Consider the following 56,346-nt stretch of genomic DNA (forward strand, 5'->3'; position numbering starts at 1 on the left):
GCTCGGCCTGCTTTCTACGACGCTCAGCGCGCTCCTCGGCGCTCATCTTCGGCATGGCGTCAATCGTCACAGTGTGTCTCCTTCAGGGGGTGGTGCCACACCCCTTACACACACCATTTGACAGGCCCGCGAGAAGCGCCGCGCCGCCCATGATTCCGACAATTCCTCGAGTCCTGCGCATGATGTTCTCCTTGCATCATCGAATACGGGAAGCGTCCCTTTTGAGGGTCAGCACAATGCCCCATCGACACAGGTGGGTAGGTCCTGCATGCCATCGTGCCGATCGAAAGGGCGCCCTTCCCGAGCTGCCGATCGGCACGCTAACCCATAAACAGGCCCCGCGTTTCTGACGGGTAACTTCTAGCGCCAGAACAAAATGTGGAGCCCTCCGCGTCACTCCTGTTCAGCGCACCCAGCTCCATCGAAGGCGCCGGTTACCGGTGAGGAAAATTCAAGACGAAGGTGCGATGGTGCGAAAGTTCCGGGCACTAGCCCCGGTACACCCCGGTGCGCAGCTCGCTCGCGTACGCCGCGGTCTCCTCGGCGGGCATCGTCGATGCCTCGGCGACGGCGATCTCGGCCTCGACGTCATAGGGCACGCGCACGAACTGGATGCCGAAGGGAGCCTCGCGTCCGCCGCTCGAATCCCCCTCGAGGATCGCGTAGGAGGGCACCGGGTCATCGAGCTGATTGCCCACGGAGCCGACGCTCACCACCTGCCCCAGGTCGCCCGAGCGCAGATACGGATCATGGATGTCGCCGTAGACGAGGACGTCTGCGGGCGCCTCGGAGCGGACGAACTCCGTCGGCCCCATGAGCGTTGCGTACTCCTCCTCGGTGTGGTCGCGGCGGATGCGGGTGAACTCATCCACCGGGGAGGCGTGAACCAGGCGGATGCGCCGGCCCGAGAGCACCAGGTCATGCGAGCCCGGCAGGTCCACCAGCCAGCGGCGCTGCTCCGTGCTGAGCTCTGCCTTCCACCAGGCGGAGCCGGCGGTGCGCGGCGGAGCGTCCCCCGCGATGAACACCTCCCAGTTCCCCCGCACGGTCACCTCGCAGCGCTCGCGGGTCAGGTCCGTGCACGCGCCCCCGCGCGGGCCCTTGCCGATCACATCCCCGAGGTTCATGATCCGCCTGATGCCGCGCGCGGCGATGTCGGCGAGGACAGCCCGGTAGGCGGTGAGGTTGCCGTGCACGTCGGAGATGACGGCGATGCGCTCGAGGGACATGCGAATCCTCCGAATCAAGGAGCAAGACCCCTCCTATTGTGCTCTCCGACCTCTCCTCCTGTGCTCGCCCGTCCCCCCCCGCCCACGTGAGCCCCTCCACGTCCGCGCGCGTTGCACCGTCCGTCAGACCTGGAACAATGGCCCTCATGACCGAGACTGCACCGCGCCCTGGCTCCGCGATCCCCGACCGTCCTTCCCTCGAGGGGCTGGAGGAGAAGTGGGATCGGGTATGGGATGAGCAGAAGCTCTACGCCTTTGACCGCGACACCACCCGTGAGCAGGTCTTCAGCGTGGACACCCCGCCGCCCACCGCGAGCGGCGCCCTGCACATCGGCCACGTGTTCGGCTACTCGCAGGCGGACATGATCGTGCGCTACCAGCGCATGCGCGGCAAGAACTGCTTCTACCCGATGGGCTGGGACGACAACGGTCTGCCCACCGAGCGGCGGGTGCAGAACTACTACGGCGTGCGCTGCGACCCGTCGCTGCCCTACGTGGAGGACTTCGAGCCTCCGCATCGTGGCGGCAATGCGCAGACCGCCAAGCCGCAGAACCAGATGCCGATCTCGCGGCGCAACTTCATCGAGCTGTGCCTCGAGCTGACCACCGAGGACGAGAAGGCTTTCGAGCACGTCTTCCGCACCCTGGGGCTGTCGGTGGACTGGAGCCTGGGCTACCAGACCATCGATGAGACCTCCCGGCGGGTCTCACAGAAGGCGTTCCTGGACCACTACGCCGCCGGCACCGCCTACCAGGCGGAGGCGCCGACGGCCTGGGATGTCACCTTCCGCACCGCGGTGGCGCAGGCCGAGCAGGAGGACAAGGACCTGCCGGGCGCCTACCACCGCTTGGGTTTCACCAAGACCGATGGCAGCGGGCAGAAAGTCTTCATCGAGACCACCCGCCCGGAGCTGCTGCCCGCCTGCGTGGCGCTCGTGGCGCATCCCGACGATCAGCGGTACCAGGATCTGTTCGGCACGACGGTGACCTCTCCGCTGTTCGGTGTGGAGGTGCCGGTGCACCCCCATCCGCTGGCTAAGCCTGACAAGGGCGCCGGCATTGCGATGATCTGCACCTTCGGTGATGCGACCGACGTGATCTGGTGGCGAGAGCTCGAGCTGCCCACCCGCGCGGTGATCGGCCGGGACGGCCGCTTCCTCGCAGATGCCCCCTGGATCACCACCGCGGAGGGGCGCGCCCACTACGCGGAGCTGGTCGGCAAGACGGTGTTCACCGCCCAGAAGCTCGTGGTGGAGAAGGCGACCGCCTCCGGTGACCTGGTCGGCGAGCCGACGAAGATCACCCACCCGGTGAAGTTCTTCGAGAAGGGCGATAAGCCGCTGGAGTACGTGACCAGCCGCCAGTGGTACTTCGCCAACGGCGGCCGCGACACGGAGGCCGGGGGCCTGCGCGAGCAGCTCATCGCCCGCGGCCGCGAGCTCGACTGGCATCCGGGGTTCATGGAGTCGCGCTACCGCAATTGGGTGGAGAACCTGGCCGGGGACTGGCTGGTTTCCCGCCAGCGCTTCTTCGGAGTGCCGATCCCCGTGTGGTACGGCGTGGATGAGCACGGCGAGATCGACTACGACCGCATCCTCACCCCCTGTGCGGAGCAGCTGCCGGTGGATCCGACCCTGGATGCCCCGGACGGCTTCACCGAGGAACAGCGGGATCAGCCGGGCGGTTTCACCGCCGACCCCGATGTGCTGGACACCTGGGCCACCTCCTCGCTGTCCCCGCTGCTGGTGAGCGGCTGGCTGGATGATGCGGAGCTGTTCGAGCGGGTGTATCCGATGGATCTGCGTCCGCAGGGCCACGACATCATCCGCACCTGGCTGTTCTCCACCGTGGTGCGCTCGCATCTGCTGACGAACTCCCTGCCGTGGTCCACTGCGTCGATCAACGGCTGGATCCTGGATCCGGACCGCAAGAAGATGTCGAAGTCCAAGGGCAATGTGGTCACCCCCGTCGGGCTGCTCGAACAGCACGGCACGGACGGGGTGCGCTACTGGGCAGGCCGCGCCCGGCAGGGTGCGGACACTGCCTTCGACGAGGGGCAGATGAAGATCGGGCGGCGCCTGGCCATCAAGATCCTCAATGCCTCCAAGTTCGCCCTCGGCTTCGGGGCTGCGCCCGCGGATCCGACCGGACGCCTGGCCGCGGACCCGTCGGCCGTGACCGATCCGCTGGACCGGGCGCTGCTGGCGCGCCTGGCAGAGGTGGTGGAGCAGGCGACCGCCGCGCAGGATGCGCTGGATTACGCGCGGGCGCTGGAGATCATCGAGCCGTTCTTCTGGGCGTTCTGCGATGACTACATCGAGCTGGTCAAGGAGCGCGCCCACGGCAACTCGCCGCGCGGCCAGGCCGGGGCGGACTCCGCCCGGGCGGCGCTCGCGATCGCTCTGGAGGTGCAGCTGCGGCTGTTCGCCCCCGTGGTCGTGTTCGCCACCGAAGAGGTGTGGTCCTGGTGGCGGGAGGGCAGCGTGCACACCCAGCCCTGGCCTGAGGCTGCGCCGCTGCGGGAGGCCGCCGCGGGGCAGGAGGCCGCGCTGCTGGACACCGTCGCGCAGGCCGCGATCGCGCTGCGTCGCATCAAGTCCGATGCGAAGGTCTCGCAGAAGACTCCGCTGCTGTCCGTGCGTCTGCTCGCGGCTGAGGGTGCGGTCCCGCATCTGGAGGGGGCGCGCGGGGATCTCGTGGCACTGGGCCGCATCGAGTCCCTCGAGCTGGGCGCCGCCGACGGTGAGGGCGTGCGCGCCGAGGACGCGGAGCTCGGCGAGCCGCCCGCGAAGCCGGCCCGCCGCTGACGGAGCACTGGCAGTTCAGGAGGCGCAGAGTGGAGCCGAGGCCTCAGATGACTTCGCGCAGGGTGCGGTCCAGCAACAGCACGGCGGTGATCTGGATCGGGGTGCTGCTGCTCCTGATGGGCGGCTTCACCGGCCTGTACGGGCTGGTCCCCCTGCTCCAGGGCTCTGCCCTGGCCGGCATCGCATGGCTGCTGGTCGGGGCGCTCATCGGCGCCCTGGGTCTGCTTGCGGCGCTGTTCGGCTGGCGCACCCACGCCAGGGTGGATGCCCAGGGCATCTCATGGTCCCACGGGTTCTCCCGCCGCACCGCCGTTCCGTGGCAGCAGATCGCGTACGTACAGGTGCCGAGCGCGCATGAGCCCGGCGGCAGCGTGATCCTGCACCTGCACGACGGCCGACAGGTTCCCGTCACGCCCCTGCGCAAGACCCAGGGGCCGGATGACAGCACCGCGCTGTCTCCGTGGTATCTGCGGGCTGGTGCCGCCGTGCAGAAGGCGCATCAGGAGTGGTTGACGCGCGGGGGGCGATGAGCCGCCCAGCGCGTCACCCCTCTGCGCGCACCCCGTCAGCTCACCAGAAGGGGCTGTACTTCGAGGTGGAGTCCTTCAGATCGTTCACGAAGGCACCGCCGTCGCTGATCGCATCATCGAGGTTGTAATCGCCCGGGGTGAAGGTGTCCACGATCGCATTGGGATGGATGGCGAAGCTGGTGGAGCCCTTCAGGCCCAGACCCGCGGCAAGCTCGCCAGAGACGTTGAACCCGATCGCGTCGGTAGAGATGACCGCACCGCCACCGGCACCGCCACCGGCCCCGGCCTTGGCCTTGATCTCGGTGGAGCCGGAGAACCAGCCGCCCGGGCTGGACTCGCCGAAGGTGGCGCCCGCTTCCGCGCCGGCGAAGGCGCGGGCATCGGCCCCGAGGGTCCAGCCGTTGATGTTGCCATCGGCGTTTCGCGTGGCATGTGAGTACGCGTTCGCACTCGCGTAGGCACCGGCGTACGCCTGACCGTCGACCGACTGGGATCCCCCGCCGATGGTCTCGCTGGTGATCGAGCCGTTGGCGTAGGCGCCGATGCCGGCCTTCCCGCCAGCGGAGAAACCATCGGGCCCGACGGTGCCGCCGGCCTCCGCGTAGGCCTCGGCGCCGGCATTGGCGGATCCGGTGACGCTTCCGTTCGGGCCGTTCAGCGACCCTTCGAAGCCGACCTCGGCTCCGGCGCGGCCGCCTATGGTGCCGGTGTGGTTGCCGTACTTGTCCACGGTGTGGTTGCCGCCGAAGGAGGCACCGCCGCGGGCGTACACGTCGGCGTATCCGAGGTCGCCCTCGAGCTCACGACCGTCGCCGAAGGAGAAGTCGTCGTTGTAGGCGCCCAGCGGCCGGTCGTTGCCGGCGGCCTGACCGCGCCCGTGGTAGCCCGAGCCGCCGTACATCTCCTGGCCGGGGCGCTGGCCGCCGTCCATGAGGGAGTCCTTGAGGAAGTCGATGATGGCGGGGTTCATTGGGCTGAATGGGCCGCCGGGCAGTCCGGGGCCGAAGGGACCGCCGGGCTGAAAGAGGTCCTCGATGAAGTCCCGCACCGCATCGAAGATCCCCCCGCCGCCACCGTCACTGTTGGAGACGTGATCCTGCTCCTCGGCGTGCTGCGTGATCTCCTCACCCTTGGCCCGGATGTCCTCGGCCTTCGCGTACAGTGAGGGCTTGACCTGGCCGTGCCAGAGTGCACGGAACGCGATCGCATCCGGCCCCAGCCACGGCACGGAGTCGATCAGCGCGGTGACAGCATCGGTGGTCTGGATGATGGTCTGGGACCCCTGCCGACAGGCCACCCCCTGTGCCCGCATCTGCTCCGGCACGCCGCCGTAGAACCCGCTCATCACCGCTCACTCCCCTGAAAGTCCCGTGTGGCACCGTAGCGCCGTCGTCATCCCGGCCAGCGTAGGCGCTCGATCGCACAGTGCCCATGGGGAGTACTCCCCATGGGCTGTCTGTAGGGGTGCAATGATCCCGTGAAGAGTTCCCGGGGTGACGACAGTAGAGTCGACGAAGGCCCGCTAGGAATCTGACGCCATGGAGTCGCCGTGCAGCCCACCGTCATCCGTGCCACCGCCGCGAAGATGCTGTTCGTCGTCGGCCCCTTCATCATGCTGATGGGCGTGGGATTGCTCGTCACCATGATCGTGCTGTGGTTCGTCCTGGACACCAGCGCCGTGCTGTTCTTTCTTCTGCCCGCTGCTCTCGGAATCGGTTCCGGCCTTTTCCTGCTGCGGATGGCGCGCAAGGGACGACTGGAGATCACGGCCGACGGCTTCACCTGGTGCGGTTACATCGGCCCCGACCGGACCGTTCGTTGGCAGGACCTCCACCGCATCCTGCCGCCTCGGCATCGCGGGGGCCGGAATATCGCGCTCCTCCAGTTTCGCGATGGCCGCGAAGAGGACCTGGTGGCCCTGTGGGTGGGGCCGACCGACCCCTCCGTGGTGACGGGCACGCTGGATCTCAGTTCCGTGCGCACTCAGCTGATCCAAGCCCACCAGCAGTTCCTGCACAGCACCGCGCGGCAATGACGACGCTCGAGCGGCGCTGACTAGCATGGCCACCGTGGCCCCAGGTGCGGGGCCGCCTACCACAGTGACGATCGGGGGTGCCATGGCCCAGAGGCAACGCAGCGGACGCGCGAAAGGTCTGATGATCGGGGGGATCGCTTCCCTCATAGCGGGGCTGTTCAGCAGCGTGTTCGCCGTGGTGATGTGGGCGGTGACGGGCGAAGCAGGGCTGCTGCTCCTGCTCCTGATACTGCCCCTAGCCGTCATCGTCGGTGGGCTGCTGCTGTTCATCGGCCTGCGCAGCGGGGTGCAGATCACCCACGATGCGGTCTCCTGGTCCACCGGCTTCGGTGGCACGCAGTCGATCCCCTTCGCCCAGATCGCCCACATCGAGGTGCCGACGGCGCGCCGCGGCCCCGGTGGAGTGCAGCTGCATCTACGTGACGGGAAGACGGTGCCGCTCACAGCATTGAAGATGTCGCGCGATGAGAATGGCTACTCGCCCGATCGGACCTACCAGCGGATCGCCGAGCAGCTAGTCCAGGCCCACCAGCAGTATCTGCACCGCGCCGCGCGGCGCTGAATCGCACTGCGCTGAGCTGGGCCTCAGCGCACCACCTCGCGCAGCGAACCGTCGACCCGCCGCGTCCAGCCGCGACCGTCGAGATGCGTCAGCAGCGGGATCGCCACCCGTCGCGTCGTCCCGAGGGCCTGACGGGCCTGGGAGAGCGTGAAGGGCTGCGGCAGCCGCGCGATCTCCCGCATGGCAAGCGCCGGGGCAGTGGGCAGCAGCACCACGCCGTCCTCGAGACGCAGCAGGCGGCCGATCCGTTCGGCGGCGGCGAGCTCGCGTGGCCCGAGCCGCAGAGCTGCGAGGTCATCTGCTTCCGGGGCGGCGAAGGGCTCCGCCCGCAGCCGCTTCTCGAGCTCAGCGACCCCGGTTTCCGCCGTTCCGAGCCCCGCGGCGGCGTTGCGGCTGCGCAGGCGCCCGTCGGTCTCCTGCAGTTCGGCTCGGCGCACCAGCACCGCCAGCAGCGCGGCATCGGGCAGGTCCAGCTGCTGCGCGGCAGCCCCCAGCGGCACGCCAGCCGAGAGCTGATCGCGCCGCTGGGCAGCGGTGACGAGGTCTGTCAGCTGCGTGGTCCAGGTGGCGAGGGCCTGCGCATCGACCAGCAGGTCCCCGTGGCGCTCGATGCCGTCCGGCAGGGGCTCAGGCACGTCGATCCCAGCGCGGCGCAGGCGCGTCTCCGGCACAGCCCGGCGGCGCCGCACCTCGACGGTCACATCACCACCAGCGTCCGGCAGCTCCTCGAGCTGGGCGGTGCGACGGGTGCCGTCGCCGCGTCGGGTGAGCTCGGGCGGGTCCACGTCCATGACCTGCACGCCGCCGAGCACCAGGTGCTCCCCGGTGCCGCGTAGGACGATGCGGTCCCCGAGCCGCACCGGCAGCTCGCGGTCCAGAGTGAGCCGGGCGTGGTCGGCATCGAAGGGTCGCACGTGCACGGGCACGGAGGCGGAGCCGATGTGCAGCTGGATCTCGTGCGGCAGGGCGGTGAGGTCCTCCCCGCTGGTGCGGCGCACGTCGATCCGGTCGCTCAGGGGGAAGGCCCCGGGGGTGATGAGGGCATCGCCGCGTCCCACCTGTTCGGTGGTGATACCGCGCAGATTCACGGCCGCGCGGGAGACGGGCTCGAGGTGCTGGTGGGAGGCGCCCTGGGACTGCAGGCCCCGCACGCTGACCGGCCCGCTGTGCGCGGCGCCGATCAGCTGCAGCTGATCGCCTACGCGCAGCGTCCCGGTGCCCAGGGTGCCGGTGACCACAGTGCCGGAACCGGAGATGCTGAAGGCGCGATCCACCCACAGCCGCACCGGGGCTTCGGCCTCCACCGGCGGCAGCTGGTCCAGCACGGTCGCTAGCGCCTCCTGCAGCGCGGGGATCCCCTCCCCCGTCACCGCGGAGACCGGGATGATCGGGGCGTCCCCGAGGCCGGTGCCAGCTAGCTCGCGGCGCACCTGCTCCTGGCTCCGCTCGAGCAGCTGACCGGTGGAGTCGTTTCGCGCGGCGAGGTCACTGCGGGTGAGCGCCACGACTCCGCGGTCGATCCCGAGGGCGAGCACGGCGTCACGATGGTCGCTGGACTGGCGCTGCCAGCCCTCATCGGCCGCCACGACGAACAGCACGACGGGCGCGGGTCCGAGCCCGGCGAGCATGTTGCCGATGAACCGTTCATGCCCGGGCACGTCCACGAAGGCGACCTCGGTGCCGCCGGGCAGGGTGGTCCAGGCGAAACCCAGGTCGATCGTCAGACCCCGTTTCTTCTCCTCCGCCCAGCGGTCGGTCTCGATCCCGGTGAGGGCGCGCATGAGGGTGGATTTGCCGTGGTCCACATGACCAGCGGTCGCGATGACCCTCATCGGCGCCCCTCCCCCATCCGCTCGATCTCCGGCGCAGCGCCGCACAGCGCGGCCAGCAGCTGGTCCTCCGCCGCCGCGGGTATGCAGCGCAGATCCACCACGCAGGCGTCTTCCCGGGTGGTCGCCACGACGGGCACCAGCTCCGGGCCCGATGGGGTGCGCAGCGCTCCCGTCAGGGCGGCGGGCAGGTGCAGCGCCCAACCGGGCAGCGGCACCTCCGCGCCTCCGCCGCCGCCGGTGCGGCCGTCATGCTCGAGGACCTCAACCTTGAGACCAGGGGCCTGCTGCCGCAGGCGCTCCGCGAAGGCCTCAGTGCGCTGCCGCAAGTCCTCGGCCCGGGTATGCAGGGCCGCGAGCACCGGCGGCTCCGGGCCGGTGAGGGTCGCTTCGATCGCGGCGAGGGTGAGCTTGTCGGCCCGCACAGCGCGGGCCAGGGGGTGCCGGGACAGGCGCGCAATGACCTCGGCCTTGCCCAGCAGCACTCCGGCCTGGGGGCCGCCGAGCAGCTTGTCTCCGGAGGCGATGACGAGATCTGCCCCGGCCTCCAGGGCGGTGGTGGCATCGGGCTCTTCGCGCAGCACCGGGTCAGGGGCCAGCAGCCCCGAGCCGAGATCGGCGATGAGCGGCAGGTCGTGCTCCCGGGCGAGGGGCGCGAGCTCGGCGGGTCCCTGCGCGGCGGTGAAGCCGATGACGCGGTAGTTGCTGGTGTGGATGGTGAGGATCGCGCGGGTGTCCGCACCGATTGCGTCGCGGTAGTCCTGCAGGTGCGTGCGGTTGGTGGTGCCGACCTCGCGCAGGTGCGTACCGGCACTCTGGATCAGGTCCGGCAGGCGGAAACCCGCCCCGATCTCGATCAGCTCACCGCGGGAGACGATCACCTCCCCGGTGCCGACGAGGGCCGTACAGGCCAGCAGCAGGGCACCGGCCCCGTTGTTGACCACGAGCGCATCTTCGGCGGCCGGGCAGGCGGCGAGCAGGGCGGCGCGCGCTCCGGCACCCCGTCGGCCCCGCGCCCCGGTGGCGAGATCGAACTCCACATCGGTGTACCCGGCGGCATCGGCGAGCGCCTGCCGGGCCGGGTCCGAGAGCGGGGCGCGCCCCAGGTTGGTGTGGACGATGACGCCGGTGGCGTTCAGCACCGGGCGCAGGGAGCTCGCGGAACGGGAGTCCACGGCGGCGAGCACCTCGCCCTCGACCTGCTCCGGGGTGATGTGGCCGCTGCGGGCACGGTCCTGGGCGGCGCGCACGATGCCGCGCACCACCTTCTCGCTGAGAGTCCGGGTCGCCGCGACGACCAGCGGATGCGCGAGCAGCTGATCGGTGCGGGGGATCCGCCGACGGGGGTCGTCCACGATCATGATGGGCAAGCTCCTCCCGTCGGCGGATCATGGCGGAGGCGGACGGGAATCGAACCCGCCAGACCGAGATGCTCGGCCTCACTGGTTTTGAAGACCAGGGTGCCCACCAGGAACACAGACGCCTCCCTGCGGCGCTGGGCGCCGATCCCTGAGTCTAGTCCGTGCATCACCGGGTGCGATCGCCACTGGACCCTGGGCCCCACCTGGGGCGTTCCTATACTCGGTGCCATGACTGCGATCCCAAATCTCATCAGCGTCGAGGACGACGCCCCGAAGCGACTGACCCAGATGGCACACGGTGGTGGCTGCGCCTCGAAGATCCCCGCCGGAGAGCTCGAAGAGGCGGTGTCGGTCCTGGCGGGCCAGGATTTTCCGAGCGTGATCGTGGGGCTGGATGACGGTGATGACGCCGCGGCTGTGCGCGTCCAGGACGGCCTGGCGGTGCTGTCCACCGCGGACTTCTTCACCCCCGTCGTGGACTCCCCGTACGATTTCGGCCGCATCGCCGCCGCGAACGCCCTCTCGGACATCTACGCGATGGGCGGCACCCCGGTGGTGGCGATCAACCTCGTGGGCTGGCCGCGCGGCACCCTCCCCTACGAGCAGCTGCAGGAGATCCTCCGCGGCGGCAAGGACATGGCGAACGAGGCCCACACCCCCGTGATCGGCGGACACTCCGTCGATGACCCCGAGCCCAAGTACGGCCTGGCCGTCACCGGTACCGCGGATCCGGCACAGCTCCTGCGCAACGACGCCGCCGAGGCCGGGCTGCCGATCACCCTCACCAAACCCCTCGGGGTGGGCCTGCTGAACAACCGGCACAAGAACACCGGTGAGGTCTTCGAGGCGGCGATCGCCACGATGACCACACTGAACCGGGATGCCTCCCAGGCGGCGGTCGCCGCCGGGCTGAAGGCCGCCACCGACGTGACGGGCTTCGGCCTGCTGGGGCACCTGCACAAGATGATGCGCGCCTCCGGCATCGGCGCCGTCCTGGACCGCACCGCAGTGCCGCTCGTGGACGGCGCGGCCGAGGCGCTGCGCGACGGCTTCATCTCCGGCGGCACGCGGCGGAACCTCGAGTGGGTGCGCGATCACCTCACCGTCGATGACGGGGTGAGCGAGGAGGACCTGCTGCTCCTGGCCGATGCGCAGACCTCCGGCGGTCTGCTCGTGATCGGCGAGGTGCCCGGCTACCCGATCATCGGCGAGACGATCGAGGGCTCCGGGATCCGCGTGCGCTGAGCCTTCCGGTCCGGCGCCCCGCTGCAGACACTGCACCGCACAGAGAAAGCCCCGATGCCCGCTTCACGCGGGCACCGGGGGCTTTCCAGGTTTCTCTGTCTGTTCGGCCGGGTCTGTTCAGCCGGCGGTCGTGATCGAGTCGTCGGTGATGCCGGCGGCCCGCCGGGCGGCCAGGCGCGCCTTCTGCGGCTCGATCACGCGGCGCGGGTCCTTCACGGACTCAAGCCCCGCTTCGAGCACGCCGTAGCGGGTGAGCACGGAGGAGGCGACCAGAGCCGCACCGCTCGCGACCGACAGGAGCTTCGAGCGCCGCGAGAGCACGGCCCCGATCCCGCCCGCGATGGCCAGGCGCTCGGCCCACTTCAGCTTCTGGCCGGCAGCGCCCTCCTCGAGCGGCTCGCGCTCGAGTGGGTGCATCGATTCCTTCATGAGGTGCATCGAGACGACATCGCCCACGGCACCGAAGGCAGCCATGACCCGGGCCGGGCCGGTCTCCGCCTGCGGGCTGGTCACCATCGCGGCACCGCCGGAGGCGAGGCTCGCCGAGGAGACGAACACGAAGGACAGGTGGTCCCGGCTCGCCGACCAGGTGGGCACCGTCGTGTCACCCAGCAGCGCGCCGGTGTAGGAGGCGAGGACCGGGGCGAGCGCCGCCTGGCCGAGGCCGGCCGCCCCCTCCATGCCATGCACGAGCGGGCGCAGCGGCCCCAGCGGCAGGCGTTCCTTCGTCATCCGGTCCACTTCGATCGCACCGAGCACCCCGGAGAGCGTCCCGAAGGACGCCAGGATCCAGGTGCCCAGGCTCATCGGCGAGGTGATCTTCACGGTGCGCATCATGTGCAGGAACCGCTCGGGACGCCCGAGGTCCTCGATCAGGGCGGCGGTGCCGCCGCCCAGGGCCGCCAGCGCGATCAGCCGCGAGTTGCGGCGCAGCGCGTCTCGGCCCGTGAGCTGCGCCCCGTAGCCCAGCAGCGCGGAGCCACCGGCCAGACCACCGAGGAACAGGTACGCGGCGATCGGTCCGCGCCACGGCGGCGCCTTCACGACCGGACGGCCGTAGTAGGAGTCGAACTGCACGTCCCCCACCACGCTCATCTCGCGGCGGCCCTCGTCGGCCCCGGATCCGCGCCGACGCTGCCCGGCCATCGCATCCTGCGCGGGAGTGTTGGGAGTAGTCGCATCCTCGCCCTTGATCCGCTTGCCGCGGCGCTGCCCGGACTCCTCCGGACGGTAGCTGTCGAACGAACTGGTCATCGCCGTCCTCCTGCGAACGCGAGAGCGGCCGTGACCGCCATGCCGACGGCCGCGATGCCCGCGCGCGCGAACATCTGGGGAAGATACTTCGTGGGCACCTGGGGATCCGGCGGCAGGCCGTACACCTCCGGCTCATCCAGCAGGAGGAACACCGAGCCGGTGCCGCCCACGCCGTCGTTCGGGTTCGCGCCGTACAGCCGCGCCTCGGTCATGCCGCGCGCGTGCAGCTCGCGCACCCGCTCCTTGGCCTCGGCGACCATGGATTCGCGATCACCGAACTTGATCGAGGTCGTCGGGCAGGTGGCGGAGCAGGCCGGCTGCTCGCCGTCGACCAGGCGGTCGTAGCACAGCGTGCACTTGTGGGCGGTGCCCATCTCCTTGACGTCCTGGTCGAAGCGCTCGTCACGGCTCTCCTTGGGGGAGATGGTGCCGTCGTCGCGCCGCTCGATGACGCCGAAGGGGCAGGCGCCCACGCAGGTGCCGCAACCGTTGCAGATGTCCTGCTGGACCACGACGCTGCCGTGCTCGCTGCGGAACAGCGCACCGGTGGGGCACACATCCAGGCAGCCGGCGTACGTGCAGTGCTTGCACACATCCGAGGACATCAGCCAGCGGAACTCCGGGGTGTCCGGCGGGGTGCGGTCGGTGCCGGAGAGATCCCCGGCAGGCAGGGCACCGCGCTGGGTGCTCTTCGGACCGATGCCGGGCATGCCCAGGCTCACGAGCTTGCGCCCGGACTCCCGAGCCTCCTCGATCCGCTCGCGACCCTGCTCGACGAATGCGACGTGCCGCCAGGTGTTGGCCCCCAGCGCGCCGGTGTTGTCGTAGCTGGACCCCAGGATCTTCATCTCGCCATCGGCGGGATTCTGGTTCCACTCCTTGCACGCCACCTCACAGGCCTTGCAGCCGATGCAGATGGACGTATCGGTGAAGAACCCCTTGCGGGTGTGCTCCCGACCCCAGCCGGCAGCGGCCATCGGGCCTTCAGATCCGGACAGCAGCGTCATCGCGCCTCACCCTCCTTCGTAGTGCCCTCTCCTGTCGGTGCGCCCCCGGCCTCATCGGACCCGCGGACCTCCATCGGCACCGTCTCCGCAGCGTCGTCCGTGCCCGAGCTGCCCAGCGGGTCATGCTCGCGCAGCACCGGCTCGCCCTCGACAATGCCCGCCTTGAGCTGATACTCGCGCACCAGCTCACGCAGCGCCTTGCCGTGCGGGCGGCGACCCGGACGGATCGCGCACTGGTTGTTCTTGGACCCCTGGATCTGCGTGTTGATATCCAGGTTCAGGCCGATGAGGTCATTGACCGAGTCACCGGTCACGACCGCTTCCTTGCCGCGGGCCCAGTGGTACGGCAGCCCGATCGTGTGCACGGTGCGCCCGCCGATCTCCAGCGGCGTCATGCGCTCGGTGACGAACACCCGCGCCTCGATCGCGGACCGCGCCGAGATGATGGTCATCCAGCCGTACGGCTCCAGACCCAGCTCCTCGGCGAGCTCCGGGGACACCTCGCAGTACAGCTCCGGCTGCAGCTCCGAGAGGTACGGCAGGAAGCGGCTCATACCACCGGCCGTGTGGTGCTCCGTGATGCGGTACGTGGTGAACACGTACGGGTACACCCCGGAGTCCGCACCGGTCACGCCCGGCGAGTTGAGGTTGTCCTCGTCGCGATCGGGGTGGATGCCAGTGGGCGGCGACTGCTGTGCGTACAGCGGGTTGGTCACCATGGACTCCGGCCCCTCGTAATGCGTGGGCAGAGGTCCGTCCAGCATGCCCGTCGGAGCGAAGAGCCAGCCGCGGCCATCGGACTGCATGATGAACGCGTCAGTGCCCGCCAGGGCAGCCGCGCCGCCCTTGCTCGGGTCACCCGGGTCATCCGGTCGCTTGGTCGGCGGGAAGTCCGGGACGTCGTTGCCGACCCACTTGCCTTCCTCCTCATCCCACCACACGTGCTTCTTGCGCTCCGACCAGGGACGGCCCTGAGCGTCGGCGGAGGCACGGTTGTACAGGATGCGGCGGTTGGCCGGCCAGGCCCAACCCCAGTCCAGGGCGATCGGATCCTGCTCCTGGCCCGGCTTGCGGCGCCGTGCCTGGTTCACGCCGTCCTTGAAGATGCCGGCGTAGATCCAGCAGCCACCGGCGGTGGAGCCATCGCCCTTCATCTCCCCGAAGGCGGCCAGGGGCTGCCCGGCCTTCTCCCCGGTGAGGTGCTTGCCGTTGATCTCCATCAGGACGGCCTCGGCATCGGGCTCGCCATGCTCGTCCACCGGGTAGTCCCAGGTCAGATCCAGCAGCGGACGATCCCGCTCGTCGGTCGAATCCTTGAGCTTCTCGCGCACCCGGCAGCCCAGGTCATACATGAACTGCAGCTCGCTGGTGGCGTCATCAGGCGGCGTCGGCCCCTGATCGCGCCACTGCACCATGCGCTGGGTCTGGGTAAACGTCCCGGCCTTCTCCATGTGGTTGGCCGCCGGCAGGAAGAAGACCTCCGTGCCGATGTCCTCGCTGCGGACCTCGCCGGACTCGATCTCCGGACCGTCCTTCCACCAGCTGGCGGACTCGATCATGTAGTAGTCGCGGGCGACCATCCACTTGAGGTTGGACATGCCGCGCCGCTGCAGACGACCGTTGGCCGAGCCCACTGCCGGGTTCTGTCCCAGCAGGAAGTAGCCGTCCACGCCGCCGTCGAGCATCAGCATCAGCGTCTGATAGGTGCTGTGTGCACCCGTGAGCTTCGGCAGGTAGTGGTAGCAGTAGTCGTTCTCCGCCGTGGCCTTATCGCCCCACCATGCCTTCAGCAGGTTGGTGGCATAGATATCGGCGTTGGCCCAGAAGCCCTTCTGCTCCTTCTTGCCGATCTTCTGCGTGTACTCGTAGAAGTCGTCCTGTCCCACCTTCGGCATCGGCAGATACCCCGGCAGGATGTGGAACAGCGTGGGCAGATCGGTGGCGCCCTGAATGTTGGCGTGCCCGCGCATCGCCATGATGCCGGAGCCGGGACGGCCCACATTGCCCATGAGCAGCTGCAGGATCGCCGCGGTGCGGATCATCTGGGAGCCGCCCTGGTGCTGGGTCCAGCCCAGTGCGTAGGCGAAGCACGTGGTGCGTTCCCGGCCGGAATTCTCCGCGATCTTCTGCGCGAAGTACTCGAAGTCCTGGCGCGAGATGCCGCAGTACTCCTCGACCATCTCCGGCGTGTACCGGGAGTAGTGGTGCTTGAGGATCTGGAACACCGTGCGCGGATGCTGCAGCGTCTCGTCCCGCTCCGGCAGACCGCGCGCGACCTGATCCTCATCGCCGGCGTAGCGCCAGGTGGACAGATCGTACGTGCCCGTCTCCGGATCGAAGCCGGAGAAGATGCCTTCGGCGTCCTCGGCATCGACATAGTCCTCAGAGACGATCGTCGACGCGTTGGTGAACGTCTTGACGTACTCCTCGAACCACAGGTCGTTGTCCAGCACATACTTGATGACCGCGCCGAGCAGGATGACGTCCGTGCCCGAGCGGATCGGGATGTGCTTGTCCGCGCTCGCAGAGGTGCGCGTGAACCGGGGATCCACATGGATGACGGTCGCGCCGCGCTTCTTCGCCTCGACGACCCACTGGAACGCCACCGGATGGGCTTCGGCCATATTGCCGCCCTCGATGACGATCAGGTCGGAGTTCGCGAAGTCCGCGACGTACTGGGTGGCGCCGCCGCGCCCGAACGAGGCTCCCAAACTGGGAACCGTAGCGGAGTGTCAAATACGGGCCTGGTTCTCCATCTGGATGGCCCCGGCAGCCGTGAAGAACTTCTTGATGAGGTAGTTCTCCTCGTTGTCGAGGGTCGCGCCGCCCAGGCTCGCGATGCCCATGGTGCGACGCAGGGGCCGCCCCTGCTCGTCGGCATCCTCCCAGTGGTTGCGCCGCGCCTCGATGAAACGGTCCGCGATCATGTCCATCGCGGTGTCGTAGTCGAGGTCGCTCCAATCCGTCGCGTACGGCGCGCGGTAGAGCACCTTCGTCTGCCGCAGCGGGGAGTTGCCCAGCTGCTCGCTCGCCGCGCCCTTGGGGCACAGACGCCCGCGCGAGACCGGAGAGTCGGGGTTGCCCTCGACCTGGATGACCTTGCCATCCTTGTGGAACACACGCTGCCCACAGCCGACGGCGCAGTAGGGGCAGACGCTCTCAGCGACGCCATCGGCGATCGCTGTACGTGGAGCCGTGGCCCGAGTGGCGGCCGAGGTGACCGCTGCGCCGCGGCCCGTCGGATCACCGCCCCGGAGCTGCCGGATCACCGGCCAGTCGAGGAACGTAGTGCGAGACATATCGCGATGGTACCAGCGCTCTCGACTGGCCGGGCGGGACCCTGACGCTGTCAGAGCAGGTAGATGTCAGGACGCGGCATCGGCTGCGGCAACGGCCACGGATCCGGGATCGGCAGCGGACGCGGCAGCGGCTGCGGCAACGGCCACGGATCCGGGATCGGCAGCGGACGCGGCAGCGGCTGCGGCAACGGCCACGGATCCGGGATCGGCAGCGGACGCGGCAGCGGCTGCGGCAGTGGGAAGGGGCTGTCCTCCGGCAGCGGCCACGGATCCGGCAGCGGCAGCGGATCCGGCAGCGGCGGGATCGGCGGCAGCGGGAACCGCGGAGGGATCGGGAAGCCGGGGTCCGACAGCGTGATCGGGCCGTTCCAATCCTCCGGCAGCTCAATCTCCGGGATCCGGACATCCGGCAAGTCGATATCCGGGACGTCCGGCAGCGTGATCGGGCCGTTCCAATCCTCCGGCAGCTCGATCTCCGGGATCCGGATGTCCGGCAGCGGAATCGGGCCCGGCAGCGGCCGCGGGAACGGGATCGGGAACGGCACCGGGAGCGGCTCGAAGATCGGCCCGGGCAACGGCAGCGGGAACGGGATCGGCAGAGGGAACGGGAACCCAGGGGTGCCGACGCCCGGGCCCTCACCCGAGGAGGCACCATCCTGCTCATCGGCATGCTGGGCGAGCTCCTCGGCACGTCGGCGCAGCTCCTCGATCGCCCGATCGATGAGCGAGCGCACATCGCTCCCCCAGCGCGCCCGGAACTCATCGGCATCCGGCCCCACCCAGTCCACACCGTCGACCACAGCGCCGCACGCCGCCATCAACTGTTCGATCGTGCCGGCCGCACCGGTGCAGCGCGTGCCCTGCGCACGGACTGCCTCAACCTCGGCTCCCCAGAACCCGCTCATCGCGCCCATCCCCCTCGTCATCGTCAAGCTGTACACCTGCACGCTACGGGCAGGTCATCAGCTGGTCCATGGGGAATACTCCCCACGACCCCGGGGACGCGCTGGGGAGGGTCAGCGGTCGCCGGGCGCCTGATCCTCGCGGATCCGCTCGTGGTGGCGGATCACCTCGGTGACGATGAAGCGCAGGAACGCCTCGGCGAAGGTGGGGTCCAGGCCCGCCTCATCCGCGAGGGCGCGCAGGCGGCGGATCTGCTGCTCCTCGCGCTCCGGGTCCGCGGGCGGCAGCCCATGCTCGGCCTTGAGCACGCCCACCCTCTGAGTGTGCGCGAAGCGCTCGGCCAGCAGATGCACGAGGGCCGCGTCGATGTTGTCGATGCTGCGCCGTTCGAAGAGCAGCAACTCCCGGGCCCGCGCGGCATCGTCTGCGCCGGGCGTGCTCATGCGCTGCGCTCCCGCGCGGTCTGCTCACGGTCAGCGTCCTTCGCGGTGACCATGAGCGGGGCGCGCCCCTCGGTGATGACCCCCTCGGTGATGACCACCTTGGCGATGTCATCACGGGAGGGGACCTCGAACATGACCGGCTGCAGCGCCTCCTCGAGGATCGCCCGCAGGCCGCGCGCACCCGTCTCACGGGCGATGGCCTTGTCCGCCACGGCCTCCAGGGCGCTGCGCTCGAAGTCGAGCTCCACGCCGTCCAGCTCGAACATCCGCTGGAACTGCTTGACCAGGGCGTTGCGCGGCTCGGTGAGGATCGTGATGAGGGCTTCGCGGTCCAGGTTCGCCACACTCGCAATCACCGGTAGGCGGCCGATGAACTCCGGGATCAGCCCGAACTTCAGCAGGTCCTCCGGCAGCAGCTCGGCGTAGATCTGCTCCTGTTCGAGCGGAGTGTGCAGCTGCGAGCCAAAGCCGATGCCCCGCTTGCCGATCCGGGAGCCGATGATGTCCTCGATTCCCGCGAAGGCTCCGGCCACGATGAACAGCACATTCGTGGTGTCGATCTGGATGAAGTCCTGATGGGGGTGCTTGCGCCCGCCCTGCGGCGGGACCGCCGCGACGGTGCCCTCGAGGATTTTCAGCAGCGCCTGCTGCACGCCCTCCCCGGAGACATCTCGCGTGATCGACGGGTTCTCGGCCTTGCGGCCGATCTTGTCGACCTCATCGATGTAGATAATGCCGCGCTGGGCGCGCTCGACGTCGTAGTCGGCAGCCTGCAGCAGCTTCAGCAGAATGTTCTCCACGTCCTCGCCAACGTACCCCGCCTCGGTGAGCGCCGTCGCATCGGCCATCGCGAAGGGGACATCCAGCATCCTGGCGAGGGTCTGGGCGAGATAGGTCTTACCGCACCCGGTGGGGCCGACGAGCAGCACATTGGACTTGGCCACCTCGACCTGCTTCTGGGCGGAGGGCTCCTCCGCCTCAGCGCCCTGGCGGGTGGGCCCGCCAGCGGGAGCGGACGCCGCCGCCTCCTGGGCGCGCACCCGCTTGTAGTGGTTGTACACCGCGACCGAGAGTGCCCGCTTGGCCGGCTCCTGCCCCACCACGTACTGCTCGAGGAAGGCGAAGATCTCCTTGGGGGTGGGCAGCGGAGCCTGCGCCTGCGCGGCGGGCTGGGCGGCCTCGATCTCCTCGGCGATGATCTCGTTGCACAGATCGATGCACTCTTCGCAGATGTACACGCCGGGACCGGAGATCAGGCGTTCCACCTGCTTCTGCGATTTTCCGCAGAACGAGCACTTGAACACGTCGCCGCTCTCGTTCGCACGTGCCACAGCCGTCCTCCTGTCGTCTCGGGGCTCCGCCAGACTACCCGGCGCCCCCTGCCGAAGACGGAAGGGCTCGCCCGTCCGGGCGAGCCCTTCGACTCAGCGGCCCACCTGGGGGCGCGCCTCCTTACGGGAGGCGAGGACCTGGTCCACCAGGCCGTATTCGAGCGCTCCCTGCGCGGTGAGGATCTTGTCGCGCTCGATATCGGCGCTGACCTGTTCCTTGGTGCGCCCAGAGTGGTGGGCGAGGGTGTCCTCCAGCCACTCGCGCATGCGCATGATCTCGTTGGCCTGGATCTCGAGGTCGGAGGCCTGGCCGCCGCCCTGGCCGCCCATCGCGGGCTGGTGGATGAGGATCCGGGCGTTGGGCAGCGCGAGGCGCTTGCCCGGGGCGCCGGCGGCCAGCAGCACCGCGGCCGCGGAGGCGGCCTGACCCAGGCACACGGTGGTGACCTCAGGCTTGATGTACTGCATGGTGTCGTAGATCGCGGTCAGCGCGGTGAAGGAGCCGCCGGGGCTGTTGATGTACAGCGTGATGTCACGGTCCGGATCCTGGGACTCGAGCACCAGCAGCTGCGCCATGACGTCATCGGCCGAGGCATCATCCACCTGGACCCCCAGGAAGATGATGCGGTCCTCGAACAGCTTGGTGTACGGGTCCTGGCGCTTGAAGCCGTACGCGGTGCGCTCCTCGTACTGGGGCAGCACGTAGCGGCTGGTGGGCATCGGGCCGGCCTGGCTGTAGCCGGCGGCGGCCATCGGCTGCGCGCCGACGGGGCGGGGGTCGAAAGTCACGAAGTCTCCTCGGAAGAACGGTCTGCTGGGTGGCGGGATCAGTCGTCGGTGCCGCCGCCACCGGTGACATCACCGGAGCCGGTCACGATCTTGTCGATGAAGCCGTACTCCAGGGCCTCCTGCGCGGTGAACCACTTGTCGCGATCGGAGTCCGCGGTGATCTGCTCGACGCTCTTGCCGGTCTGCTCGGCGATCAGCTCGGCGAGCTGGCGCTTCATCGACAGGATCAGATCTGCCTGGATGCGGATGTCCGTGGCGGTGCCGCCCAGCCCACCCAGCGGCTGATGCATGAGCACCCGGGTGTGCGGGGTGGCGTACCGCTTGCCCTTCGCCCCGGAGGAGAGCAGGAACTGACCCATCGACGCGGCCATGCCCATACCGACGGTCACGACGTCGGGCTTGACGAACTGCATGGTGTCGTAGATGGCCATGCCCGCGGTGATCGAGCCGCCGGGGCTGTTGATGTACAGGTAGATGTCCTTGTCCGGATCCTCGGCCGCCAACAGCAGGATCTTGGCGCAGATGGCGTTGGCGTTCTCGTCGCGGACCTCGGACCCCAGCCACACGATGCGCTCGCGCAGCAGGCGCTGGTAGACGTTGTCGTCCAGGCCCATCGGGGAGTCGCCGGCCGCAGCCTGCGGCGGGGAGGTCGGGGTGCTCTGAGAGGTCACGGGTTCTCCTTCATGGCGATGCGGTGATCGCGGCGTTGGGGTGCGATGAGTCGACTCTAGGCGCTGCGACGCACCGGAACGGGCGGTGTTCGCCGCAGGCGCACTGCGGCGGGAGAGAGGACAGTGCCGGATGCGCGGGCGGGCCGCCACCGATGCCCGGTGGCGGCCCGCCCTGCACTGCTCACGGTCGCGGCGTCACTCGGCGTCCGCGGCCTCATCCTTCGCGGCAGCCTTCTTGGCCGGAGCCTTCTTGGCCGCCGGCTTCTTCGCGGGAGCCTTCTTGGCCGGGGCCTTCTTCTCCTCGGCCTCGTCCTCCGCCGCGTCGTCAGCCTTCGCCTCAGCCTTTGCGGCCGAAGCCTTCTTGGCCGCCGGCTTCTTCGCGGGAGCCTTCTTGGCGGGGGCCTTCTTCGCGGGGGCCTTCTTCTCCTCGGCCTTCTCCTCAGACGTGTCCTCGGAGTCCACCTTCTCCTCGGAGTCCTCGTCCGCGGAGTCCTCGTCGGCCTTCGGGGCCAGCCCCAGGTCCAGGACGTCACCCTGCTCGTTCTTGACGGTCACCTCGGCGAGCGCCACATCCAGGGCCTTGGACCGCTGGACCTCAGCGAAGATCTGCTCGAGCTGGCCGGACTGGGCGAGCATCTGCAGCAGCTGGTTCGGCTCGATCCCGTACTGCTGGGACAGCGCCGTCATGTAGTTCATGAGGTCGTCCTGCTCGACGTTCACCTCGCGGGAGGAGTTGATCTCGTCCAGCAGGAACTGCGCCCGGACAGCCTTGACGGTGTCCTCGCGGATCTCCTCGCCGTGCGGGTCACCGGCCTCCTTGCCCTCGTTCTCGAGGTGGGCGGTGATCTCGTCCTCGACCAGCTGCTCGGGAACCGGGATCTCGAGCTCCTCCAGGAGCTTCTCGAGCAGGGCGTTGCGGGCGAGCGCCACGCGGTTGCCCTCGGCGTCGGCGGCGGCCTGCTTCTTCAGGTCCTCCTTGAGCTCGTCGATGGTGTCGAACTCGGAGGCCATCTCGGCGAACTCGTCATCGGCCTCGGGCAGCTCGCGCACCTTCACAGACTGCGCGGTGACCTTGACCTGCGCCTCCTGGCCGACGTGCTCGCCGCCCACCAGGGTGGAGACGAAGGTGGTGGTCTCCTCGGCGGAGAGCCCCTCGAGGGCCTCATCCAGACCCTCGAGCATGTTGCCCTGCCCGATCTGGTAGGAGACGCCCTCGACGGACTCGATCTCCTCGTCGTCGATGGTGGCGACCATATCCAGGGAGACGAAGTCCCCGTCCTCGGCCGGGCGATCCACACCCACGAGGATGCCGAAGCGCTCGCGCAGCTCATCCAGGCGCACCTGCACGGCGTCGTCGTCGACCGTCGGCTCCTCGATCTCGACCTCGTAGGAGGAGAAGTCCGGCAGCTCGATCTCGGGGCGCACATCCTGCTCGACGGTGAAGACGAGGTTGCCCTCATCCTTGCCATCCAGGCCCGGCACGTTGCCGACCTCCACCTCGGGGCGGCCGACGGGCTTGAGCTCCACCTCGGTGGCGGCCTTCTGGTAGAACTCCGGCAGGGCGTCATTGACGGCTTCCTGCATGAGTGCGGGGCGGCCGAAGCGCTGCTCGACGAGCTTGGTGGGGACCTTGCCCTTGCGGAAGCCCGGGATCTGCACCTGATCGGCGATCTTCTTGGTGGCGGCCTCCAGGGCCGGCTTGAGCTCGTCGAACGGAACCTCGACGGTGAGCTTCACCCGGGTGGGGCTGAGCTTCTCGGACTCGGTCTTCACTGGTCAGGTCTCCCTGTTGATGGACAGTCGATGGACGTTTCGATAGCGCCTCGGGGTGCGCACGGCGGCGACCTCGCGACGGAGTCGGGGTGACAGGATTTGAACCTGCGACGTCCCGCTCCCAAAGCGGGTGCTCTACCAAGCTGAGCTACACCCCGGAGGGCAACCCCCGGGATATTACCCGGTCCCTGCGCACGATGCCCGAACGGCTCGGCAGCGCTGTGAGCAGATACATGCCCCAGCGTCCGCGCTTCGAGGTGCCCGCGGGCCGCTGATCTGGTTCAATGGGCACCCACGCGGATGTAGCTCAATGGTAGAGCCTCAGTCTTCCAAACTGATAGTGCGGGTTCGATTCCCGTCATCCGCTCCACGGCGATCAGCCACAGAGCTGCAGGTCACGGCCACTTCTGGCCGTGACCTGCTTGCGTTGGGCCTCACGGGCAGCCCGGGGACACCCAGCTCTCGGGGAACTGTGCTCACGTGGGGCTGCGCGGGGTTGTGCGGGGTCGACTGCATCACCCGCCACTCCCTGTATCACCCGCCGTTCCCGGGCCTTGCCTCGCACATCTCTGGCCTTGCCTCGCACAGGCCGACGGTGTTGCCTGGGCCCATGACGCCCACCACCCCGTCGGCCCCCTCTACGCCATCGGCCGAACCCACCCCGTCGGCTCCCTCTGCCCCATCGGCCACTCCTGCGGTCCGGCACCTGCGCACCACCACGCCGCTGGGCGAGTATGTCCTCGCCGCGCGGGGCGAGGCGCTCAGCGGCATCTGGCGCATCGGCCAGGCCCACTTTCCGCCGCCCACACAGCTGGGCACCGAGTCCCCGTCGGACCCCTTCCTGTGCCGCGCCGCCGATCAGCTGCTCGAGTACCTCTCCGGGACGCGGGAGGAGCTGGATCTGCCGACGGCCGCCGAGGGCACCGCGTTCCAGCAGGCGGTGTGGTCGCTGCTGCGGCAGATCCCGCGCGGGCAGACCACGACGTACGGCGCGATCGCCCGGGATTTGGGCAGGCCGAGGGCGGCGCAGGCCGTCGGCGCGGCGGTGGGGGCGAACCCGCTTTCGATCCTCGTGCCGTGCCATCGGGTGCTCGCTGCTGATGGCCGCCTGACCGGGTATGCGGGCGGCGTCGAGACGAAACGGACGCTGCTGGTGCTCGAGGGCGCTCTGCAGAAGTGACACGATGAGCGGATGACCACCCCCGCCACCACCCCGCAGGTTCCCGAGCCCTTCACCTTCCCCGTCGCCGCACGCTACGCGGGGATGGCCACCTCGCCGCTGAAGGACATCTTCACCCTCGCCGCACGGCCCGACGTGGTCTCTTTCGCCGGCGGCATCCCGGACCCGGAGCTGTTCGACCTCGAGCAGGTCACCGCCTGCTACGACCGGGTGCTCACACATCAGGGACGTCGGGCACTGCAGTACGGGGTGAGCGAGGGCGAGCTGGAGCTGCGCGAGCAGGCGGCCCGTCGGCTCTCCCGCGACCTCCCGACCGACGCCGGGCAGATCCGCGTGACCTCCGGATCCCAGGAGGGGCTGTTCGTGGTGGCGCAGGCGCTGCTCGAGTCCGGTGACGTGGTGCTCGTGGAATCCCCGACGTATCTGGCGGCCGTGCAGGCGTTCTCGGTGCACGGGGCGCACATGGTGGGCGTGGACACGGACGACGACGGGGTGATCCCCGAGGCTCTGGCCGCGGCGATCCGTGAGCATCGCCCGAAGATGGTGTATCTGATCCCGACGTTCCAGAACCCGACAGGCCGCACCATGCCGCCGACGCGCCGCGAGGCGGTGGCTGAGGTGCTGCTCGCAGCCGATGTGCCACTCATCGAGGATGACCCCTATGGCGCGCTGAGCTTCACCGGTGACCGCTGGGCGCCGATCGCCTCGCTGCCCGGAATGGGTGAGCGCACGATCCTGCTGAATTCGATGAGCAAGCTCATGAGCCCCGGGGTGCGGATCGGCTGGATGCGGGCCGAAGGGCCTATCCGGGACACCCTGGCGGTGGCGAAGGCGGCGATCTCCATGCAGTCCTCCGTGGTCGATCAGCTGACGGTGGCGCGATACCTCGAGACTGCGGACCTGGATGCGCATGTGGCGCGCGTGGCGGCGGTGTATCGGGAGCGACGCGACGCGATGGTCGCTGCCCTTGAGCCCGTCCTGCCCGCGGGGGCGCACCTCACCCGACCCGAGGGCGGGATGTTCCTGTGGGCGGCGCTCGGCGAGGGGTATGACGCGCAGGAGATGCTGGCCGATGCGGTCGACGCCGGGGTGGCGTACCTGCCGGGCTGGTCCTTCTTCGCCGACCACCCGGACCGCTCGACCATGCGGCTGAGCTTCGTCACCCACTCCCCTGCTGTGATCGCGGATGCGATGGGGCGGCTCGGGGAGGTCATCGCGGGGGCGCGGGCACCGCGGGGGTGACGGGCCTGTCGGCGTTCTCGGGGGCCGACCAGCGCAGCGTCACCCGGAAGCCTTCGCGGCGGCGGATCACCGCACCGGGCCCCAAGATGGTGCGCGCCGCGCGGCGCAGCTGCGCAAGGGCGAACGTTGCATCGCGGACGGGCATCGCCGGACCCCGCATGGAGTCCGACGTGTCCTGCGCGTCCTGGATGTTCCGGCGGGGTGCGTTCCGGTGGGGTCGGGGATGCTTCACGAGGCCGATCAGCGGGTTGGTGAGGGCGTTGAGGATGTCCCAGGCATGGTCCAGCCTCGAGGCGGGATGGACGAGAGTGACGACCAGCAGTCGTCCGCCCGGGGCCAGAAGTTTCCGGGCGGATTCAAGCGCCTCATCGAGGGTCATGTGGTGGACGGACGCCACCATCGTCACGACGTCATAGCGGCCGTGGTGCTCCGAGGATGCGGTGTGCTCAGCGAGGGAGCCCTGGAGGATGCGGACGTTGGTGAGCGTGTGCGTGCGACGACGAGCCTGCGTCACCATGCCGGGATCCGGGTCCAGCCCCACGACCTCACACGATCGCTCGGCGAGAGCCGCGACCAGGTCGCCCCTCCCGCACCCCACGTCGAGAATCCTCTGCGGGGCTGCCGGTAGGTGGCGCTCGATCCAGTGACGGAAATGCGCGTTGTGATCCCACGGATGCCGAGCGTTGAGACGAGTGAGGCCACGACCCACTGCCCGGATCAGCGGATTGGGGGTGGTGCGGATGTTCCACGGCGAGGGCACGGCTCCATCATGCACGGCCGGGCTAGCCGCGGATCGTAGGAGGGTTCTGTGCTGACGCGCGCCGCGGGCGGTAGGTGCGGGCTCTGCGAGTGGGCTCTGCGGATGATGTGCGCGAGTGGAGAAGCGTGCTGGGCACGGCTGCACTCGGCGGCGTGTATCGAACGCGCATGCGACTATGCATGAGCGGCGTCCATGAGTTTCGTGCTAGAACCCCATGGGGCTCTTGTGGTGTCCCTGCGGACCGGCGTGAGAGGTGCGCACGGCCCCTCTATCACGCAGCCCTGACAAACGTGGAGCACGGTGTGGACAGAGTGCTGGCCTGTGGATATGCGTGTGGGTGGGCGGGGCTGTGGAGGGGGAGGGGTGTCTCGTCGTGAGGCGGTGTGCCGCGACCTTTCCTCCACAGTGGGGGTTTATCCACAAAATCATCCACATTCGCGGCAAGGGCTTCCATGGGTTGGTTTCAGGTGGGATCATGGAGGTGTTCATAAAAGCGTGATCTGGCGTCGGAAAGGGGGTGCGTGATGGGACTCGATGATGTGCGGCCGGGCGGTGTGGGTTCGCCGCGGGAGGCTCGCGGTGAGCAGCCCGCGCGTGCTCCCCGGGCGGGCGGACGCGGCAGTGATGCGGCCTGCGCCACCGCCGGCCCGCCGCGGAAGATCATTCGTGGCCGTGGTGCGATGACGCCTGCGGCAGCGGCGGTGCGCTCGGGCTCGGAGGCGGACTGTGATGAAGCCCAGCTCATGGTTCGGGTGCAGGAGCGGCGTCGTCTCGCCGGCACTCTCTACGCCGAGGAGGTCCGGGACCTGGCGCTGCTATGGACGGTCGATGATGACCACCCGGGTGAGGCGGATGAGCTGGCGGTCAACTGTCTGATCGCCGCCGCGGGGCTGCGCTCCAAGGTGGGGCGTGCGGAGGGGAAGCTGCGCGATGCCGTCCACGCCACTCGTGACCTGCCCCTGTGTCTGGATCTCGTCGCGGGTGGTGTGTTGCCGGTGGAGTGGTTTGAGTGGTTGATCCGCTCCACGCGCCGCCTGGAGCCTGAGCAGCGTCGTCAGGTCGATGACCGGGTCGCTGAGTGGGACCTCGCGGGCATTGACGTGAACCGCTTCTACCGCGAGCTACGCATGTTGATCGCCTGGTTCGGTGCTGGACTGCAGCAGGAGCATCCCACCCAGCAGCGCAATGTCGAGGTGTTCCCCTCTCCGGATATGGACGGCACGGCGTGCTTGCAGGTGACGGGCCCGGCGCCGGAGATCGTGGCGCTGGGGCACCGGCTCGATGCTGCCGCACGGGCGGTGCAGACCGCGCAACGCCAGGCGCTGGTGGAGGCCGGCCCCGCCTCGTCGTTGAGCCCTGCCTCATTTCCGTTTGACGTGTTCGGGACGGTGGCGGAGACCGGCAGGCCCATGTCTCTCGCGGCGCTGCGCTACGCGATCCTGACCCGCACCGCCTTCGGCACCGACGGTATTGAGGTGCCCGAGTCTGGGTTCCGCATCAACGTCACCGTGCCCGTGATGACGCTGCTGGGCCGGTCCGAGGCGCCGGGTGAGGTGGATGGGACGCATCCGATCCCGCCCGCCATGGCCCGTGACCTCGTGGTGAACGCCCCGGTGTTCCACCGGGTGCTGACCGATCCCGTGGACGGTTCGTTTCTGCCGCGGGCGGCGAAGATGTATCAGGTGAGTCGGTCGATGCAGGAGTTGCTGCGGCAGATCGACCCGGTCTGCGCAGTCCCCGGCTGCGCCACGATCGTCACCACCAGCGGCGAAAGTGACCACATCGAAGAATTCGACCACCAGCATCCAGACCGGGGCGGCCCCACGAGCCCCCAGAACCTCCACCGGCTCTGCTACAGCCATCACCGGTTGAAGACCCTTGGGCTGATCGACCCGGTCCGTGATCCCGAGACCGGCACCACCACCTGGACCGCACGAACCCGAGGGCATACCCATGCCCTGGCTGAGACTCAGCGCAACATCGACCTCGTCACCCGCGAACTCGGCGACCGCCTGCGCGTCGTGTGGAACACCTACCTCGAACGCGAGGAAGACGCCCACCGCCGGGCACGGGGTGAAACGGTAGACGAAGAGAGCGAGCCAGCCTCAGACCCACCCGGTCCCACCACCCCGCTCTACGACCCCGAGCACCCGCCGTACTGAGAGCACCGCTCTCGCCGAGCCCCATCCACGAACGGCACTCTGACGACCGGCCACCTGCAGTATGCGCGCGGCCGGTCGCCTGAGTACCGTCCGCGGAACCAGCTGGGCGGGCTTGTCCCAGCAGTCCCGCACCGCTCACGCCCCGAGCTCGCGCAACCGCGCGCGGGCCATCACCGCTATCGCGAGCACCGCCACGAGCGCCCCGCCAGCCAGTGCCAGCGCCCCCACCTGCGTCACCAGCCCCCACAGCACCGCCCCGGCTGCGAGCGCCAGCAGCACCGCGTCCGACTGCCAGGCGAGCATTCCGAGCACCGCTCCATCGCCCTGTGCAGTAGGCATCGGCGTCATGAGCTTCAGCGGCATCGGCCCCTTCGCCGCATCTCGCGCCCGCCCGGCGACCAGCACCGGTACCAGCAGCACCGGCAGCAGCACCGGTATCATCAGCACGGGCAGCGTCACGTTCCCTCCGCCCACGCCCTCCGCGCCCATCGTCAGCAGGCCCGCCACCCCACCGACCAGCGCCCCGAGCATGAGCACCCCGGTCGGGGCGAGAGCATGCAGCAGCACCTGCACCCCGGCGCGCTGGCCGAACAGTACCGGTGCCCCCAGCGTCGCGACCCCATGCCGGATCCCGTCCACGAACGGCCCCGTCCCCACCCACAGCGCGAGCGAACCCAGCAGCATCGCCCCCACTCCGAGCGGCCCCGTCAGAACCTGCGCCACGACCAGCAGCCCCGCGCCCAGCAGCACCCCCGCCAGACCCCCGAGCGTCCGCTCCGGGCTGCGCAGCCAGCCGACCACGTCCCGGCGCACGTACAGCAGCGTCAGCGGCCCGCCGCCAACCGCCCGAAGGCTCCGGCCCGTGCTCGGTGGCGGCCGCAGCGACCCCGCCGCACCCGCCACATCACCGCTGGTCACCATGCCTGTGGCGCTCTGCCAGCGCACCGCCTGCTCGAGCAGCACCCACCCCCGCAGCCGATCGAGCGCAAGCACCGACCCCGCCGCCGCCACCGCTCCTGCCCCGCCGAGCACAGCGGCGAGCGCCCACGGCACCCCATCGGCCAGCGTCCAGCCCCATGGCGGCAGCAGCCACGCCCCCACCGCCGCAAGCGTGAGCAGGCCCGCCACCACGCCACGGCCGCGCGAGCTCAGCAGCTGGCCGGCCAGCCACGCTCCGCCCAGCAGCAGCGCCACCCCGGCAGCCACCGCCCCGAGGGCCACCAGCCCCATCGGCTCCACATACCCGGCACCCAGCAGTGTCGCCCCCACCACGCCGGCCAGCAGCAGCCCCACTGCCACCAGCGCCAGCAGGGACCGGGCGAGGGGCCGCCACAGCACCCGTCGGCGCGAGATCGGTCCCGCCGCGAGCGTCGCGGTCAGGAACGGGGCCAGCAGCGCCGGGCCGCGCACCGCCCCCACCAGCACCGTCGCCGCGCCCCCGCCGAGCAGCGCCGCCATCAGCATCCCGGGCGTGCGGGCATCCAGCAGCACCGGCAGCACATCCGGCCGCGCGAGGAACAGTCCCGCACTGCGCAGGGCCGGCGCCCCGAACACCAGCACTGTCATCACCGTGAGGTAGACGATATAGAGCAGGTCCATGGCGCTGCGGGCACTCGCACGCCCCGCCCAGACCTGCCGGGCCGGCCCCAGCGGGTCGCTCACACCTCCCCCTCCAGGTGCAGCCGGCGATCCGCGAGCTCCTCGAGCAGCCGCGGGCTATGCGTGGCGAGAACCACAGCAACCCCCGCCTGCGCCCGGGAGCGCAGCGCCGCGATGACCAGCCCCAGCCGCTCGGGGTCCAGCCGCTGCTCGGGCTCATCGAGCAGCAGTACCTGCGCCGGACGCGCGAGGGTCAGGGCGAGGGACACCAGCTGCGTCTGCCCGCTCGAGAGCTCATGCGGGAAGCGCCGCGCAAGCGCCGTGATTCCCAACTCCTCCAGCAGCGCATCGGTCTGCTGCTCCGCCTCCGCCGCTGCCGTCCCCCAGGTCGCGGCGATGAACTGCAGATGCTCCCGCACCGTGAGATCACGCGAGGTCTGCGGCGGGCCGATGAGCGCGGCGAGCGCCGTGCGGAATCCGCGGTCGCGGTCATCGGGGCTGCGCCCCAGGATCCGCACCTCCCCCGCCGTGGGTTCGAGGATCCCGGCGAGCACGCGCAGCAGCGTCGTCTTGCCGCTGCCGTTCGCGCCGGTCAGGGCGAGCACCTCTCCGGCCGCCACGGAGCCGCTCGCCTCCAGCAGCATCACCGCTTCATCGGCCACCACACCCACGCCGTCGAAGCGCACCACTGCCACATCGGTTGGCGTGGTGGAGAGCGACGGCGCGGAGGTTCGATGATGTCGAAGCACCGCCCCATTGCACCGCATGAGAGTGGGCTGCTTCCTCCGACGATGGTCGCGATCTGGACGGGACGCGCTCGCGATCTGCCCCGACACGCCCCGATCTGGACCGGACGCGCTCTCGACCTGCCCCACCCACACCGCCTACCCCCACGCCCCTCTCACACTGTGAGACGTCACCCTCTAGATTTCGTGTCAGATCCGTGAGATCATAGAGAGGCGCCGACGTAGGTGCCGCCACCCTGTACCTGCAGGCCGAGCGGCACTCGAGCCGCCCCGACGTTTCCACTCCCCCGGTCCTGCGACCGTGGACGCCGCGCGGCCGCCCCGACCCCACCAGGGCCGTGGGTACCGGCGGCGCACAGGTCAACCCAGGAGGTAAGAGCTTGTCCGTCGCGACCCCCGCCCCGAAGATCGGTGAGGTCCTCACCCACCCCGTCCATGGCCCCGTCAGCATCGTGGCCACCTGCACCCGCACTGTGCGCGGCGAGGAGAGGGACTACGTGGACCTGGAGGTCATCGGCGACGAGATGCGCATCTCCGTCCCCGCCGACGGCAAGGACGTGATCGGCCTGCGCCCGCTGCTGGCCGAGAAGGAGATCGCAGAGCTCATCGCGAAGCTCGCCGAGCCCATCGAGATCCCCGCCAAGAAGGCGTCCTGGGCCCATCGCATCAAGTCCCTGCAGATGCAGCTGCAGACCGGCCGTATCAGCGACCGCGTCGAGGTGATCCGCAACATCATGCGCGATTCCGGTGGCGTGCCCTCCTCCCTCGCGGAGCGCAATCTGCTGCGCCAGGCCGTGGGCCCGCTGGCCTCCGAGGTCGCGATCGCCCGCGACATCTCCCTTGATGAGGCCACTGAGCTGCTGCAGAGCACCGCTGAGGGTGCCCTCGAGTCCAAGGCCGCCTGAGCCGACCTCTCACCACGCTGCCCCGCGTCACGTCCTCCCGCGCACCCCGCCGGAGGGTGTGACGCGGGGCAGTGTGCGTGCGAGCCACGCTCCTCCGGCGAGGCACAGTGCCCCGGTGACCGCCCCGGCCGCTGCCACCGGCGCAAGCAGCGTGATCCCGGAGACCAGCAGCGGCGCGACCAGCCGCCCGCCCCCGAGCATCGTGTTCCACCAGGCGAGATAGCCGGTCCGCCCATGCACCGGGGAGACATCGATCCCGAGGGTCATCACGATCCCCGACCCCAGGCCGTTGCTCACCGCGATCAGCAGCATCGGCACCACGAGCGCGACCACGGCTGCCGCCTCGCCCCGCCCCGCCAGCAGCGTGCCCAGCACCGCGAGCAGCACGAACCCGGCTCCGAGCCCGAGCGCGCACGGCACCGCCGCGGCGGCCCGGCCATAGCGGTCCATGAGCGTGCCCGCCGGGACCACCAGCAGGATCTCGACGGCCGCCCCGACCCCGAAGACGATCGAGATCCACAGGGCGTCCAGGCCCAGCGCCGCCCCCAGCAGCGGCACGATCACCGGGCGGTTCACCCGCGCCATCATCACCGGTGCGATTCCCGCGCCGACGGACGCCATCCGTGCCAGCACCGCCCGGTCCAGGCGCCGACGGGCCGGGCTGCGCGGCAGCTTCCGCCCCGGCCCTGCGGTGCGCACCGTGCGCTCCCCCGGCGGGAGGAACAGCGCGATGAGCGCGGTGCCAGCCCCGACCACCACCGCGAACAGCAGGAACACCGCGGGGATCGACCAGCTGGCCATCACCGCCGCACCGAGCAGCGGACCGACCACCTCTCCCAGGCGCAGCACCCCACCGAACAGGGTCATGCCGCGGGCCCGCATCGTCGGCGGCAGGGCGGTGCCCAGATACGACTGTCGGCCCAGCTGCCACACCTGGGTGGCGGCGGCGATGACCACCAGCAGCGCCACGAACCGCGCGCGCTCCATCGGCCCGCTGGGCGCATCGAGAGCCGCGTTCAGCAGGGCGAACAGCGCCAGGCCCGCACCGACCAGCAGGACCCCGGTGCCGACGAGGGCCGGGCGAGCGCCGAGCCGAGCGATCAGCCGCCCCGCCGGAATCGGCCCCAGGAAGGAGGCGGCGCCGAAGATCACCGTGAGCCCCGCGGACTGCGGCACGTTGAACCCCAGGTCAAGGGCGATCAGCGGCACGAGTGGGAGCAGTGCCGCCAGTCCCGTGAACTCCAGGAAGGTTGGGGCGTACACCGAGGGGATGAGGGTGCGCAGCACCCTCGCCGTCGGCCCGTCGATGGCGGTCAAACCTCCGCGGTCTCGGCGATCGCGATGCTCTCCGCGTTCCGCGCGACCTGCTCATCCATGCCCGCGGCAATCGCCTCCGCGGTCCAGCGCACCGCCCAGGCGCGCCGATGCTCCGCCCCCTCGACGCTGCTCAGCCACGCCGGGGTGGGCGTCGGGACGGGCTCCAGGCACGTGGTGGCCCAGCCGCCCGTCTGCGCCGCGAGCGCCAGCAGCGCGATCTCCCAGCCGATCGCGAGGGCCGCCGCTCCGCGCCGTGCGAAATCCGCAGCGTCCATCACCGCGCTGTGCCGCAGACGCAGCCGGGTGGTGCCGTCGTCCTCCGGGTCCAGCCGCACCAGCAGCGGCCCCTCCGCCCCGGGCTGCCGCCAGTCCACGAGCAGTCGATGCGGCTCGGCGATCTCCACCACGGTGCCCTCGACCGGGGACGCCCCCACTCCCGGGGACTCGAAGCCGGAGCCCTCGCTGAGCTCGCCCCGCACCGGGCCGAACCACTGCGCGAGCTCGTGAGGGTCTGTGATCAGCGGCCACACCTGGGCGGGGGCCAGGGAGAGGTTGGTGGTGAGGGTGAGCACGACCTGCACATGCGGGTGTCCCTCGTGACTGGTGCGGGTATCGATCTCGAGCTCGCGGCGCACCGCGTCGAGCACCGGCAGCGACTGCGTGAGGGTCATCGTCTCCTCGATAGGTCGGGCTGCTCCGCCCCGGTGCGCGGGCACGGGAGCGGACGCAGGCAGAGTAGCCCACTGCGCGCCGACCTGCCATAGCGTCGGCCGACGCGCAGGATCCGCGGTGCGCCGCGCCCACCAGGACGGACCCGTAGCATGACCGGTGTGAGTGACGCACAGAGCTTCAGCCGGGACGCTTTCACGGGCCATCTGTTCGATCTGGACGGCGTGATCACGCCGACCGCCGAGGTGCACATGCGGGCGTGGGCGCGCATGTTCCAGGGATTTTTGGACTCGCGCGGGATCACCGAGCCGTACACCGATGAGGACTACTTCGCGTACGTGGATGGCAAGCCGCGGTACGACGGGGTGCGCTCCTTCCTCACCTCACGCGGCCTCGAGCTGCCCGAGGGGGAGGACGCCGACACCGCCGACCAGGCCGCCGGTAAGGAGACCGTCCGCGGGCTCGGCAACCGCAAGAACGACATGGTGCTCACCCTGATCCGCACCGAGGGCGTCGCGCCCTACCCCGGCACCGTCGCCTACCTCGATGCGCTGGGGTCGCAGGCGCGCCTGGCGATCGTCTCCTCCTCCCGCAATGCGGAGGAGGTGCTCACCAGCGCCGGGCTGCGCGAGCGCTTCGAGCACATCGTGGACGGCAATGTGGCGCGGGCCGAGGGTCTGCCGGGCAAGCCCGCCCCGGACACCTTCGAGCACGCCGCGGACCTGCTCGGCGTCCCGCATGAGCAGTGCGTGGTGTACGAGGATGCGGTCTCGGGGGTGCAGGCCGGGGCGGCCGGGCGTTTCGGCGCGGTGATCGGGGTGGACCGCGGGGCGGGGCATGACGTCCTCGCGCGCGCTGGCGCGACCCTGGTGGTCTCCGATCTGGAGGAGCTGGCATGACCCGTCTGCGCAATGTGCCCGCGGACCCGGTGGACCGCACGCGGCTGCCGGTGGATCCCTGGCGTCTGGTGGAATCCCGCCCCGGCGGTGACCCGGGCGTCATGGAGACGCTGTTCGCCACCGCGAACGGCTACCTGGGGATGCGCGCCACCCCCGAGGAAGGGCGAGATGTCGCCCAGTACGGCACCTTCCTCAACGGCTTCCATGAAACCTGGTCGATCCACCATGCCGAGAGCGCCTTCGGCTTCGCCAAGACCGGGCAGACGATGATCTCCGTCCCCGATTCCTCGGTGCTCAAGCTCTACGTGGATGATGAGCCGCTGCTGCTGACCATCGCGGATCTTGAGAGCTACGAGCGCTGGATCGACTTCCGCGAAGGAGTGCTGCGCCGCGAGCTGATCTGGCGCACTCCGGCCGGCAAGCGCGTGCAGGTGTCCTCCTCGCGCATGGTCTCCTTCACCCAGCGCCACCTCGCCCTCATGGAACTGCAGGTCACGATGCTTGACGGGGCCGCCCCGGTGGCGGTCTCCTCGCAGATCATCAATCGGCAGGATGTGGCCGATGACTTCGGCAAGGGCGGCGGCGGGTCCTCCCCCATCACCGATAAGGACGATCCGCGGCGCACCACCGACTTCACGCACCGCGTGCTCGAGCCGCTGCAGGACTGGCACAGCGAGCGCCGGATGCTGCTGGGCTACCGGGTGGCGCAGTCCGGCATGACTCTCGCCGTGGGCGCCGACCACGAGGTGGAGTGCGAGGCCGAGATGGAATACCTCATCGACACCATGCCGGACCTGGGCCGGCAGGTGGTGCGCGGGCACCTCGAGCAGGGGCAGACCCTCACCGTCCGCAAGGCAGTGACCTACCACTCCTCCCGCTCCGTGCCGCATCGCGAGCTGTTCGACCGCTGCCGGCGCACTCTGGACCGGGTGCGCGAGGAGGGCTTTTCCACCCATTACGACCAGCAGCGCGAGTACCTCGCGGACTTCTGGACGAGCTCAGATGTCCAGCTGCCGGGCCAGGATGCCGCCCAGCAGGCCACCCGCTGGTGCCTGTTCCAGCTGGCGCAGGCCGCGGCCCGCTCCGACCAGTGGGGCATCCCCGCCAAGGGCGTGACGGGCTCCGGCTACGAGGGCCACTACTTCTGGGACAGCGAGGTGTACGTCGTCCCGTTCCTGACGTTCACCCAGCCGCGCTGGGCCCGTAACGCCCTGCGCTTCCGCACCAACCTGCTGCCCAAGGCGCGTGAGCGCGCCCGCGAGCTGAACCAGCGCGGAGCCCTGTTCCCGTGGCGGACCATCAACGGGGATGAGGCCAGCGCCTACTACGCCGCCGGCACCGCGCAGTACCACATCGATGCGGACGTCGCCTACGCCTTCGCGCAGTACGTGGACGTCACCGGGGATCAGGATTTCCAGCATCGCGACGGGGTGCGGGTGCTCGTGGAGACCGCCCGACTGTGGGCGGACCTCGGGTTCTGGCGGCACATGGCCGATGGCTCCGCGAGCTTCCACATCAACGGCGTGACCGGCCCGGATGAGTACACCACCGTGGTGAACAACAACATGTTCACCAATGTCATGGCGCGCTACAACCTGCGCCGCGCCTGCCGGGCGGTGCGCGAGCTGCAGGAGGCGGATCCGACGGCCTACGAGGCCCTGCGGGTGGAGCTCGAGCTCGATGAGCTCGAAGTGGAGCAGTGGAACGAATGCGCCGACGGGATGTTCATCGCCAAGGACGAGACGCTGGGCATCCACCTGCAGGAGGACCGGTTCCTGGAGCGGGAGGTGTGGGACCTGTCCTCCACCCCCGAGGAGGCCTTCCCGCTGCTGCTGAACTTCCACCCGCTGGTGATCTACCGCTTCCAGGTGATCAAGCAGGCCGATGTGGTGCTGGCCCTGTTCCTGCGCGGCAGCGAGTTCACGGCCGAGGAGAAGCGCCGCAACTTCGAGTACTACGACCCGATCACCACGGGTGATTCCTCCCTCTCGGCGGTGGTGCAATGCATCATGGCCGCCGAGGTGGGGCACCAGAAGGCGGCGCTGGACTATTTCCGGGCCGGACTGTTCGTGGACCTCGGGGACCTGCACCACAACGCGGCCGATGGCGTGCACATCGCCTCCGCCGGCGGGGTGTGGAACGCGCTCGTGCATGGTTTCGGCGGGATGCGGCAGGACGAGGGCCGCATCTCCTTCGACCCGCGCCTGCCGGCCGACTGGCCGGAGCTGCGCTTCCCGCTGACGGTGCGTGGCTCCCGGTTCCGGGTGCGTCTGGTGCGCGAGGAGATCAGCTTCACCCTCGAGACCGGGGAGCCGCTCGCGGTCACGGTGCGTGGGCAGGAGGTCACCATCACGGCCGACGGGGTCACGGTGCCGCTCGAGGACCAGGGACCGCTGCTGTCCGATGAGGTGCTGACCCATCCCGTGGGGCTCGGCGACGCCCGGGCCGACGGCTCGATCATGACGTCCTTCGTGCCGAGCGACCCCGAGGACCCGTGGGAGTACCCCGTCCTCAGCGACCCGGACGAGATCATCGAGAACAGCTGATGGCCCGCGAGGTCGAGATCCCGCGGCCGCGCCTGAGCGTGCTGCACGTGCTGAACCGGGTGCGCATGCGACTGCTGGACATCCAGGTGTGGGACGTGGCCGGGACGATGACCTTCTACCTCGTGCTCTCGCTGTTCCCCGGCGCCGTCGCGGTGGTGTCGCTGATGAGCCTGATCGGGGTGGAGCACGAGACCCTCACCGCGATCTCGGAGATCACCGGGGAGATCTTCCCGACCTTCGATCCGCGCCCGTACCTCGTAGCCATCCAGGCGGTGTCCTCGGCCGGCGGCGGCCTGTGGGGGCTGGCGCTGGGCACCATCGGCTCCCTGCTCTCGGCCTCCAACGGCGTAGCGGCCTTCCATCGAGCGCTGCACCGCGTCTACGACACCCGAGAAGGACGCCCCTTCCTGTGGTTCCGCACCATTGTGTTCGGGGAGACGGTGCTGATCGTCGCGGTCGTGCTGCTCAGCATTGGCATGCTGATCGTCGGTGGCGGGGCGTCGCAGCGCATCGGTGAGCTGATCGGCATCCCCACCATCGCCTTCGAGGCCTGGAACCTCGTGAAATGGCCGATCCTGCTGATCATCCTGATCATCGGGGTCTCCGGCGCGTACTACCTGTTCCCCAATGTGCGCCTGCCCCGCTACCGGGTGATGACCCTGGGCTCGGTGCTCAGCGTGCTCGTGCTGTTCGGTACCGCGCTGCTGGCCGGGCGGCTGATGGAATACGCCACTCGCTTCGCCGAAGTGCTGACCGTCCTGAACGGCCTGATCGCGATCCTGCTGCTGATGTGGGTGGCGAACATCGTGGTGGTCTCCGGCGCGGCGCTGGACGCCGAGTTCCTGCGCGCCCGCCAGATCGCGTCCGGCATCCCGGCCTGGCATCACATCGAGCTGCAGCCGCATGCACGGCATACCCTGGACTTCCTGGCCTCGGATGCGGATCAGGCGGCAGAGCTGGGCCGCACCGTCGCCGACGCCGTGCGCGAGGGCCGACCGCTGAGACGCGAGCGCAGCCCCTGGATCGTCGACGCCGCCCATCCCCTGGCGGTGAACCCGCCCAAGAGTCATCCCGTGACCAGCACGCCCGAAGAAGGAGACCCCTCCGCATGACCGTCCGCCCGATCACGATCGTCGGCCATCGCGCCCTGTCCCAGCGCACCCGCAAGGTCCGCGAGATCACCGATGAGATCCGCGAACTGGTGGCCGACATGGTCGAGACCAGTGCGGCCGCCAACGGGGCCGGGCTCGCCGCCCCGCAGGTCGGCTCCCGCTGGCGGCTGTTCGTCTACTCCTGCACCGACGGGCAGGGGCAGATGCGCCGCGGCGTCGTGATCAACCCGGTGCTGGAGCGCTTCGGCGGCCTGGTGCTGGATGAGGAGACCCTCGAGGGCTGCCTGTCCGTGCCCGGGGAGGGTTTCCCCACCGCCCGGTATCGCGGCGCGCGTGTGAGGGGCATCGACCTCGACGGCCAGGAGATCGTCGTGGAGGACGAGGGCGGGGTGCTCGCCCGCGCCCTGCAGCACGAGGTCGACCACCTCGAGGGCATGCTCTACCTGGACCGGCTCTCCCCGGCCCGGCGGCGGGAGGCCCTCGATGCGGTGACCGCCCGGGGCTGGCGCGCCCGGTCCCTGCGCTCGTGGGACCCGCGCGAGGTCGAGGCGCCCGATGTGTGAGCCCACCGTGTGAACCCCCTGACGTCCGGCGCAGGGCCCGATGCTGTCCAGCATCCGCCGACTATCCTGTGGTCATGGAACGTCCCTGCCTGTCTCGTCGTCATGCCCTCCTCGTCCCCGCCACCGCGGCGGCCGGCGTCGGAGCCCTCGCGGCCTGCGCCCCCGAGGATCAGGGCTTCGGGACCAATGCGCCCGTGCGCGCCGAGGACGGTGCGGTGCCGCTCGCGGACATCCCCGAGAACACCAGCACGCTCGTGAACTTCGGTGGCCAGCAGCCCTTCGTGCTCGTGGTCCGCGGCGAGGGCGAGGACGTCACCGCCTACTCCGGCTACTGCACCCACAACGGCTGCGCCCTGCGCGAGGTCGAGGATCAGCTGGACTGCCCCTGCCACGGCTCCCGCTTCGACGCCACGACCGGCGAAGTGCTCGTGGGCCCGGCCACGCGGCACCTGCCCGAGGTGGCGGTCCGCATTGAGGGCGACACCCTGCAGCGGGACGGCTGACCGTGCAGCTGCATCAGACCTCGAAGGGCCTCCGGCCCCACCGGGACGTGGTCAGCTTCGTGCGGCGCGGCGAACGGCTGAGCACTGAGCAGCAGGAGGCGTGGGACGCGCTGGCCGAGCAGTACGTGCTGGATCCGCCGCGCGCCCACCGCGATACGCTGCCCGCCGCCGGGGAGACGCTGGATGTGCCCGCCCTGTTCGGGCGGACGGCACCGCTCGTGGTGGAGGTCGGCTCCGGCCAGGGGGAGAACCTCGTCGCCGCTGCTCTCGCCCACCCGGAGCGTGACTTCCTGGGGGTCGAGGTGTACGCGCCCGGCCTCGCCCAGACCCTGGTGCGGCTACAGGAGGCGGCCGGGCAGGACGGCGCTGACCTGCCGCAGAACCTGCGGATGCTGCCGCTGGATGCGCAGCGGGCCCTGCCGCAGATGCTGCCATCGGCGTCGATCGATGAGCTGTGGGTGTATTTCGCCGATCCGTGGCCCAAACAGCGCCACCACAAGCGGCGGCTGATCAACCCGCCGTTCCTGGATGCGGTGCTGCCGCTGCTGCGGGAGGGCGCCGCCTTCCGCCTCGCGACCGACTGGGCGCAGTACGCTCACCACATGCGCATCCAGCTCGATGCACGCCCCGAGCTGGAGCTGCTGTTCCCGCAGGGCCCGCGACCCGACGGGGACTCCACCGATGCCGTGCCCGAGACCATGGCGATGACCGGCTGGGCACCGCGTTTCGCAGGTCGGGTGAAGACAGGTTTTGAGGCCAAGGGCCGACGGGCCGGGCGCCTCATCTGGGATCTTGCGTACACCCGGGTGGCAGAGCCCGGGACCGACGACGGCACCGCCGGAGAGGGGTCGGCATGACCGGGAACGATGATCTGGAGCTGCCCGCGGAGTGGGACGCGGACGAGGATCCGCAGCGCGACCGGCGCGGCGGCCGCCGCGCCGCCCTGATCGCGCTGGGCCTGGTGGCCGTGCTGGTCCTCGGCGTCGGCCTGGTGGTGGGCAACTACCTGCGCGGCCTGCAGAACTCCTATGAGAAGCGCACCGTCGTGGAGATCACCCGCGGCCCCTCCGATGGCGAGGCCCCCGCCCCCGTCGAGGGCAGCGGCCAGAACTTCCTACTGCTGGGCTCGGACAAGCGCTCCCCCGAGGCGGCCGCCGCCTCCGGGGTGTACGGACAGCGCTCGGACGTGATGATGCTCGTGCACGTCAGCGAGGACAAGGACGCGGTGTATGTCATGTCCTTCCCCCGTGACCTGTACGTGGACATCCCCGGGCACGGGAAGGACCGCATCAATGCCGCCCTCGCCTTCGGCGGGGTGAGCCTCGCGGTGACCACGGTGGAGAACTACGTGGGCGTGCCGATCGACCATGTGGCCCTGGTGGACTTCGACGGCATCCAGGGACTCGTGGACACCCTCGGCGGGGTCGAGGTGCAGGTGCCCACGAACTTCACCGCGGACGGCCACACCTTCACCAAGGGAATGCAGCAGATGAACGGCGAGCAGGCGCTGGTGTTCGTGCGCCAGCGTAAGCAGTTCGCCGACGGCGACTTCCAGCGCAACCGCAATCAGCAGGCCCTGCTCAAGGGCATCGCGGACAAGCTCATCAGCCGCGACACTCTCACCGACCCCGGCAAGCTCGCGGACACGGTCGAGTCCATCTCCCCGTTCCTCACCACGGATGCGGGGCTGAGCTCCACCGAGATGGTGCAGCTGGGGCTGTCGCTGCGCTCCATCCGCGGCGGAGACATCTACTACCTCTCGGTCCCCCACGGGGAACCGACCACCACCAGCGGCGGAGCGAGCGTGGTGGCCACCGATGAGGAGGAGATGGCCGTGCTGCGGGAGGCTCTGCGCACGGATTCGATGGGAACCTATTACGCTCAGAACGCCGGCCGCTACTGAGGGCCGACGCCGCTTCGCTCACCCCTGGGAGGACCCCGTGGCCAATCCGATCGTGACCATCGCTGTTCCCATAGCCGGGTTCATCGCCGCACGCCTGGGCTCCCAGGCGGCCTCCGCCGGGTGGGGCGCCGTGTTCGGGGAGGAGGCCCCCACCCCGAAGAAGCAGAAGGCCGCGGAGAAGGCCGCTGCGCAGCGCCGCAAGGAGCTCAAGAAGGAAGGGGCCTCGAAGGCGGAGATCTCCGCGGTGCGCAACCCGGAGGATGAGACCCCGGTGTGGAAGATCGTGCTGTGGACGACGATCTCCGGCCTCGTGCTGCAGGGGCTGCGCGTGGCCGCGCAGCGCGGCACCAAGACCGGGTTGGAGCGGGCCATGAGCCGTCGGCCCCGCTCCAACCGCGGCTGAGTCTCAGAACTCCGGGACGTCCACGCCCGGGTGGAGGGTGTCCGGGGCGTCGCCGGTGACCAGGAAGCCCACACGGCGCACCAGGGAGACCGCGTGGTCGCCGATGCGCTCGTAGAAGCGGATCAGCAGCGTCATGTCGATGATCTGGGCGTTGGTGTACTCGTCCTGGCCGCCGCGCGCGATCTGACGGGAGATCTCGAGCATCAGCTCGTCCATCTCGTCGTCACGCTTCTCGACCTGCGCGGCCAGCGCGAGGTCCCGCTCGGCGATGACCTCGCAGGCATCCTTGAGGGCGGCCCGGGCCAGCTCGCTCATGCGCACGATCTGCTCGCGGTGCCGCTCGGGCACGGCCAGCTCGGGGTTGGCGCGGCGGGCGGTCAGGGCGACGTGCGCGGCCAGATCACCCATGCGCTCGAGCGATGAGCTCATGCGCAGCGTCGCGACGAGCAACCGCAGATCGGTGGCCACGGGCGACTGCCGGGCCAGCAGTTCGACGGCCTTCGCATCGAGCTCGACCTGACGGGAGTCGATGTGGGGATCGGCCGTGATGACCCGCTCGGCGAGGGCGAGGTCCCCCTCGAGCAGGGCGGTGGACGCGTCCTGGATGGCGGTGTCGACCAGCCCGGCCATGTCGATCAGGTCGTCGACGATGTGCCGCAGGTCGCTCTGGTACGCCTCGCGCATAGTGATGCTCCTTGACTGTGTACGAACGTCAGCGCCGATGCTCGCAACTCGGAATGAACGGAGGTCGACGGCTGGTGAACACGAAGCGTAGCTGGCATGAACGCTTCAGGACATCGCGTCACCGGGCCGGGCGTGGCGCCCGGGAGGCGATGCGGGGATCTAGGCTGGATCAGTGCCCCTGTCTGCTCTGCTCCTGCTCGCCGCGGCAATCGGTCTGGTGATCGGCGTCGCGGCGACGCTCACGCTCGCCCGTTCGGACCGTCGGCACGACGAGGAGGCCCCCGCCCCCGCGGAGCAGCGCGTGCCGGAGGCCGCCGCGGAGGTGCTGGCGATCCTCTCGTCCGCATACGTCGTGCTGGACTCCAGCGGTGACGTCCTGCGCGCCTCGCCGCTGGCCTATTCCTACGGCATCGTCCGCGCTGCCGAGGGTGATTACCCGCGGCTCGCCAGCCGCGAACTGATGGAGCTGGCCGCCGATGTGGGCCGCAACGGCGGCTACCGCGATGAGCGCCTGACGCTGCGCCGCTCGACCGGGCAGGACACCGACGCGGTCATCGACGTGCGGGTGGGCGCCCTGGGTGAGCGCGGCGCACTGCTGCTGGCCGATGACCTCACGCGGGCGGTCCGCGTCGAGGAGACCCGCCGCGACTTCGTCGCCAATGTCTCCCATGAGCTGAAGACCCCCGTCGGCGCGATCACCCTGCTGGCCGAGACAATGGAGGACGCCGCCGAGGACCCCGATGCCGTGCGCCGCTTCGCGGAGCGCATGCAGACCGAGACCCGGCGCCTGTCCCACCTGGTGCAGGAGATCATCGAGCTGTCGCGGGTGCAGGGCGGCTCCGCCCTGCCCGATGCGACGCCGGTGGAGATCGACGAGGTGGTCGAGGAGGCCGTCGCGCTGAACCGCAACTTCGCGCTCGGCTCACAGATCGAGATCGCCGTGGGCGGCACCCCGGGGCTGCGGGTGTACGGCTCGGTCGCGATGCTCACCACGGCGCTGTCGAACCTGATCTCCAACGCAATCTCCTACTCCGATGCGGACACCCGCGTGGGTGTGTCGGTGCGCCGCGACGGCGGCATGGTCGAGATCTCCGTGAAGGACCAGGGCATCGGCATCTCCAAGGAGAACCTGGAGCGGGTGTTCGAGCGCTTCTTCCGCGTGGACCGGGCGCGCTCACGCAGCACCGGCGGCTCAGGACTGGGTCTGGCGATCGTCAAGCACATCGCGACCGACCACGGCGGCGAGGTCACCGCCTGGTCGATGCGCGGCCAGGGCTCCACCTTCACGCTGCGGCTGCCGGAGATGGGCCGCACCGAGACCATCACCGTGGGCGGCCGCCCGGCGGGCGAGTCCGCCCCGGCCGCCTCGAGCTCGGCCGCGGACGCCTGACGTACCGTGGCTATGGAACACCGTGCCGAAAGGGGCAGATGAGATGACGCGGATCCTGATCGTCGAGGACGAGGAGTCGTTCTCCGACCCGCTGTCCTACACCCTCCGTAAGGAGGGCTACGAGGTGGCGGTGGCCGACAACGGCACCGACGGGCTGCGCATCTTCTCCGCGCACGGCGCCGACCTCGTGCTGCTGGACCTCATGCTGCCCGGGATGAGCGGCACCGAGGTGTGCCGGGAGATCCGGCGGACCTCCACCGTCCCGGTGATCATGCTGACCGCCAAGGACGACGAGTTCGACAAGGTGCTGGGCCTGGAGCTGGGCGCCGATGACTACGTGACCAAGCCGTACTCCTCCCGCGAGCTGCTGGCCCGCATCAAGGCGGTGCTGCGGCGCGGCCAGGACTCCGCGGAGGCGCAGGAGGATGCGCCCCTGACCGCCGGGCACATCATGATGGATGTGGAGCGCCACGTGGTCCAGGTCCATGGGCAGGATGTGGCGCTGCCGCTCAAGGAGTTCGAGCTGCTGGAGATGCTGCTGCGCAATGTGGATCGGGTGCTGACCCGCGGCCAGCTCATCGACCGGGTGTGGGGCGCGAACTATGTCGGCGACACCAAGACGCTGGATGTGCACGTCAAGCGGCTGCGCGCGAAGATCGAGGATGACCCGAAGAACCCCGTGCACCTGGTGACGGTGCGGGGCCTGGGCTACAAGTTCGAATCCGGCTCCTGAACCGGGGCGGGGCTCAGGCCCCGCCGTCGGAGGCGGCCGAACCCTCAGCGTCTTGGTAGTACGTCACGTCCCCGGTGATCGTGGGCAGAGAGCTGGTCTCGCTCTGCCCTTCCGCGGCGACCTCCAGCTGCAGCACCGCCCCGGGCACGACATCGCCCACATTCGCCTCCACGAGCTGCTGGCCCTGGCCCGCACCGAACTCCTGCACGCCCTGCGGCTCCAGGGACACCGAGGTGGAGAACACCGTGGTGCCCTCCGCGGTCATGCCGGTCAGCTCAAGAGTGACCGGCTCCTCGCTGTAGTTCACGGCGGTGCCGGTCAGATGCGCGGAGCCGTCCTCGCCGATGAAGACCGCGGCATTGCGGATCCCGGAGTGCATCGCGCCATCCACCTCGATGGTGGCGTTCATGCCGTCGCCGGCCTGGTAGAACTCATGGGTCTGCGTCGGGGACATGACCGAGCAACCGCTGGCGGCCAGGGCCAGGCCCACAGCAGCGGCGGAGAGCACGAGACGGCGGGAGGGACGCACAGAGGACTCCTGTTCGGTGCCGCGCAGGCGGCGGGAGAGGACGGGACAGCGTCCACAGAGTACCGCACGGGCCAGGAGCGGCCGCGCTAGACTGGCCTGCGGAAAGGGGACCCCCACATGAACTATGCCGTCGGCGAGACCGTCGTTTACCCGCATCACGGTGCCGCGCTGATCGAAGAGGTCACCACCCGCATCATCAAGGGCGAAGAGCGCACCTACCTGAAGCTCAAAGTCGCTCAGGGTGATCTGACGATCGAGGTTCCCGCCGACAACGTCGACATGGTGGGGGTGCGGGACGTGGTGGACTCCGAGGGCCTCGAGGAGGTCTTCGACGTGCTGCGCCAGCCGTACATCGAGGAGCCCACCAACTGGTCTCGCCGCTACAAGGCGAATGTGGAGAAGCTCGCCTCCGGCGATGTGAAGAAGGTTGCCGAGGTGGTGCGGGACCTGTGGCGCCGCGATCAGGATCGCGGCCTGTCCGCCGGGGAGAAGCGCATGTTGGCCAAGGCCCGGCAGATCCTCGTCTCCGAGCTCGCCCTGGCTCAGAAGACCGATGAGACCGCCGCCGAGGGCATCCTCGACGAGGTCCTCGCCTCCTGAGCTGGCTGGCCTCCCCCACCCCATGGCACTGACCTTCGACCCGGCGACGGTGCGTCCGCTGATCCCGGCCCTGGCCCCGGCGGCGGCGGGAGTCGCGCACGGCCGGGAGGCACCCTGTCTGACCCTGCTGGGCGGCAGCCGACTGATCGACCGCCTGCTGCACACCCTCGAGCAGCTGGGCCTCGGCGCACCCATCGTGCTCGCCCCGGCCCCCGCGCTGGCAGCGCTGCGGCAGGCCCTGCCGTCGGCGGTGCAGGTGCGCGGGGTCGAGGGCGATCGATGCGCCGCCCTGCGTGAGGGTCTCGCCGCCACGGACGCCCCGCTGCTGCTGATCCATGATGCGGAGCGGGCGCTCACCCCCCGCAGCGTGATCGAGCAGGTGCTGGGGGCGCTCACCGCTGACGTGGATGCGGTGGTGCCGGTCACGGCCGTGACGGACTCGGTGAAGGCGGTGCGGTCCGACGGGCTGCACAATGTGGACCGCGAGTCCCTGGCCACGCTGCAGAGCCCCCGGCTGCTGCGGCGCGAGCTGCTCGAGCAGGTTCTTGCCGCCCCTGCGGACGGGACTGACGAAATCCAGCTGGCTCTCGCGCACGGGGCGCAGGTGCGTGCGGTGCCCGGCTCCCATGCGGGCGCCGCGATCGTGGATCGGCTCAGCCTGTGGCAGGCGCAGATCTCCCTGGGGCTGGCCCGGGACACCTCGCATCGCCACGGCCTGGCCCGCAGCTGACGGGCTCAGCGGGGGCGGGTCTCAGCGGCGGCGGCTGCGAGCCACGGCGCGGAACTCGCCGAGCATGCGCCGCGGCTTGGACAGCAGACTGCGCGGCAGCGAACTGGCCAGCTCCCCCGGATCCCGGCGCAAGCGCCGCAGCAGGCGGCGCGGCTTGGAGCTGATGCGCTGGCGCAGGTCCGGCAGGTAGTCCTCCGAGACGTCCAGGCGCGTCACGGCGCCGCAGCCGGTGCACTGGATCTCGGTGACGAACCGACCGGCGTACACCACCGCGTGCTCTGCCTCCTCATTGCAGGCGGTGCAACGCAGGTAGCTCTCCTCGACGCTCATCGGCTCCTCCTCAGCGGGACCTCAAACCTAGCGCGGCCACCACATCCTGGGCGAGCAGGAGGTCCTGCGCGTAGGTGATCTTGAAGTTCGTCTCCTCGCCGCGCACCCAGGTCACGGGGATATCCGTGTATTGCTCGGCGCAGGAGGCGGTGTCGGTGCCCACGAAGCCGTCCCGGGCCGCCGCCTCATAGGCATCCAGGATCGGGCTGGCCCGAAAACCCTGCGGGGTCTGCACCCGCACCATCGTCTCGTTCCCGACGCCGGGGGCCAGGCGCTCCCCCGGGGCGATGCCGACGAGGTCCTCGGCGGGGATGCCGGGGACGGCCCCGCCGGACTCCCGGGCGGCATGCAGCACCGCGGAGGCCAGGCCATGAGAGACCAGCGGACGGGCGGCGTCATGGATCAGCACGGTGTCCACCGCTCCGGAGTCGATGCGGTCGGCCAGATGCCGCAGCGCCAGCAGCTCCGACTCCTGGCGGGTGGAACCGCCGGGGATGATCTCCAGCGGGCACTCGGTCTCTCGGGTGGCCACGAAGCGGGCGTGTTCGAGGTCCTCGGGCCGCACCACGAACACCAGCAGGCCCACGCCCTGCACGGTGGCCAGGGTGTTCAGCCCCCAGGCGGCGATGGAACGGCCGGACAGCTGCAGGAAGGCCTTGTTGATCCCCGCGCCGACGCGGGTGCCAGAGCCCCCGGCGAGCACCACGGCAGCGGCCCGTCCGTGCAGGCGGGGGCGGCGGTGTCGGCGGATCTGGCTCACCCCGGCATCGTAGACGTCCGCAGTGATCATGATGGAACCGCACAGCGCCTCGTGACAGAATCGACGACTGCCGCCCGTGCCCGCTGTCGCTGTCTGTCAGGAGATCGCATGCTCACCATCGCCGTCGTGTGCGGCGCCGGGATCGCCACCTCCGCGCTGATCGCCGGTCAGGTCCGCGATCACATCGCAGCCTCCGGGCATCGCGCCCACGTCACGCAGGCCACCGTGATGGACCTGCTCTCCCCCGACTTCCAGGCCGATCTCGTGGTCTCGACCGTGGATCTGCCACCGGCGCTGGGCATCCCGGTGGTCTCCGCGATGCCGCTGCTGCTGCAGACCAACCCGGCCCAGACGTTCACGGACATCGACACGCTGCTGGCCCGCATCACCGGCACCGCGGGAGGGAAGGACGCCCGATGAACACCGATCGCACGATCGATACTGCGCCGATGCCGCTGCCGCGCGTGGGCACCGGCGTGGATGTGCACGCTGTGGCCCCGGAGGGAGCGGACCGCGAGCTGTGGGTGGCCGGGCTGCTCTGGCCCGGCGAGCGCGGGCTCGTGGGTCACTCGGACGCCGATGTGGCCTGCCACGCGGCCTGCGATGCGCTGTTCGCGGCGGCTGGCATCGGGGACCTGGGGTCCCATTTCGGGGTCGCTGACCCGCAGTGGGCCGGTGCGGCCGGGGCGACGATGCTGCGCGAGGCCGCCCGTCGGGTACGGGAGGCCGGGTATCGGATTGGGAATATCTCGGTGCAGGTGGTGGGGAATCGGCCCCGCCTGGCGACCCGCCGTGAGGAGGCCGTCGCGGTGATGAGCGAAGCCGCCGGCGCCCCCGTCTCCGTCTCCGGCACCACCACCGACGCCCTGGGCCTGACCGGCCGCGGGGAGGGCGTCGCGGCAATCGCCACCGCCCTCGTGGTGGCGCTGCCCCAGCCCGCGAAGGAGGCCTGATGAGCACCACCGAACAGTCCGCTGACCGCACCCCGCTGCCCACGTCGGCAGCGGATGTGGAGGCTGCCGCTGAGCAGCTGGCCCCGGTGCTGCGCCGCACCCCGCTGGAGATGTGCCCGCGGCTGAGCGAGATCGCCGGGGTGCCGGTGTGGCTCAAGCGGGAGGACCTGCAGTCGGTGCGGTCCTACAAGCTGCGCGGCGCCCACCTGTTCATCGGCTCCCTGGAGCCCGCCGCGCGGGAGGCCGGGGTGGTGGCGGCGAGCGCCGGCAATCACGCCCAGGGCGTCGCGCGGGCCTGCCGCAGCCTGGGCATTCCCGGCCGGATCTACGTGCCGAGCACCACGCCGCGGCAGAAGCGCGAGCGGATCACCGCGATCGGCGGGGACCTCGTGGAGCTGGTGCTGGTGGGCGATACCTTCGACGATGCTGCGGAGGCCGCCGCCCGGGATGCGGAGACCAGCGGCGCCACGATGGTCCCGCCCTTCGATCATCCGCGGATCATGGCCGGGCAGGGCACGGTCGCGCTCGAGGCCGCCGAGCAGCTGCACCTCGAGCACGGCCGCGAGGTGGGCACGCTGGTGCTGCCGGTGGGCGGCGGAGGGCTGCTGGGCGGCTGCGGGGCGTGGCTGCGTGAGCGTCTGCCGGGGGCCCGGATCGTGGGTGTCGAGCCCGCGGGGGCGCCGTCGATGGCGGCGGCCCTGCGCGCGGGACGCCCCGTCGCGTTACCGGATATGGACCGTTTCGTGGACGGTGCGGCGGTGCGCACCGTCGGCGCCGCACCGCTGGCGATGGCGCAGGCGCTGCAACCGGATCTCCTGGCCGTCGACGAAGGGGCGGTGTGCACCGAGATGCTGGCCCTGTACCAGGTCGATGGCATCATCGCCGAGCCGGCGGGGGCGCTCGCGGCCTCCGCCGTCGCCACCGGCGCACTCGGGGATCTCACGGGGGCCGATGGGGATGTGGTGGTCGTAGTCTCCGGCGGCAACAATGACGTCTCGCGGTACAACGAGGTGGTCGAGCGTTCCCTGGTCCACGAGGGCCTCAAGCACTACTTCCTGGTGACGTTCCCGCAGGAGCCGGGAGCGCTGCGCCGCTTCCTGGACCGGGTGCTGGGCCCCACCGATGACATCGTGCTGTTCGACTACATCAAGCGCAACAACCGCGAGGAGGGCCCGGCCCTGGTGGGCCTCGAGATCAGCGCGAAGGAGGATCTCGAGCCGCTGATGGCCCGCATGGCGGCCTCGCGGATGGAGATCGAGCGGATCGACCCGCGCGACCCGATCTACCGCTACCTCACCTGAGGGGCCGAGCCCCCGCTCAGGACTCGGCGCGTGCGGCGACGGCGGAGCTCACGATCTCGTCCAGGCCGTGCTGCGCCGACCAGCCCAGGGTCTGGGCGATGCGGTCCGCCGAGCAGATCAGGCGGGCCGGGTCCCCGGCGCGGCGCGGCCCCATCTCCGGGGTGATCTCGATGCCCTTGGCGCGGGCGATCGCCTCGATCACCTCGAGGACGCTCGACCCGGTGCCGGTGCCCACATTGAACACCCGGTGCGGGCGGTCCTCGCCGCGCAGGTAGTCCAGGGCGGCCAGATGCGCTTCGGCGAGGTCCAGCACGTGCACGTAATCGCGGATGCAGGTGCCATCGGGCGTGTCGTAGTCATCGCCGAACACAACCGGCGCCTTCCCCTGCGCGAGACGGTCCAGGACGATCGGCACCAGGTTCATCACCGCGGTGTCGGCGAGCTCGGGCCAGCCGGCCCCGGCCACGTTGAAGTAGCGCAGCCCCACGGTACGCATCCCGTGGGCGCGCTCGGCATCGGCCAGCATCCACTCCCCCACGTACTTCGTGGCGCCGTAGGGATTGATGGGCTGCGGTGTGAGGTCCTCGGTCACCAGGTCCACATCCGGCACGCCGTACACGGCGGCCGAGGAGGAGAACACGACATCGCGCACCTGGGCGGAGGCGCAGGCCGCGAGGACGTTGGCGAGCCCGCCCACGTTGTCGTGCCAGTACATCTCCGGCTTCTCGACGGACTCCCCCACCTGCTTGTGGGCGGCGAAGTGGATGACCGAGTCCGCGCCCGAGGCGCGCAGGTGGAAGGCGAGCTTCTCCCGGGCATCCGGGAGGGTGACATCGAGTTCGATGAGCTCCGCTCCCGCGGTGCGCTCACGCAGGCCGGTGGAGAGGTCATCGACCACGACCACCTCCCGGTCCTGCTCCAGCAGGAGCCGCACCACGTGCGACCCGATGTACCCGGCACCACCGATCACGAGAGTCGTCATGGCACCAGCCTACCCGGGGTGCGCCTCGCCGCTCAGGACCAGGAGCTGGCCAGGGGCCGACCCTCGGCGTATCCGGCCGCGCCCTGCAGCCCGATGACGGCGCGCTCGCGGAACTCGGCGGTGTCCGCCGCCCCGGCGTAGGTGAAGGAAGATCGCACCCCGGCGGTGATCTGGTCCAGCAGGTCCTCGACCCCGCCGCCGGCCGCATCGAGATACATGCGGGAGGTGGAGATGCCCTCCTCGAACAGGCCCTTGCGGGCGCGCGCGAAGGCGTCCTCCCGGGCGGTGCGGTGCGAGACGGCCCGCTTGGAGGCCATGCCGAAGGACTCCTTGTAGGCGCGCCCGGACTCATCGGTGCGCAGCTGCCCCGGCGATTCGTAGGTGCCGGCCAGCCACGAGCCGATCATGACGTTCGAAGCCCCGGCGGCGAGCGCGAGCGCGACGTCGCGCGGGTGCCGCACCCCGCCGTCGGCCCAGACATGGGCGCCGAGCTCGCGGGCCTGCTGGGCGCATTCGAGCACCGCGGAGAACTGGGGGCGGCCCACCCCGGTCATCATGCGGGTGGTGCACATGGCGCCCGGGCCCACGCCCACCTTGACGATGTCGGCCCCGGCCTCGATGAGCTCGCGCGTGCCCTCGGCGGTGACGATATTCCCGGCGGCCAGGCGCACCGCGGTGCCCTCGCGGGGGCCCAGCGCCGTCCGGGCGGCCTGCAGGGCTTCGATCATGCGGTCCTGGTGGCCGTGGGCGGTGTCCAGCACGATGACGTCTGCGCCGATGTCCACGAGGTCCCGCACCCGGGCGGCGACATCGGCGTTGATACCGACGGCCACGCCGATGCGCAGGCGACCCTCGCTGTCCACGGCCGGGCGGTAGATGGTCGAGCGCAGCACCCCGGTGGCAGTCAGGACACCGCGCAGCGTCTGATCGTCATCCACCACCAGGGCGGCCTCCCGGTGGGTGGCGGCGATGCGGGCGTGCAGCTGCGCGGGCTCAGACTCGAGGTCCGCGGGGTGCAGCACCGGCACGTCGTCGCTGAGAACCTCCCCCACCTGGGTGAAGGAGTCCTGCCCGGCGATCTCGTCGGCGGAGACGGTGCCCAGCACGTGCCGCTGCTCATCGACGATCACGACGATGCCGTGGGGGCGCTTGGGCAGCAGGTCCGCGGCCTGCCCGAGGGTGCCGTCGGCCGTGAGGGTCAGGGGATGGTCCACCAGCAAGTCACGGCTCTTGACGCTGCGGACGATCGAGGCGATGCGCTCGGGGGCGAGATCCTGCGGCAGGATCGCCAGGCCCCCGCGGCGAGCCATCACCTCGGCCATGCGGCGGCCGCTGACCGCGGTCATGTTCGCGGCGATCAGCGGGATCGTCGTGCCGCTGCCGTCGTCGCTGGCCAGGTCCACATCGAAGCGGCTGGTGACCGCGCTGCGGCGAGGCAGGAAGAAGCAATCGTCGTAGGTGAGATCCGTGATCGGCTCGTGGATGATGCGCATGGGCCCAGCATCGCATGGAGTCATGTGCGGGCAGCGATCCGGCGCTGGGTGGGGCGCGACGTTTCCGGACCTCCACACGCCTCTCACAGCGCATGCCAGGGTTGCGCGGATGCTCCGCCTAGGATGTCGGGCGTGACGAACGGACCCAGCGCATGACGGACTCGTCCTCGATGCCGAGGCGACGCCGACAGAAGGGCCGCCATCGCAAGATCGAGCGACCTGCCCAGTCGACGCCGCTTCCCGATCAGGAGGCGCGGCGGCGGCGCGATGCTGCCTTCGGCCACGCGTCGCAGCGCCGCACCTGGGTGGTGGGCCCCCAGCAGGACGAGGTGGAGCCGCAGCAGGCAGAGGTGGAGCCCCAGCAGGCCGAGGTGGCTGACGAGCCGGCCGAGCAGGTTGAGCCGGTTGAGCCGGTCGAGCAGGTTGAGCCGATTGAGACGGTTGCACCGCCCGCGCGGCCGCGCGGACGCCGGGCCGCCTTTCCGCTGGATCAGCTGCCTGAGTTCCCGCCCGAGGCTATGGAGCAGGACGCGCCTGAGAACGACGGCGAGACAGGGCTGGATCACGAGCACGACGCCGAGGTCGACGCCTGGAGCGCATCGTCCGCGCCGGAACCGGAACCTGAGCCGGAATCTGAGCCTGAGCCCACACCGGAGGCGGAGCCTGACCCGGAGACGGCGCCTGTCCCGGAGCCTGCGGCCGTCGCCGCACGGCGGACCGAGCACGGGCCCGTCGGCTCTCTCCCCCAGGTCGCCGGCTGGACGATCCTGACCTCCCTGGTGCCAGGCACCGGACTGCTGACCACCCGTCTGCGCCGCGTGGGTGCGGTCCTGCTGGGGATCCTGCTCGTGGTCGGTCTCGCAGTCGGCGGCCTACTGCTGTTCGGCGACCCACTGCGCACCGCAGCGACCTTTGCCTCGCGCCGCGGGATCCTCATCGCCGCGATGATCGTCCTGGCCGTGGCCGGGGTGGTGTGGGCGCTGCAGATCATCGCCGCGAATCTCGCGCACTCCGCCCGGCAGCGCCTGGAGGGCGCCAAGCGGCACCTCGCGCTCGTCCTCGCGGCGGTGATGGTCCTGGTGGTCGCGGTGCCCTTCGGTCGCGGTGTGCAGTCGCTGTGGGCGCTGCAGGGCCTGATGGGCTCCAGGGCCGTGTTCACCGGGGGCAACACCGCGCGGGATCACCGCCTGCAGGAGGGCAAGGATCCCTGGGCTGGGGTGGGGCGGCTGAACATCATGCTGCTGGGCCAGGATGCCGGGGCGGATCGCACCGGCACCCGCCCGGACGCCATCATGGTGGCCTCGATCGACACCGAGACCGGCAAGACCGCGCTGTTCTCCATTCCCCGCAACCTCGAGCATGTGCGCTTCCCCGAGGGCACCCCCGCGGCCAAGGAGTTCCCCGACGGGTTCCGCTACTACGGCCCCAACCAGGACCTCATCAACGCCGTGTGGTCCTGGGCGGAGGATCGCCCGGACCTGTTCGAGGGCGATCCGGAGCCGGGGCTGACCGCCACCCGCTGGGCCGTCGAGGAGACCCTGGGCCTGGAGATGGACTACTACGCGATGGTGAACCTCCAGGGCTTCGAGGACCTCGTGGATGCCCTGGGCGGGGTGGACCTCGTGGTGGAGCGGCGCATCCCCATCGGCGGTGGCGCCTCGCAGGTGGAGGGCTACATCGAACCGGGCGCACAGACCCTCGATGGCTTCCACGCCCTGTGGTACGCCCGCTCTCGCGAGGGCTCTGATGACTTCAACCGCATGTGCCGCCAGCAGCGGATCGTGCGGGCCATCGCCGAGGAAGCGGATCCCACCTCGATCGCCCTGTCGATCCCGAAGCTGGTGAAGGCCACGGAGACGAACATCGTCACGGACCTGCCGGTGAACAACCTCGATGCCTTCGTGGAGCTGGCGCTGCGGATCAAGGAAGGCGGCTTCACCTCCTACCCGATCACCCAGGACGTCACCTTCAGCGGCAACGCCGACTGGGACTACCTCAAGGAGTGGACGCAGGCCTCGATCGAGGACTCGATGCAGCGCGGCCCGGAGTCCGTCAAGGGCGAGACCGAGCCGGGCTCGACCGAACCCGCCGAGACCGGGGCACCGCCCGAGGAGGACACCGAGGACTCCGACACCGGTAAGGAGGGCTCGGACACCGGCGAGGACGGCGCTGCGGAGGAGAAGCCCACCAAGGAGGAGAGCTCCGATGGGCAGGGGTCCTCGGAGAAGACCGAGGCTCCGGAGGTCGAGCAGGATCCGCTCAAGAGCTGCCTGCCGGGGGCCGATCAGAGCCAGTTCGGCTGATCCTGCCCGCCCGGAGCGCAGCGTCAGATCACCTGCTGGCTCAGATCACCTGCAGCAGCGCGTTCTCAATGAGCTCCGGCATCGCCGGGTGGATCCAGTACTGGGTCTCGGCGATGTCCCGCGCACTCTGCCCGGTGCTCATCGCCTGGATCAGGATCTGGATCAGCGTCGTCGCCTCGGGGCCGATGATGTGTGCGCCGAGGATCTCGGTGGTCTCGGCATCCACGACAATGCTCGCAAAGCCCGTCTCGTCCTCCATCGCCCATCCATAGGCGATCGCGCTGTAGTCCTGGCGCGCCACCCGAATGCTGCGGCCCTGCTCGCGGGCCTGGTCGGCAGTGAGCCCCACCCACGCCACCTGCGGGGAGGTGAACACGCCGCTGGGGATCGGCATGGTGTCCGAGCGGCGCAGCTGCTCGGGGTGCAGCAGGTTGTGGCGCACGACCCGCAGCTCATGGTTCGCCACGTGCTTGAGCTGGAAGGGGCTCGAGAGGTCGCCGAGTGCCCACACACCCTCGAGCACCTCGCCGCCGGAGAGGACCCGCTGATAGGGGTCCACGAGCACGCGCCCGTCCGCGGCGGTGTCGATTCCGGCAGCGGCCACATCCAGCAGGTCGGAGTTCGGGCGGCGCCCCACGGCAACCAGCAGCTCCTGGGCACGCACCACGGCTTCGCCGCCATCGCGCGGCCCGCGCAGCTCAACCCCGTCGGCCGTGCGCTGCACGCTTGCCACGTCCAGGTTCTTCTCCAGGTGCAGCCGGGCATCGAGGATCTCGGTGAGTCGGGCGGAGATCTCCGGATCCGCGCCGCGCAGCACCCGGTCGCGCCGGGCGATGAGCGTGACCTCCACCCCGAGAGAGGCGAAAATGTGCGCCATCTCCACGGCGATTACTCCAGAGCCGAGAATCGCCAGGGATGCCGGCAGCTCGGGGATCCGCATGATGGTGTCCGAGGTGTGGGGCTGGGCCTCGGCGAGACCGGGGATGGGCGGCAGCTCGGGGCGTGACCCGGCGCCCAGCACGATGGTGTCGGCCGTGATGCGCCGGGTCCGGGGGCCGTCGGTGTCCGCGGCGGCGGTGACCTCGAGGGTCTTCGGACCGGTGAAGCGCGCGGTGCCGCGCAGCAGCGTGAGGTTCGCATTGTCCGGGTGGTCGCGCCGGTACTGTTCGCCGCCGTCGCTGATGGGGTCGATGCGCCCGAAGATCCGGTCGCGGATCTCCGGCCAGTCCACGTGCCGCAGCTGCTGGCTGAGACCGAAGCGCCCGGAGATCGCCGGGGTGTGGGCGAGGTTCGCGGTGTGCACGAACATCTTGGTGGGGATGCAGCCGAGGTTCAGGCAGGTTCCGCCGAACACGCCGCGCGGCCCCACCCCCCGGTCGATCTGGACGATCGAGGATCCGGCCAGCTCCGGGCCGGGCAGGGAGTTCGCGGATCCGGAGCCCACCAGGGCGATATCGAAATGCTGGGCGTCATCAGTCACGCTCCCCAATCTACTGCGCCCCGCGGGCGTCCTGCGGCGGGCCGCCCCTGCCCCGAGAGCAGAACTGCCTTGCTGAGGGCGGGACCTCACTCCCCAGGAAGTCTGATGTCGGCCGATAGTGCGGCTCTTGATGACGCTGATCGTCTCCCCACCCGATCACTTCACCCGAGTGCCCACGGCGCCGGTGTGAGCATGCCAGAAGGAGTCGACCGTGACCGCTGCCCCCACGTCCGCGCCTCCCGCTGCCGATGGCGCCGTCGTCGAGCGCGACGGCGAGGAGATCACCATCGACGGTTGCTCGAAGATCGTGCTGGCCCCCGGCGTGAAGACCCGCCAGGTGCTCGAGGGTGCACAGACCCTCGTGCCGGAGGTCCACCACATCGGTGATGCGAAGCAGACCCGCAACGCGGTCTCGGCAATCTGGGAGGGTGCACGGGTGGCGCTGGCCATCTGATCCGGCATCGATCCCGGGGAGCCCCGACGCATCCCCATCGGCGCGAG

51 protein-coding genes and 3 tRNA genes are annotated in these 56,346 nt (G+C 70.1%); 27 read left to right on the forward strand and 27 right to left on the reverse strand.

What is annotated here, in order from left to right; all coding sequences use genetic code 11:
* Positions 1 to 488: 488 nt before the first annotated feature.
* Positions 489 to 1,229 carry a metallophosphoesterase family protein gene (locus MU407_RS04420; protein WP_246955654.1) on the reverse strand — a complete coding sequence of 247 codons (741 nt, stop codon included), beginning with the start codon at positions 1,227 to 1,229 and terminating at the stop codon, positions 489 to 491.
* A 146-nt stretch (positions 1,230 to 1,375) separates the two neighbouring features.
* On the opposite strand from MU407_RS04420, the gene valS reads away from it, so the two are divergent.
* Positions 1,376 to 4,036: a valine--tRNA ligase gene (gene valS, locus MU407_RS04425; protein ID WP_246955656.1), complete on the forward strand. Its 2,661-nt coding sequence runs from the start codon at positions 1,376 to 1,378 to the stop codon at positions 4,034 to 4,036.
* 47 nt (positions 4,037 to 4,083) lie between these two features.
* Entirely contained in the window at positions 4,084 to 4,566 is a 483-nt protein-coding gene (locus MU407_RS04430) for a PH domain-containing protein (protein WP_246955658.1), read from the forward strand.
* A gap of 40 nt (positions 4,567 to 4,606) precedes the next feature.
* On the opposite strand, the gene MU407_RS04435 is transcribed toward MU407_RS04430, so the two are convergent.
* The gene (locus MU407_RS04435; RefSeq protein WP_246955660.1) at positions 4,607 to 5,911 is read right to left on the reverse strand and encodes a hypothetical protein; all 1,305 of its coding nucleotides are present in this window, start codon (positions 5,909 to 5,911) and stop codon (positions 4,607 to 4,609) included.
* Between the two features lie 204 nt (positions 5,912 to 6,115).
* On the opposite strand from MU407_RS04435, the gene MU407_RS04440 reads away from it, so the two are divergent.
* Positions 6,116 to 6,601, forward strand: a complete 486-nt coding sequence (locus MU407_RS04440; RefSeq protein ID WP_246955662.1) for a phage holin family protein — start codon at positions 6,116 to 6,118, stop codon at positions 6,599 to 6,601.
* A gap of 121 nt (positions 6,602 to 6,722) precedes the next feature.
* Entirely contained in the window at positions 6,723 to 7,163 is a 441-nt protein-coding gene (locus MU407_RS04445) for a PH domain-containing protein (RefSeq protein ID WP_246955664.1), read from the forward strand.
* 23 nt (positions 7,164 to 7,186) lie between these two features.
* Here the strand turns inward: MU407_RS04445 and selB are convergent, their stop codons facing one another.
* The 3 genes from selB to MU407_RS04460 form a co-directional block, all read right to left on the reverse strand.
* Entirely contained in the window at positions 7,187 to 8,995 is a 1,809-nt protein-coding gene (gene selB / locus MU407_RS04450) for a selenocysteine-specific translation elongation factor (RefSeq protein ID WP_246955666.1), read from the reverse strand.
* Complete coding sequence (gene selA / locus MU407_RS04455; protein ID WP_246955668.1) at positions 8,992 to 10,353, reverse strand: L-seryl-tRNA(Sec) selenium transferase; 1,362 nt, start codon at positions 10,351 to 10,353, stop codon at positions 8,992 to 8,994. The genes selB and selA overlap by 4 nt, the downstream gene beginning before the upstream one ends.
* Before the next feature lie 30 nt (positions 10,354 to 10,383).
* Positions 10,384 to 10,479, reverse strand: a tRNA-Sec gene (locus MU407_RS04460).
* 102 nt (positions 10,480 to 10,581) lie between these two features.
* Here MU407_RS04460 and selD point away from each other — a divergent pair.
* Positions 10,582 to 11,598: a selenide, water dikinase SelD gene (gene selD / locus MU407_RS04465; protein WP_246955670.1), complete on the forward strand. Its 1,017-nt coding sequence runs from the start codon at positions 10,582 to 10,584 to the stop codon at positions 11,596 to 11,598.
* A gap of 117 nt (positions 11,599 to 11,715) precedes the next feature.
* On the opposite strand, the gene nrfD is transcribed toward selD, so the two are convergent.
* The 10 genes from nrfD to MU407_RS04515 all read right to left on the reverse strand — a co-directional run bounded on the left by nrfD (position 11,716) and on the right by MU407_RS04515 (position 23,226).
* Complete coding sequence (gene nrfD, locus MU407_RS04470; protein ID WP_246955672.1) at positions 11,716 to 12,852, reverse strand: NrfD/PsrC family molybdoenzyme membrane anchor subunit; 1,137 nt, start codon at positions 12,850 to 12,852, stop codon at positions 11,716 to 11,718.
* A complete protein-coding gene (locus MU407_RS04475; protein WP_246955674.1) occupies positions 12,849 to 13,859 on the reverse strand; it encodes a 4Fe-4S dicluster domain-containing protein in 1,011 nt (336 codons plus the stop codon). Before MU407_RS04475 ends, nrfD begins: the two co-directional genes overlap by 4 nt.
* A complete protein-coding gene (fdnG, locus tag MU407_RS04480) occupies positions 13,856 to 17,158 on the reverse strand; it encodes a formate dehydrogenase-N subunit alpha (protein WP_246955676.1) in 3,303 nt (1,100 codons plus the stop codon). Before fdnG ends, MU407_RS04475 begins: the two co-directional genes overlap by 4 nt.
* Before the next feature lie 50 nt (positions 17,159 to 17,208).
* Entirely contained in the window at positions 17,209 to 18,063 is an 855-nt protein-coding gene (locus tag MU407_RS04485) for a hypothetical protein (RefSeq protein ID WP_246955678.1), read from the reverse strand.
* Positions 18,064 to 18,174: 111 nt separating this feature from the next.
* Positions 18,175 to 18,504: a chorismate mutase gene (locus MU407_RS04490; protein WP_102236677.1), complete on the reverse strand. Its 330-nt coding sequence runs from the start codon at positions 18,502 to 18,504 to the stop codon at positions 18,175 to 18,177.
* On the reverse strand, positions 18,501 to 19,835 hold the full coding sequence (gene clpX / locus MU407_RS04495; protein ID WP_102236678.1) for an ATP-dependent Clp protease ATP-binding subunit ClpX: 1,335 nt from the start codon (positions 19,833 to 19,835) through the stop codon (positions 18,501 to 18,503). The genes MU407_RS04490 and clpX overlap by 4 nt, the downstream gene beginning before the upstream one ends.
* Positions 19,836 to 19,928: 93 nt before the next feature.
* The gene (locus MU407_RS04500) at positions 19,929 to 20,588 is read right to left on the reverse strand and encodes an ATP-dependent Clp protease proteolytic subunit (protein WP_246955739.1); all 660 of its coding nucleotides are present in this window, start codon (positions 20,586 to 20,588) and stop codon (positions 19,929 to 19,931) included.
* 74 nt (positions 20,589 to 20,662) lie between these two features.
* Positions 20,663 to 21,295 carry an ATP-dependent Clp protease proteolytic subunit gene (locus MU407_RS04505; protein ID WP_102236680.1) on the reverse strand — a complete coding sequence of 211 codons (633 nt, stop codon included), beginning with the start codon at positions 21,293 to 21,295 and terminating at the stop codon, positions 20,663 to 20,665.
* Between the two features lie 195 nt (positions 21,296 to 21,490).
* The gene (gene tig / locus MU407_RS04510; RefSeq protein ID WP_246955680.1) at positions 21,491 to 23,068 is read right to left on the reverse strand and encodes a trigger factor; all 1,578 of its coding nucleotides are present in this window, start codon (positions 23,066 to 23,068) and stop codon (positions 21,491 to 21,493) included.
* 84 nt (positions 23,069 to 23,152) lie between these two features.
* Positions 23,153 to 23,226 (reverse strand) — tRNA-Pro (locus MU407_RS04515).
* Between the two features lie 138 nt (positions 23,227 to 23,364).
* Between MU407_RS04515 and MU407_RS04520 the strand changes: the two genes are divergently transcribed.
* The 3 genes from MU407_RS04520 to MU407_RS04530 all read left to right on the forward strand — a co-directional run bounded on the left by MU407_RS04520 (position 23,365) and on the right by MU407_RS04530 (position 25,490).
* Positions 23,365 to 23,438 (forward strand) — tRNA-Gly (locus MU407_RS04520).
* A 240-nt stretch (positions 23,439 to 23,678) separates the two neighbouring features.
* The gene (locus tag MU407_RS04525) at positions 23,679 to 24,248 is read left to right on the forward strand and encodes a methylated-DNA--[protein]-cysteine S-methyltransferase (protein ID WP_246955682.1); all 570 of its coding nucleotides are present in this window, start codon (positions 23,679 to 23,681) and stop codon (positions 24,246 to 24,248) included.
* Between the two features lie 12 nt (positions 24,249 to 24,260).
* Positions 24,261 to 25,490 carry a PLP-dependent aminotransferase family protein gene (locus MU407_RS04530; protein ID WP_246955684.1) on the forward strand — a complete coding sequence of 410 codons (1,230 nt, stop codon included), beginning with the start codon at positions 24,261 to 24,263 and terminating at the stop codon, positions 25,488 to 25,490.
* Here MU407_RS04530 and MU407_RS04535 read toward each other — a convergent pair.
* Positions 25,459 to 26,250, reverse strand: a complete 792-nt coding sequence (locus MU407_RS04535; RefSeq protein ID WP_246955686.1) for a class I SAM-dependent methyltransferase — start codon at positions 26,248 to 26,250, stop codon at positions 25,459 to 25,461. The genes MU407_RS04530 and MU407_RS04535 overlap by 32 nt on opposite strands.
* A 680-nt stretch (positions 26,251 to 26,930) precedes the next feature.
* Here MU407_RS04535 and MU407_RS04540 point away from each other — a divergent pair.
* Positions 26,931 to 28,412, forward strand: a complete 1,482-nt coding sequence (locus MU407_RS04540) for an HNH endonuclease signature motif containing protein (RefSeq protein ID WP_246955688.1) — start codon at positions 26,931 to 26,933, stop codon at positions 28,410 to 28,412.
* A gap of 135 nt (positions 28,413 to 28,547) precedes the next feature.
* Here the strand turns inward: MU407_RS04540 and MU407_RS04545 are convergent, their stop codons facing one another.
* Both MU407_RS04545 and MU407_RS04550 read right to left on the reverse strand, forming a co-directional pair.
* On the reverse strand, positions 28,548 to 30,074 hold the full coding sequence (locus tag MU407_RS04545; RefSeq protein WP_246955690.1) for a hypothetical protein: 1,527 nt from the start codon (positions 30,072 to 30,074) through the stop codon (positions 28,548 to 28,550).
* Entirely contained in the window at positions 30,071 to 30,760 is a 690-nt protein-coding gene (locus MU407_RS04550) for an ABC transporter ATP-binding protein (protein WP_246955692.1), read from the reverse strand. The genes MU407_RS04545 and MU407_RS04550 overlap by 4 nt, the downstream gene beginning before the upstream one ends.
* 377 nt (positions 30,761 to 31,137) lie before the next feature.
* Here MU407_RS04550 and MU407_RS04555 point away from each other — a divergent pair, with 377 nt between their 5' ends.
* Positions 31,138 to 31,662: a CarD family transcriptional regulator gene (locus tag MU407_RS04555; RefSeq protein ID WP_246955694.1), complete on the forward strand. Its 525-nt coding sequence runs from the start codon at positions 31,138 to 31,140 to the stop codon at positions 31,660 to 31,662.
* A gap of 27 nt (positions 31,663 to 31,689) precedes the next feature.
* Here MU407_RS04555 and MU407_RS04560 read toward each other — a convergent pair whose 3' ends face one another.
* Together MU407_RS04560 and MU407_RS04565 are read right to left on the reverse strand one after the other, a co-directional pair.
* Entirely contained in the window at positions 31,690 to 32,979 is a 1,290-nt protein-coding gene (locus tag MU407_RS04560; RefSeq protein WP_246955696.1) for an MFS transporter, read from the reverse strand.
* Entirely contained in the window at positions 32,976 to 33,650 is a 675-nt protein-coding gene (locus MU407_RS04565) for an SRPBCC domain-containing protein (protein ID WP_246955698.1), read from the reverse strand. Before MU407_RS04565 ends, MU407_RS04560 begins: the two co-directional genes overlap by 4 nt.
* Before the next feature lie 150 nt (positions 33,651 to 33,800).
* Between MU407_RS04565 and MU407_RS04570 the strand changes: the two genes are divergently transcribed.
* From MU407_RS04570 to MU407_RS04605, 8 genes are all read left to right on the forward strand, one after another.
* Complete coding sequence (locus MU407_RS04570) at positions 33,801 to 34,547, forward strand: HAD-IA family hydrolase (protein WP_246955700.1); 747 nt, start codon at positions 33,801 to 33,803, stop codon at positions 34,545 to 34,547.
* Positions 34,544 to 37,093, forward strand: coding sequence for a glycosyl hydrolase family 65 protein (locus MU407_RS04575; RefSeq protein WP_246955702.1), 2,550 nt, complete (start codon positions 34,544 to 34,546; stop codon positions 37,091 to 37,093). Before MU407_RS04570 ends, MU407_RS04575 begins: the two co-directional genes overlap by 4 nt.
* Complete coding sequence (locus MU407_RS04580; protein ID WP_246955704.1) at positions 37,093 to 38,205, forward strand: YihY/virulence factor BrkB family protein; 1,113 nt, start codon at positions 37,093 to 37,095, stop codon at positions 38,203 to 38,205. The genes MU407_RS04575 and MU407_RS04580 overlap by 1 nt, the downstream gene beginning before the upstream one ends.
* On the forward strand, positions 38,202 to 38,768 hold the full coding sequence (def, locus tag MU407_RS04585) for a peptide deformylase (protein WP_246955706.1): 567 nt from the start codon (positions 38,202 to 38,204) through the stop codon (positions 38,766 to 38,768). The genes MU407_RS04580 and def overlap by 4 nt, the downstream gene beginning before the upstream one ends.
* A 74-nt stretch (positions 38,769 to 38,842) precedes the next feature.
* Positions 38,843 to 39,271: a Rieske (2Fe-2S) protein gene (locus tag MU407_RS04590; RefSeq protein ID WP_102236027.1), complete on the forward strand. Its 429-nt coding sequence runs from the start codon at positions 38,843 to 38,845 to the stop codon at positions 39,269 to 39,271.
* 2 nt (positions 39,272 to 39,273) lie between these two features.
* The gene (gene trmB, locus MU407_RS04595) at positions 39,274 to 40,128 is read left to right on the forward strand and encodes a tRNA (guanosine(46)-N7)-methyltransferase TrmB (RefSeq protein ID WP_246955707.1); all 855 of its coding nucleotides are present in this window, start codon (positions 39,274 to 39,276) and stop codon (positions 40,126 to 40,128) included.
* Positions 40,125 to 41,174, forward strand: a complete 1,050-nt coding sequence (locus MU407_RS04600) for an LCP family protein (RefSeq protein ID WP_246955709.1) — start codon at positions 40,125 to 40,127, stop codon at positions 41,172 to 41,174. The genes trmB and MU407_RS04600 overlap by 4 nt, the downstream gene beginning before the upstream one ends.
* A gap of 37 nt (positions 41,175 to 41,211) precedes the next feature.
* Positions 41,212 to 41,577, forward strand: a complete 366-nt coding sequence (locus tag MU407_RS04605; RefSeq protein WP_246955711.1) for a DUF4235 domain-containing protein — start codon at positions 41,212 to 41,214, stop codon at positions 41,575 to 41,577.
* A gap of 3 nt (positions 41,578 to 41,580) precedes the next feature.
* Here the strand turns inward: MU407_RS04605 and phoU are convergent, their stop codons facing one another.
* Positions 41,581 to 42,261 carry a phosphate signaling complex protein PhoU gene (gene phoU / locus MU407_RS04610; protein ID WP_102236031.1) on the reverse strand — a complete coding sequence of 227 codons (681 nt, stop codon included), beginning with the start codon at positions 42,259 to 42,261 and terminating at the stop codon, positions 41,581 to 41,583.
* Between the two features lie 172 nt (positions 42,262 to 42,433).
* On the opposite strand from phoU, the gene MU407_RS04615 reads away from it, so the two are divergent.
* Together MU407_RS04615 and MU407_RS04620 are read left to right on the forward strand one after the other, a co-directional pair.
* Entirely contained in the window at positions 42,434 to 43,651 is a 1,218-nt protein-coding gene (locus MU407_RS04615; RefSeq protein WP_246955714.1) for an ATP-binding protein, read from the forward strand.
* 43 nt (positions 43,652 to 43,694) lie between these two features.
* Positions 43,695 to 44,384 (forward strand): response regulator transcription factor, encoded by a 690-nt coding sequence (locus tag MU407_RS04620; RefSeq protein WP_102236033.1) that lies wholly within the window; start codon positions 43,695 to 43,697, stop codon positions 44,382 to 44,384.
* Between the two features lie 13 nt (positions 44,385 to 44,397).
* On the opposite strand, the gene MU407_RS04625 is transcribed toward MU407_RS04620, so the two are convergent.
* Positions 44,398 to 44,913: a hypothetical protein gene (locus MU407_RS04625; protein WP_102236034.1), complete on the reverse strand. Its 516-nt coding sequence runs from the start codon at positions 44,911 to 44,913 to the stop codon at positions 44,398 to 44,400.
* A 117-nt stretch (positions 44,914 to 45,030) separates the two neighbouring features.
* Between MU407_RS04625 and MU407_RS04630 the strand changes: the two genes are divergently transcribed.
* Together MU407_RS04630 and MU407_RS04635 are read left to right on the forward strand one after the other, a co-directional pair.
* On the forward strand, positions 45,031 to 45,513 hold the full coding sequence (locus MU407_RS04630; protein WP_102236035.1) for a CarD family transcriptional regulator: 483 nt from the start codon (positions 45,031 to 45,033) through the stop codon (positions 45,511 to 45,513).
* Positions 45,514 to 45,535: 22 nt separating this feature from the next.
* Positions 45,536 to 46,243 carry a 2-C-methyl-D-erythritol 4-phosphate cytidylyltransferase gene (locus MU407_RS04635; protein WP_246955716.1) on the forward strand — a complete coding sequence of 236 codons (708 nt, stop codon included), beginning with the start codon at positions 45,536 to 45,538 and terminating at the stop codon, positions 46,241 to 46,243.
* A gap of 21 nt (positions 46,244 to 46,264) precedes the next feature.
* On the opposite strand, the gene MU407_RS04640 is transcribed toward MU407_RS04635, so the two are convergent.
* Entirely contained in the window at positions 46,265 to 46,573 is a 309-nt protein-coding gene (locus MU407_RS04640; protein WP_102236037.1) for a hypothetical protein, read from the reverse strand.
* Positions 46,574 to 46,583: 10 nt separating this feature from the next.
* Positions 46,584 to 47,363, reverse strand: coding sequence for an IspD/TarI family cytidylyltransferase (locus MU407_RS04645; protein WP_233190713.1), 780 nt, complete (start codon positions 47,361 to 47,363; stop codon positions 46,584 to 46,586).
* Between the two features lie 78 nt (positions 47,364 to 47,441).
* Here MU407_RS04645 and MU407_RS04650 point away from each other — a divergent pair, with 78 nt between their 5' ends.
* From MU407_RS04650 to ilvA, 3 genes are read left to right on the forward strand one after another with little or no spacing between them, the layout of a single operon-like run.
* On the forward strand, positions 47,442 to 47,753 hold the full coding sequence (locus tag MU407_RS04650; protein WP_102236038.1) for a PTS lactose transporter subunit IIB: 312 nt from the start codon (positions 47,442 to 47,444) through the stop codon (positions 47,751 to 47,753).
* Positions 47,750 to 48,286 (forward strand): 2-C-methyl-D-erythritol 2,4-cyclodiphosphate synthase, encoded by a 537-nt coding sequence (gene ispF, locus MU407_RS04655; protein ID WP_246955718.1) that lies wholly within the window; start codon positions 47,750 to 47,752, stop codon positions 48,284 to 48,286. The genes MU407_RS04650 and ispF overlap by 4 nt, the downstream gene beginning before the upstream one ends.
* Entirely contained in the window at positions 48,286 to 49,587 is a 1,302-nt protein-coding gene (gene ilvA, locus MU407_RS04660; protein ID WP_102236040.1) for a threonine ammonia-lyase IlvA, read from the forward strand. The genes ispF and ilvA overlap by 1 nt, the downstream gene beginning before the upstream one ends.
* 16 nt (positions 49,588 to 49,603) lie before the next feature.
* Here ilvA and galE read toward each other — a convergent pair whose 3' ends face one another.
* On the reverse strand, positions 49,604 to 50,569 hold the full coding sequence (gene galE / locus MU407_RS04665; protein WP_102236041.1) for a UDP-glucose 4-epimerase GalE: 966 nt from the start codon (positions 50,567 to 50,569) through the stop codon (positions 49,604 to 49,606).
* Between the two features lie 32 nt (positions 50,570 to 50,601).
* Positions 50,602 to 52,062, reverse strand: a complete 1,461-nt coding sequence (locus MU407_RS04670) for a GuaB1 family IMP dehydrogenase-related protein (protein ID WP_102236042.1) — start codon at positions 52,060 to 52,062, stop codon at positions 50,602 to 50,604.
* 152 nt (positions 52,063 to 52,214) lie between these two features.
* Between MU407_RS04670 and MU407_RS04675 the strand changes: the two genes are divergently transcribed.
* Complete coding sequence (locus tag MU407_RS04675; RefSeq protein ID WP_246955720.1) at positions 52,215 to 54,365, forward strand: LCP family protein; 2,151 nt, start codon at positions 52,215 to 52,217, stop codon at positions 54,363 to 54,365.
* Positions 54,366 to 54,405: 40 nt separating this feature from the next.
* Here MU407_RS04675 and MU407_RS04680 read toward each other — a convergent pair whose 3' ends face one another.
* The gene (locus MU407_RS04680) at positions 54,406 to 55,845 is read right to left on the reverse strand and encodes a mycothione reductase (protein ID WP_246955722.1); all 1,440 of its coding nucleotides are present in this window, start codon (positions 55,843 to 55,845) and stop codon (positions 54,406 to 54,408) included.
* A 211-nt stretch (positions 55,846 to 56,056) separates the two neighbouring features.
* Between MU407_RS04680 and MU407_RS04685 the strand changes: the two genes are divergently transcribed.
* On the forward strand, positions 56,057 to 56,299 hold the full coding sequence (locus MU407_RS04685) for a hypothetical protein (RefSeq protein WP_246955724.1): 243 nt from the start codon (positions 56,057 to 56,059) through the stop codon (positions 56,297 to 56,299).
* Positions 56,300 to 56,346 lie beyond the last annotated feature (47 nt).

The organism is Brachybacterium sp. Marseille-Q7125 (assembly GCF_023062615.1).
GTDB lineage: Bacteria > Actinomycetota > Actinomycetes > Actinomycetales > Dermabacteraceae > Brachybacterium.

What these genes read in the sequence shown, in the direction of transcription:
- MU407_RS04435 (WP_246955660.1), bottom strand. Translation starts at nt 5,911, where the DNA reads ATGAGCGGGTTCTACGGCGGCGTGCCGGAGCAGATGCGGGCACAGGGG.
- MU407_RS04645 (WP_233190713.1), bottom strand. Translation starts at nt 47,363, where the DNA reads ATGATCACTGCGGACGTCTACGATGCCGGGGTGAGCCAGATCCGCCGA.
- ilvA (WP_102236040.1), top strand. Translation starts at nt 48,286, where the DNA reads ATGAGCACCACCGAACAGTCCGCTGACCGCACCCCGCTGCCCACGTCG.
- MU407_RS04640 (WP_102236037.1), bottom strand. Translation starts at nt 46,573, where the DNA reads ATGAGCGTCGAGGAGAGCTACCTGCGTTGCACCGCCTGCAATGAGGAG.
- MU407_RS04635 (WP_246955716.1), top strand. Translation starts at nt 45,536, where the DNA reads ATGGCACTGACCTTCGACCCGGCGACGGTGCGTCCGCTGATCCCGGCC.
- MU407_RS04630 (WP_102236035.1), top strand. Translation starts at nt 45,031, where the DNA reads ATGAACTATGCCGTCGGCGAGACCGTCGTTTACCCGCATCACGGTGCC.
- MU407_RS04580 (WP_246955704.1), top strand. Translation starts at nt 37,093, where the DNA reads ATGGCCCGCGAGGTCGAGATCCCGCGGCCGCGCCTGAGCGTGCTGCAC.
- ispF (WP_246955718.1), top strand. Translation starts at nt 47,750, where the DNA reads ATGAACACCGATCGCACGATCGATACTGCGCCGATGCCGCTGCCGCGC.
- MU407_RS04420 (WP_246955654.1), bottom strand. Translation starts at nt 1,229, where the DNA reads ATGTCCCTCGAGCGCATCGCCGTCATCTCCGACGTGCACGGCAACCTC.
- MU407_RS04445 (WP_246955664.1), top strand. Translation starts at nt 6,723, where the DNA reads ATGATCGGGGGGATCGCTTCCCTCATAGCGGGGCTGTTCAGCAGCGTG.
- MU407_RS04565 (WP_246955698.1), bottom strand. Translation starts at nt 33,650, where the DNA reads ATGACCCTCACGCAGTCGCTGCCGGTGCTCGACGCGGTGCGCCGCGAG.
- selB (WP_246955666.1), bottom strand. Translation starts at nt 8,995, where the DNA reads ATGAGGGTCATCGCGACCGCTGGTCATGTGGACCACGGCAAATCCACC.
- MU407_RS04620 (WP_102236033.1), top strand. Translation starts at nt 43,695, where the DNA reads ATGACGCGGATCCTGATCGTCGAGGACGAGGAGTCGTTCTCCGACCCG.
- MU407_RS04485 (WP_246955678.1), bottom strand. Translation starts at nt 18,063, where the DNA reads ATGAGCGGGTTCTGGGGAGCCGAGGTTGAGGCAGTCCGTGCGCAGGGC.
- MU407_RS04540 (WP_246955688.1), top strand. Translation starts at nt 26,931, where the DNA reads ATGACGCCTGCGGCAGCGGCGGTGCGCTCGGGCTCGGAGGCGGACTGT.
- MU407_RS04600 (WP_246955709.1), top strand. Translation starts at nt 40,125, where the DNA reads ATGACCGGGAACGATGATCTGGAGCTGCCCGCGGAGTGGGACGCGGAC.
- MU407_RS04490 (WP_102236677.1), bottom strand. Translation starts at nt 18,504, where the DNA reads ATGAGCACGCCCGGCGCAGACGATGCCGCGCGGGCCCGGGAGTTGCTG.
- selD (WP_246955670.1), top strand. Translation starts at nt 10,582, where the DNA reads ATGACTGCGATCCCAAATCTCATCAGCGTCGAGGACGACGCCCCGAAG.
- valS (WP_246955656.1), top strand. Translation starts at nt 1,376, where the DNA reads ATGACCGAGACTGCACCGCGCCCTGGCTCCGCGATCCCCGACCGTCCT.
- MU407_RS04525 (WP_246955682.1), top strand. Translation starts at nt 23,679, where the DNA reads ATGACGCCCACCACCCCGTCGGCCCCCTCTACGCCATCGGCCGAACCC.
- MU407_RS04650 (WP_102236038.1), top strand. Translation starts at nt 47,442, where the DNA reads ATGCTCACCATCGCCGTCGTGTGCGGCGCCGGGATCGCCACCTCCGCG.
- MU407_RS04570 (WP_246955700.1), top strand. Translation starts at nt 33,801, where the DNA reads ATGACCGGTGTGAGTGACGCACAGAGCTTCAGCCGGGACGCTTTCACG.
- selA (WP_246955668.1), bottom strand. Translation starts at nt 10,353, where the DNA reads ATGATCGTGGACGACCCCCGTCGGCGGATCCCCCGCACCGATCAGCTG.
- MU407_RS04530 (WP_246955684.1), top strand. Translation starts at nt 24,261, where the DNA reads ATGACCACCCCCGCCACCACCCCGCAGGTTCCCGAGCCCTTCACCTTC.
- MU407_RS04670 (WP_102236042.1), bottom strand. Translation starts at nt 52,062, where the DNA reads ATGCGCATCATCCACGAGCCGATCACGGATCTCACCTACGACGATTGC.
- MU407_RS04575 (WP_246955702.1), top strand. Translation starts at nt 34,544, where the DNA reads ATGACCCGTCTGCGCAATGTGCCCGCGGACCCGGTGGACCGCACGCGG.
- nrfD (WP_246955672.1), bottom strand. Translation starts at nt 12,852, where the DNA reads ATGACCAGTTCGTTCGACAGCTACCGTCCGGAGGAGTCCGGGCAGCGC.
- MU407_RS04500 (WP_246955739.1), bottom strand. Translation starts at nt 20,588, where the DNA reads ATGGCCGCCGCCGGCTACAGCCAGGCCGGCCCGATGCCCACCAGCCGC.
- def (WP_246955706.1), top strand. Translation starts at nt 38,202, where the DNA reads ATGACCGTCCGCCCGATCACGATCGTCGGCCATCGCGCCCTGTCCCAG.
- MU407_RS04430 (WP_246955658.1), top strand. Translation starts at nt 4,084, where the DNA reads ATGACTTCGCGCAGGGTGCGGTCCAGCAACAGCACGGCGGTGATCTGG.
- galE (WP_102236041.1), bottom strand. Translation starts at nt 50,569, where the DNA reads ATGACGACTCTCGTGATCGGTGGTGCCGGGTACATCGGGTCGCACGTG.
- MU407_RS04590 (WP_102236027.1), top strand. Translation starts at nt 38,843, where the DNA reads ATGGAACGTCCCTGCCTGTCTCGTCGTCATGCCCTCCTCGTCCCCGCC.
- MU407_RS04675 (WP_246955720.1), top strand. Translation starts at nt 52,215, where the DNA reads ATGACGGACTCGTCCTCGATGCCGAGGCGACGCCGACAGAAGGGCCGC.
- phoU (WP_102236031.1), bottom strand. Translation starts at nt 42,261, where the DNA reads ATGCGCGAGGCGTACCAGAGCGACCTGCGGCACATCGTCGACGACCTG.
- MU407_RS04475 (WP_246955674.1), bottom strand. Translation starts at nt 13,859, where the DNA reads ATGACGCTGCTGTCCGGATCTGAAGGCCCGATGGCCGCTGCCGGCTGG.